Raw genomic sequence first — 56,652 nt, 5'->3', positions numbered from 1 at the left:
GCCGCAATGAAAATGAGCAAATTACTCGTCCGGTTGAGGATCTCGCCCAGAATAAAACGAATCCGGTGGCTGGCCTCATTAACCTCCCCCCAGCGTTTTACGCCCTTGCGCAAAAACGAGACCAGCCAGCTCAGCAGCCAGTATGTGACAAGCGTGACGACACACATCGTCGCGACACCTATCCAGAACACCGGCGCCATCACCAGCGCGATAAAATCAAAGCGTGATAGAAAATTCATCTTCCCTCCCGGAATTAATCACAAACCTCCAGTATAGGAAACAGGTCAGCGCAGGGGTCAGGAATAGGAAAGGTCGGTAGACAACCGGCGTTGCCGCAGAGGTAAAACTTTGCAGACGTCTTAACGTCATCGGTATTTATATTACGTTCTGTCCGGTTTACTATGATTTCTGGCGTGAGCCCGATGTTCTGAAAAACGTTCAACTGAGGTGCTTGATATGAAAAGAGCTTTAGTGATTGGTTATATGTCGTTCGTTTCAATTGCATTGGTCGCCGCGCTGATAATCGGTGCCCGAAACGGATAACAAAGGCCCGGTAAGGTGAGTGATAACGTCTGGGTGAGTGCGGGGCATGATGCGAAAAGCGTTCTGCCACCCAAAAATATGCGCTCTTTGTGGCACTTTTTTGTCAATGACTTGAACAGGACAGGGGTCTGGGATTACTCTTAGATCAGCTGACGCAAGAGCAGCGGATCGTAAGCACCATACCCTTAAATAGCCCACCCATGAGGTGGGTTCTTTTTTGCCTGTCGCTCAGCATTAAGAATTATCCTGGTCAGAAAGTCATTCAGACGTAAAAAAGCCGGTGATACTTTTGTATCACCGGCTTTTTGCTGCGGGTTAACGCAGAACGAAACTTATGCTTCAGTAATGACTTATGCGTTCAGCAATTGCTGTGCGGTTTTCTCAACCAGCGCCAGCAGGACTTTCACGTCTTCCAGCGTTACTGTCGGGTTCAGCAAGGTCAGCTTCAGACAGGTGACGCCATTATGCTCGGTCACACCGACGTTAGCACGGCCAGATTCCAGCAGCGCATCGCCGATTTTCTGGTTCAGCAGTGCAATAGCCGCATCGCTGCTGCCCGCCAGTTGCTCAGGACGATAACGGAACAGAACACTCGCCAGTTGCGGCTTCATCACCAGTTCCAGCGCGGCTTCAGAAGTCACATATTGCGCGACTTCCTGCGCCAGCGTCACACCGTGATCGATAATCGCGGCGTATTGTTTCTGCCCTAATGCTTCAAGCCCCATCCACAGTTTCAGTGCATCGAAACGACGGGTGGTTTGCAGGGATTTGGACACCAGATTCGGTACGCCAGCCGCTTCGTCGAACTCAGAGTTCAGGTAAGCCGCCTGATAACGCATCAGCTCGTAATGACGCTCTTCTTTGAGCAGGAATGCGCCGCAGCTGATGGTCTGGAAGAACTGTTTGTGGAAGTCCAGCGTGATGGAATCCACTAACTCGATGCCGTCCAGATAATTGCGGTATTTTTCGGACAGCAATAATGCACCGCCCCATGCCGCATCCACATGCACCCAAATCTGCTGCTCTGCCGCCAGTTCAGCAATAGCACGCAGCGGGTCGATAGCCCCCGCATCGGTGGTACCGGCTGTCGCCACAATGGCCAGGATCTGATCGCCACTGGCTTGCGCCTGTGCCACTTTCTCGCGCAAATCGTTGAGATCCATACGGGCAAACTCATCGGTTTTCACCAGCGTGACACACTGATAGCCCAGACCGAGCAGCGCCATGTTCTTCTGCACAGAGAAATGCGCGTTTTCAGAACATAACACTTTAATCTTGCGCAGATTACCGACCAGCCCATCCTGCTGAATGGAATGCCCCTGACGCGCGAAGAAGGCATCGCGTGCCAGCATCAGCCCCATCAGATTGCTCTGGGTGCCGCCGCTGGTGAACACGCCTGCGTCGCCAGCCTGATAGCCCACCTGAGTACGCAGCCATTCGATCAGCTTCATCTCAATGATGGTTGCTGACGGGCTTTGATCCCAGGAGTCCATACTCTGGTTCGTGGCGTTGATCAGCACTTCCGCCGCCTGGCTGACCACCAGACTCGGGCAATGCAAATGCGCCACACATTGCGGGTGATGCACAGACAGGCTGTCTTTTAAAAAGTACTCAATCGCACGTTCAATCGCGGCCTGGTTACCCAGACCGTTTGGATTGAAGTCCAGCCTGATACGTTCACGCAGCTCAGCAACGGTTTTGCCCTGATACATCTCAGGTTGTTTCAGCCACTGCACAACAGCTTCACTGCTCTGCGCAATGGCCTGCTGGTAGGCTTCAGTGCTTTGCGCTGAGCCTGCCAGAATCGGATTTAACTCGGACATCAGAATCTCTTACTCCGCTCAGACAGGTTTGATGCCAGCCGCTAACAGCGCCTGCTCAAACTTATCGAGGAAAATACCCAGCTCATCGTTGGTGATCAGCAGGGAAGGCAACAGGCGCAGCACACAACCATTACGGCCACCGCGTTCGAGGATCAGGCCAGCCTGGAAGCATTTTTTCTGCAGCAATGCAGACAATTCGCCGTCAGCCGGATAGCAACCCATGTGATCCTGCGCTTCGTCTGGTTTGACGATCTCAATACCGATCATCAGGCCCAGACCACGCACGTGACCGATAACCGGATAGCGTTTCTGCATGTCAGCCAGTTTGGCTTTCAGCCATTCACCCTGCGCTGCCACTTTCTCGGCGATTTTTTCTTCTTTCAGGATTTTCAGCGTGGTCAGGCCGGTGGCCATCGCCAGCTGGTTACCGCGGAAGGTACCGGTATGGTGACCCGGAGCCCAGGCATCGAACTCTTTCTTAATACCCAGAACCGCCAGTGGCAGACCGCCGCCGACCGCTTTGGACATCACGATAATATCCGGCTCAATGCCCGCGTGTTCGAAGGCAAACTGTTTGCCGGTACGGCAGAAACCCGCCTGCACTTCGTCGAGGATCAACAGAATGCCGTGTTCCTGAGTCACTTTACGGATGCGCTGCAACCACTCAGCCGGAGCCGGGTTCACGCCGCCTTCGCCCTGAACCGCTTCCAGAATGACAGCTGCAGGTTTGCGAACGCCGCTCTCAACGTCGTTGATCAGGTTTTCGAAGTAATAGGTTAATGCTTTAACGCCAGCGTCACCGCCAATGCCCAGCGGGCAGCGGTACTGGTGCGGGTAAGGCATAAACTGCACTTCCGGCATCATGCCATTAACAGCTTCTTTCGGAGACAGGTTACCGGTCACCGCCAGTGTGGCGTGTGTCATACCGTGGTAGCCACCCGAGAAGCTGATGATACCGCTACGGCCGGTGACTTTTTTAGCCAGTTTCATGGCAGCTTCAACAGCGTCAGCACCCGACGGACCGGTGAACTGCAGGCAATACTCTTTGCCCTGTTGTGGCAATAAAGAAAGCAGATATTCAGAGAACTGATCTTTCAACGGTGTTGTCAGATCCAGTGTATGTAACGGCAAGCCGCTGGTAATGACATTTTGGATGCTTTGCAGCACGTCAGGATGATTATGTCCAAGAGCAAGCGTACCCGCACCGGCCAGGCAATCAAGATATTGATTATTCTCAACATCCGTGATCCAAACGCCATTGGCCTTCGCAATTGCCAGAGGCAACTTACGTGGATAGCTCCGAACATTCGATTCAAATTCAGCTTGTCTTGCCAAATAGGTTTCATTGTTTCCGTTTAATGAATTCGCACCAAAACTGTCAATACGGACTTTATCCGTCATCATATCTCTCCTACAACCGTGTGTTATTAGAACGCCACAATTGAATAAATTTGATTAAGAAAATTACAAGCGTATGAAAAACGCGGCCAATATATGGCTTTTTTGCCCCCACCTCAATAATTTATTTTGTATAGATTTGTTTATTCTTTCCTATAGGAATCAATATGTTGATGATTTAATGAACGATCGTGCTGACTTAACTCCGTTACACGGTCATTAATAAAGCACTAAAAAGCACATCCGTCTTGCGGAACGACGGGTCAACACGCGACATATCAGGCTTAAAATCACACCGTTGTCAGGCATCAATACCCCTGCGGCTACGACGTCGCACCGGAGGTTGATGCCCGGTGAACAGTCTTTCAGGAAAGTTGTTTAATTATAGCCTGCGGCCGTTATATGGGCCATGATATTAAAGTACGGTGCAGTAACTGGCTGAATAGCCGTCAGATATAAATTTTGAAATATATTACACCGCGACATCGGTGCGGTTATTACATAAATAATACAGAGAATAATGTCCGCCGCGTATATAAACAATCCCTTCGGATATTTCCCTAATTATTCAGCTCATTAACCCGACCTTTGCGGTAGAACTCATATAAGGTGACGTAATCCTGGAACACCTGCGACAAAATCGCATCGGTTTCCGGCGGAAGGATGCTGTTGGTCTGCATCTGATAGCGCGTTCGCACCGCATCAATCCACAGTTTATCAGCCGCCGGACCCGGTTCCTGAACCAGATGAGCCAGCCAGTACACCGTGTTTTTCTTCACCGTCACCACAGGCTCAGGGCAACGGCAGCACCACCAGACCGGTTGCAGTATTTTGGAAAATAAAACGCCGCTGACTGATTGCCAGACCGAAGAGGTCAACGGTAGCGGAACCCACGCGCGCTGCCAGTGCGTAGCCTGTCCCGTCAGCAATGACATCATGAGCGCCTGCGCAGATCCTGAAAACGGCCTGGACATTCTATTCCCTTCTCTTGTTTCTAAAATAACCCATATCTGCCCGTTACACGGCAATCAAAAAGGGCTCTTGCGGGCCCTTTTCTTTGTCCTTTTCAACGTAAATCAATAACCCTGCGTCACAATCTTCGCGGCAGAAGCCAGCACATCGCGGCGGGATTTCGCGTCTTTCTGCGGCTGGGTGAAATAGGTAATCAGGATCAGTGGTGCCTTATTATCCGGCCAGATCACCGCAATATCATTGGTTGTGCCGTAATCGCCGCTGCCGGTTTTATCGCCGACCACCCAGGTCGCAGGCAGCCCCGCACGGATACTCATCGCGCCGGTCGTGTTGCCTTTCATCCATTCCACCAGTTGCGCGCGTTGCGGTTCAGCCAGCGCGCTGCCCAGCGTGACGTGTTGCAGACTCAGAGCCATCGCACGCGGTGAAGTGGTGTCGCGGTCATCCCCCGGAATGGCGGTGTTCAGCGTTGGTTCAGTGCGGTCCAGCCGGAACGTTTTATCGCCGAGCGTACGGGCGTATTCCGTGACTTTCCGCGGGCCACCAAGCTGCTCAATCAGTTTATTCATGGCGGTATTATCGCTGTACTGCAAGGCGGCGGCGGCCAGTTCGCCTACCGTCATGCCGGTATCGAGATGCTTTTCGGTGATCGGGTTATAATTTACCAGATCAGATTTTGTGAGGCTGACGCGGCGGTTCAGCAACTCCGTTTGCGTTTCGCTCTGTTTAAGAATGGCTGACGCGGCCATGAACTTGCTGGTGCTGCACATGGCAAAACGTTCATCAGCGCGGTAAGCAATCTGGGAATTGTCTTCAGTATTAATCAGCATCACACCAAGACGACCGCCGCTGTCTTTTTCCAGCGCCGCAAGCTGCTGCTGCACAGACGTCATTTTTGTCGCCGTTTGCGCCCATGACACCGCACTGAATGCGAGCATTGGCACTACAGCCGCCGCCATCAGCACGGTTTTACGCAGGGTATTTTTCATCATCAAAGCCTTCTCCTTTATATTGGCGAAGGGATTATGGCAAAAGCTGAGGCAGAAAGTAAAAAACCCGACAGAAATTGTCAGGTTTTAAACATGAAACGGAAAACTTTGAGAAACTAACAGGAGATTTAGAACGTTTCCCAGTTGCCCTGATCAGCGGCCGGAACCGGCTGACGGTTTGACAGCAAGGCGGGAGATTTTGTCTGCCCGGCTTTACGCACCGCCGCCGTTGCCGAACCGGCGCTGACTTTAAAGATACTGATCGCCTGGGATAAACGCTCAGCCTGCTCATTGAGCGAGTATGCCGCCGACGAAGCTTCCTGCACTAATGCGGCGTTCTGCTGGGTGACTTCATCCATCTGAGTGATGGCTTTGTTGATCTCTTCAATGCCGGTGCTTTGTTCGTTACTGGCAATCGCAATTTCGCCCACGATGTCAGTCACATTTTTTACGCTGGACACCACTTCCGCCATGGTAGCCCCGGCTTTGGCAACCAGTTGCGTGCCGTTATCCACTTTCGCCACCGAGTCGTCGATCAGCACTTTGATCTCTTTCGCGGCACTGGCAGAACGTTGCGCCAGATTGCGCACTTCGGAAGCCACGACAGCAAATCCACGGCCCTGCTCACCGGCACGCGCCGCTTCAACGGCGGCGTTCAACGCCAGAATGTTGGTCTGGAAAGCAATGCCGTCAATCACTGCAATGATATCGACGATTTTACGCGAGGAAGTGTTGATACCTTCCATTGTATTCACCACTTCGCCCACCACTTCGCCACCCTGCACCGCCACGCGGGAAGCCTGCGCGGCCAGCAGATTAGCCTGACGCGCGTTATCAGCGTTCTGCTTCACGGTGGCGGTCATCTGCTCCATCGCCGACGCAGTTTCTTCCAGCGAACTGGCCTGCTGTTCAGTGCGGGAAGACAAATCGAGGTTTCCGGCTGCAATTTCGCTGGACGCGCTGGTGATGGCATTGGTGCCGGCACGCACTTCGGTCACAATTTTCAGCAGGTTTTCATTCATGTTTTTCAGCCCCTGCATGAGCTGCCCGGTTTCATCCTGCGACATCACCTGGATTTGTGTGGTCAGATCCCCTGCCGCCACGTTTTCTGCCACTTTCACTGCGGTATGCAATGGACGGGTGATTGAACGCGTCAGGAAATAGCCCAGCGCCGCCGCCATTAAAATCGCCAGCGCGGAGAAAATCAGCGTCAGCTGAATGGCGGTGGCGCCATCTGCTATCGCTGTTTTACCTTCAGCCTGCAACTGCTGATCCTGAGAGTTGGCAAATGCGGTTGCCAGATCCAGATACGCATTTTGCGAGGTGGTGAGTTTGCGCAGAACAAATTCGGTCGCACCGTCCATGTCACCGGCACGGGCTAAGGCAATCAGTTGCTCTTTCGCCGTTTCGAAGGTTTCACCCGCTTCCTGCAACGTTTTAATTTTCTGCTTGCCCGTCACGGTGGATTGGATCGCAGCGATTTTATCCATCGCTAAATTGGTTTTTTTGACCGTGTCATCCAGTTGTAAATAACGCTTTTTATTCTGTTCAGGATTTTTAGTATCGATAACGATACCCCGCAGATATTTAATCTGGTCGTTTACGCCGTCGCGAACATCAAATGCCAGCCGGACTTTCACGTACCGGTCGCTGATTATTTGTTCAATACTGGTGTTAATGCTGCTTATTTTGGTGATTGCAATCCCGCTGACAATGACTAAAAGCAAAATGACAAGGCTGAATGCGGCCCCTAAACGGGCGCCGACACGCATATTGTTGATCAGTTTAAACATTTTATTTCCCTTATTTCCTGGCCAATAAAACAAATACCATGAAAAAAAATTCAAAATATTGGTTACATAGCGGAACGACTTTCTAATGATTTATTTAATTCAAAAGGGTTATCGGTATAAATAAGGGAATCTTTAGTGACGTTAATATTGCGAAAGTGTAAATAAGGATGACCATTTTGCTTCCTCCCCTGCGAAGGGGAAGAGCACAACAAAAGCGCCGGGCAGGAGGACAAGTATTAATTAGCAAACATTTCCTCCAGCCAGCCCACCCGCATTTCAGGCACCGAACGCAGTAACTCGCGGGTGTAATCGTCCAGAGGTTCGGCGAGTGCAGATGCCACCGGGCCGTGGCGCACAATCACGCCTTGTCTGAGCACCGCGACTTCGTCCGCCACTTCACGTACCACCTGTAAATCGTGGGTGATAAACAGGTAAGCAATGCCGGTTTCCTGCTGGATCTGGCGCAGTAACGCCAGGACATCGCGGGCGACTAACGGATCGAGTGCCGACGTTGGCTCGTCACAAACGATAATTTTTGGCTCAGCCGCCAGCGCCCGCGCAATACACACACGCTGTTTCTGCCCGCCGGAAAGTGCGGCAGGGAAACGCATCGCAAGTTCAGCGTGTAATCCGACCTGCGCCAGCAATTCACTGACCCGCGCCTCACGCTGGCTGCGGTTCAGCGACGTAAAGCAGGCCAGCACACGGGAAATCTGGCTGCCAATACGCTCTTTAGGATTCAGCGCCGTGTCGGGGATCTGATGAATGAGTTGCACATCGCGCAACTGAACGCGGCTGCGCTGGCGCAAACTGGCAGGTAATACTTGCTGATTCAGACTGACTTCACCGGTTTGCGGCGTGAGCAGTCCGCAAATCACTTTGCCGAGCGTAGATTTCCCCGAGCCGGATTCGCCGATCACCGCCAGCGTGCGCCCGCGCGGCAAGCTCAGTGAAATGTTTTGCAGCACCGGCTGCGCATGATAGCGCGCACTGATGTTGCGGAGATCCAGCGCCACCGGCGCATCGCCGGTTTGCGGCGTTTTGCTCCCGCCCTGCGCATGCAGCAAACGGCGGGTGTAATCCTGTTGCGGCTGGCTCAGCAGTTGCGCCGTTTCCGCCTGTTCAACCGTTTTACCGTGCTGCAATACCATGATGTGATCGCTTATCTGCGCAACGACCGCCAGATCATGGCTGATGTAAATCGCCGCGACGCCGGAAAAGCGGATCACATCGCTGATGGCTTTCAGCACACCGAGTTGTGTGGTGACATCCAGCGCGGTGGTCGGCTCATCGAAAATCAACAACTCAGGACCGGCGCACAGTGCCATCGCAATCATCGCGCGCTGTAACTGACCGCCGGAAACCTGATGCGGATAACGCTGATAAAATGCCTGTGGATCCGGCAGGCCGAGTTGTTCAAACAGCGCAATGGCTTTGGCCTGCGCTTGCTGGCGGGGATAAATTTTATGTTTCAGCGCCGCCTCAATGACCTGCTCACCGAGCGTGATCGCCGGGTTAAACGCTGCTCCGGCAGACTGCGCGACATAAGCAATCTGCCTGCCGCGCACCTGCCGCAACTGGCGGTCAGAAAGTTGTGTCAGTTCCTGTCCGCTGAATGTAATTCTGCCGGCCTGAATGCGCATCCCCTGACGACAGTGCCCGAGAATGGCCAGTCCGATGGTGGATTTACCTGCGCCTGATTCGCCGATCAGCCCCAGCACTTCGCCTTGCTTCACCGTGAAAGAGACGTCATCCACCAGCGTGCGCGGATTTTTACCCTGCGACACCACGTGCAGGTTTTCGACATGCAGTAAGTGCTCATTCATGCTTTTTTCCCCCACACACGACGCTCACCGCTCATCAGCCAGTCCGCCACGGCGTTGACCGCCAGCGCCAGTACCGCGATGGCGCCACCCGGCACCAGCGCCGCCCAGACGCCAAACAAAATACCGTCTTTGTTATCGCGCGCCAGTCCGCCCCAGTCGGCGGTGGGTGGCTGAATACCCAGCCCGAGGAATGACAGCGCAGAAAGAAACAGCAGAATAAAAATAAAACGCAGGCCGAATTCGGCAATCAGCGTCTGAAGCGCATTGGGTAAGATCACATGCCAGAGGATCCAGCCGAGGCTTTCGCCGCGCAGCCGCGCCACATCAACAAATTCCATCACGCCGATATCCACCGCGAGGGATCGTGCCACGCGCAGCACACGGGTCGATTCCAGCAAGCCGAGCACCAGCGTCAGCACCAGAATGGTTTTTGGCAAGACGGCCAGCACAATCAGCGCCAGGATCAGCGTCGGGATAGCCATGACGATATCGTTGCAGCGGGAAATCACCTGATCTAACCAGCCGCCACGCAGTCCGGCAATAAACCCGAACGTACAACCGACGATAAACGCCACCAGCGCCGCCAGCGCAGTCACCCCAAGGGAAACGCGGGTGCCCCAGATCAGGCGGGAGAGCAAATCACGTCCGAGATTATCCGTGCCGAGAATGGAATCCGGTCCTGGTAAATCCCAGGACATCCCGAGCGTTTGATCCGGCGCGTGAGGCGCCAGCCACGGCGCAAAAATGGCGATCAGAATAAACAGACTCAGCACCAGCAGGCCAAGTATCGAAGCAGGTTTTAATGCAGGCATTACAGCAATTCCTAAGATTCAGCGGTTGTGGCGTAAACGCGGATTGGCGACCAGTGCCATCACATCCGCCAGCAAATTCAGCAGGATATAAATGCCAGCCAGCAGCAACGCGCAATCCTGCATCACCGGAATATCACGTTTGCTGATGCTGTCGACCATGTACTGCCCGAGTCCCGGATAAACAAATACGTTCTCAACAATCACCACACCGACCATCAGATACGCCAGATTGATCGCCACGACGTTGATGATCGGCCCCACGGCATTGGGCAATACGTGACGCCACAAAATGCGCGACGGCGACAGCCCTTTGAGCAACGCAGTATCGACATACGCCGAACTTTGCGCGGCAATCAGCGCGGCGCGGGTCATGTTGCTCATATGGCCAAGGATCGCCAGCACCAGCGTGGCACACGGCAGGGAAATGGCGGAGAGTTTAGCTGCCAGCGGCATATCCGCCGTAATACTGCTGTTGCTCGGCGCCCATGCCAGCGTGATGGCAAAAATCAGGATCAGCAGATAGCCGGAGAAAAATTCCGGCAGCGCGACGGTTGCGCGGGTGATGGCGTTGAGCAGCGTATCAATTACGCTGCCCTGATAACGAACGGAAATAAATCCGATCAGCAGCGCCAGCGGAACCGCAATCGCGGCGGTACATCCGGCCAGAAACAACGTGTTGCCCAGGCGGGTAAACAGCGGGCCGCTGATGGCTTCACGGGTGGAGAAACTGGTGCCAAAATCGCCGTGCAACACACCGGTCAACCAGCTCAGATAACGGCTGACTGCCGGTTTATCCAGCCCCAGTTGCAAGTTCAGTTCGCGGATGGCATCCGGCGTGGCGCTCTGGCCGAGGATCGCCGTCGCAGCATTGCCCGGCAGCAGTTGCACACCGGCAAAAATCAGCACGGAAACTGCCAGCACCACCAGCACGCCATAAAACAGGCGTATCAGCACCATGCTCAGCAAGCTGGAATGAGGTTGCGAAAAACGGCCCGCAGGCCGTTGAGTCGCTTTCTGTTGTGCAGATAAGTCAGACATATTTTTACCCGGTTCAGCCTTCGATCCAGACTTTCTCTGCCGCACGGTTACCGCTCAGCGGCATCCCCGGAACGGACGTGAACCCTTTGATTTTGGCGGAACAACCGTCGAGTGCATCGGCATACAGCGGAATGATCTCGCTGCCCTGATCAACCAGCATCACCTGAATGTCATGGTAAATCTGTTTGCGGCGCGCTTCGTCCGCTTCACCGCGCGCGGCTTTGACCATCGCATCGAAAGCCGGTACGTGCCACGCGGATTCGTTCCATGAAGACTGGCTGGTGAACACCAGCGAGAGCAGCGCATCGGCGGTCGGACGGTTCGCCCAGTTCGACGACACGAAGGCTTTCTTCTGCCAGATATCATTCCAGAACGCATCGTCCGGCACGCGCACCACATTCAGATTAATGCCAGCTTTGGCGGCGGATTGCTGATAAAGCTGACCGGCATCAACCGCACCAGGGAAACCGGCATCAGCAACGTTCAGGGTCAGCGGGCCGCTGAACCCGGATTTCTTCCAGTGGAACTGGGCTTTTTCAGGGTCGTACGGACGTTGCGGAATGTCTTTCGCGAAGTAACGGTTCGACGGGAAAATCGGGTTATCGTTCGCCACGCTGGCATAACCGCCGAGCACGGTATCGATAATTTTCTGACGATCGATGGCGTATTTCAGCGCCAGACGGCCATCAACATTATCGAACGGCGCCAGATTCGACAGCCCCGGGAAGGTATAAATCATACTGTCTTTGGCGCGCACCAGTTTCAGGTTCGGCATACGTTCGATGCGGCTGACGATGCGCGGATTCACACGGTTAATCAATTGTGCCGAACCACTGACCAGTGCCGCCACACGGGCCGTTGAATCATTCATCGCCAGCGTTTCGACAGAATCGACATGCCCGCGTTCGCTGTTCCAGTAGTTCGGATTGCGTTTAGTCAGCGTAGAGACGCCCGGCTGGAATTTCTCAAGGATAAATGCGCCGGTACCGATGCCTTTGTCAAAGTTTTCATTTTCAGCGGTAATGGCGAAATGCACGGCGCTCAGCAGCCAGACGAATTCAACGTCCGGCGCGGTCAGTTTAATCGTGACTTCATGGTCGCCGGTGGCTTCAATTGAACTGACGGTATCGAGATAACCTTTCACCGGCGAGGTGGATTTCTCACCACGATGGTGATTCAGGGAGTACACCACATCTTTCGCGCCCAGCGAGCGGCCATCGTGGAACTGCACGCCCTGGCGAATTTTCAGCACCCAGGTTTTGCTGCCGTCGGTTGAGGCCCAGGCTTCAGCCAGCGAGGGGGCCAGTCTGGCGTTTTCGTCGATTTCCACCAGATTGTTAAACATCTGAGAACCGACGAAATACATGTAAGTTTCGAACCAGAATGCCGGATCCAGACGGTCAGTGCTGGAAGCGTTATCCACACCAACAACCAGATGCCCGCCTTTTTTCGGCTTTTCTGCCTCCGCAGCAAAGGCATTGCCCAGCCACAAAGAGTGGGTAGCCGCAGCAACGGAAAGTGCCCCCGCACTTTTGATAAACGAACGACGATCAATCATGTTTTTCCCCTGTCTGCGAAGAATGCATCTTCAGAATTAATGTGCGTTTTATTCTTTTTATGGATGTTATTTAGCGAAGGCCCGCTTAAGCGCGGCGATGTGTTCAGGCCCGATCCCGCAACATCCCCCGACCATGGTGGCACCCTGCGCCACCCAGTCTTTCGCGAAATCCAGGTATCCGGCAGGATCAGTGTCCTGACGCATTTTACTCAGCCCTTCATTGGCACCGCGCTGATTATCGGAAGGTTCGAAGGCATTGGCATACACGCCGATATCAAGCGCAGATCCCTGCGCCGTCAGTGCGGCACGCGCGGATTTCACCGCCGTGGCCATCACTTCAGGCCGGCTGCAATTGAACAGCACCGCACCGGCAGAAATCCGTAATGCGCCGTTTACGGCATCATCAACTGATTCGCCGGAGCGCAGCAGCGCATTGCCATTTTCATCAAGATTGTCCTGCAAGGTAAAAGACAGCCACAGCGGACGCGGGTCATCGCCGAGCACCTCACGCACGGCTTCGACTTCCGCCACAGAGCTTTGCGTTTCGGCCAGCCAGACATCGACGCTGTCCGTCAGATTATTCACCAGCACTTGCAGTAATTTTTTGGCTGCCACCGGTTCGAACAGATCCGGACGATAAGACCCGAGAACCGGAGGAAGTGAACCCGCGACCAGCACATCAGCCGGTGCAGCATCCGCTGCTTCCCGCGCCAGCTTGCCGGAAAGCGCAATCAGCGCCGCGCCCTGCTCCACAAAAACATCTTCACTAATATGGAACGGCACCACGGCGTAACTGTTGGTGGTGATGACCTGAGAACCGGCAGCAATAAAAGCATCGTGAGCGGCTCGCACAAATTCCGGAGCCTCCATCAGTGCCAGCGCAGACCATTCAGGCTGACGAAAAGGAGCGCCCATCCGGGCCAGTTCGCGCCCCATGCCGCCGTCGAGGATTTTAACGTTACTGAACATTGTGTCACCGCCGTTGTATTTTTCTTAGCCGAATCAAACGTTAATCCGGCAGGTGGTGACACTCTACAAAACGAACGTTTAGATGTCTAGATTTCTTAATGGCTAAAAGGTGGGTTTTTAATGGCAAATTGGTCTCACTCGCCGTGAAGGGCTTGATCTGGAAAATTTTGGTTTCTCACTTGCTGCGATCACTTAACGCGCTGCGCCGAAACCGACCAAGAGGGAAAAGTGCTTTTTCCCTCTTGGATCTCCCTTCGCTTTTTCAACACGCGCTATCGCTCGCTGGCTATGTTTCAGGTAGCACAGCGACAGGCTGGAAATCTTGCCGCTGCGCGGTGCCTTCATTTCGGGATTGCAGCCTCAGGTCTGCAACCTCTCATTCAGCAAGCTTTCTGAATCGCCCGCACGATCTTAAATTCAACGGCACACTGTTTTCATCTTTGCTCCTCCCCCTGCGAAGGGGGAGGTTGGGAGGGGGTTTTAAGGGCAAACACTGTTCTGGTCAGAGCAAACTCCTGCTTCTTAATTTGTCTTTAATACCCCACCCCAACCCTCCCCTTCGCAGGGGAGGGAGCATTGCGGCTATCGGTGTAGCCCCCCGCCTGTAATATTTATTTACAGCAGTAAACCCAATGCGTATTATTCTCATTCGCTTTATTAACCATGCTCATTTTATCTTCTCCAGCCCTTGTTACGGGGGATCCTGGCGGGGTTTGCTCATGCAGATAAAGCCGTATTCATACAAAAATGCCGTGGCCTAAAAAATAAAAAAATAACCGTGTGGAGAATAGTTATGTGTGTCTTTTCAGGGAATTGCGTTGTCAGGAACAATAAGCAAAATATTCATAATAATTCAGGAAAGAAACTTTCACTTTCAGTGATCGCATTGTTAATTTCGTCGTCTTTGCATTCTGCTTATGCCGCAGAAACTCCCGCTAAAAAAACGGCGGGCGATACCGTTGTCGTGACCGGTGAGAATAATAGCGCCGGGGTCGCGGAGACTGCCGCCACCGATTACAGTGTTCCGGTCACCACTGCGGGCACAAAAATGGCCCTGACGGCGCGCGATATTCCGCAATCCGTCAGTATCATCAGCAAGCAACGTATGCAGGATCAGCAACTGCAATCTCTGGGTGATGTGCTGAGAAACACCACCGGTATTCAGGAAAGCGTCTCGGATCTCGACCGCCGTACTTATTACGCGCGTGGCTTTCTGATCGACAACTACATGGTCGATAACATTCCGACCACCTTCGACCCGCGCTGGGATCTGGGTGATTCCCAGTCTGACACGGCGATTTATGAACGTATCGAAGTGGTGCGCGGTGCAACCGGTCTGATGACCGGCCCCGGCAACCCGTCAGCATCCGTCAATCAGGTGCGTAAACACGCCGACAGCAAAGAATTCACCGGCAATGTTTCTGCTACTTACGGTAGCTGGAATAAACAACGTTACGTGGCAGATTTATCCACACCGCTGAACGAATCCGGCAGCGTACGTGGCCGCCTGATCACCGGTTATCAGGACAAAAACAGCTACGTTGAACGCTACGGCGCCACCAAAAAATTCGTCTATGCCACCGTGGATGCCGACCTCACCGATTCCACCCTGCTTTCCGCAGGCTACGAATTCCAGCAAACCAACACCGACAGCCCGACCTGGGGCGGTATGCCGCGCTGGTATCTGGACGGCAGCAAAACCGATTATCGTCGCGGCTTTAACTCCGCACCGGACTGGGCGTACAGCGATAAAGAAACGACTAAGCTGTTCACCACCCTGAAGCAATCGTTCGATAATGGCTGGCAGGCCACGCTGAACGGCACCCATACCGAATCCCATATCGACAGTAAGATGATGTATATCGACGGGACGTTCGATAAAACCACCGGCGTCGGTGAATCCGCTTATGCCGGTTATCCGGTGGTGGCGGGAACCGGTTATAACACCGGTAAACGTAAAGTCGATGGTGCGGATGCCTTTACCAGCGGCCCGTATGAACTGTTTGGCCGTCAGCATGAACTGATGACCGGTGTGAGCTACAGCAAACAGCAGAACACCTATTACAGCTCCTTTGCCAATATCTCAACCGAAGAACTGGGCAATTTTAACGATTTCAACGGTCAGTTCCCTGAAACTGACTGGGGTCCGCGCGCGCTGGCGGAAGAAAATGTTATCCGTCAGAAATCGGCTTACGTGGCTACGCGTCTTTCACTGGCGGATCCGCTGCACCTGATCGTTGGCGCACGCTACACCAACTGGAATTCTCACACGCTCACCGACCAGATCGAGAAGAACAACATCACGCCGTACGCAGGTCTGGTGTTCGACATCAACGATACCTGGTCGACCTACGCGAGCTATACCTCAGTGTTCCAGCCGCAAACTTACCGCGATATCAACGGCGGCTACCTTTCACCGGTCATCGGCAAAAACTACGAAGCGGGCGTAAAATCTGACTGGTTTAACAGCCGTCTGACCGCGTCGGTTTCTCTCTTCCGCGCGGAGCTGGACAACGTGGCACAAAGCACCGGCCGCATTATTCCTGGCACAACCGATACCGCCTATGAAGGCAAAAACGGCACCGTCAGCCGCGGCGTGGAATTTGAAGTGAACGGCGCGCTGACCGATAACTGGCAGATGGCGTTCGGCGGTACCCGTTACATTGCGGAAGATGAAAATGGCGATGCAGTTAATCCGCAACTGCCGCGCACCCAGCTAAAACTGTTCTCCAGCTACCGTCTGCCGATGTTGCAGGATCTGACCGTCGGCGGTGGCGTGAACTGGCAGACCCACGTCTGGGATACCGTTCCGGGCCCAAGCGGCAACGGCACCCGTTATGCGGAACAAGGCAGCTACGCGCTGGTTAACCTGTTCAGTCGTTATCAGGTCACCAGACAACTGGCGGTGCAGGCCAACGTCAATAACCTGTTTGACAAGGAATATGACACCAGCGTGAACCAGTATGTGGTCTACGGCGAACCAAGGAATGTGTCGGTGACGGCGAGCTATAGTTTCTGATTTGCTGAGGCCGCAGCAATAATTCAAATGCAGAATGTTTTTCTGTTTGCTCCTCCCCCTGCGAAGGGGGAGGTTGGGAGGGGGTTTTAATGGCTAATTCTTTGTAAAAGCACACTTTAACTATTGGATTTTGACCTTAATACCCCACCCCAACCCTCCCCTTCGCAGGGGAGGGAGCTGACTGAGATTTGCCTGACCAGCAGACAAAAGGTCAAAGCCGTATTTTTCTTTCACCTCCACATGAAAACAAGTCAGTCAAATCACTTAACATCACCCAAACAAACCATTACATATTCCGCATACATTTTCGTGCTTTTATAAAGTACCATTAACATCATGAACACCATTCCACATCCCCCTGTCTTCGACGGTCATAACGACCTGTTACTGCGCCTGTGGCTGCATGATGCAGCAGATCCTGCTGCCCTGTTTCTTGATGGCTCACTGGAAGGACATCTCGATCTCAGGCGTTGTCGTCTCGGTGGCTTCGCGGGTGGCTTATTTGCCATTTTCGTACCACCTGCTTCGTATATGCCACAACTGAAGCCAAATTCTCCGGCTGTGCCTCATGACGCGTTAGCCATCACACAGGCGCAGATTTCACTGCTGGAACGTATCGAAACACAGTCATCCGGGCGGGCAAAAATCTGCCGGACGGTTGCCGAAATTGAGCAGTGTATCGCTCACGACGTGCTGGCAATGGTGATGCATATTGAAGGCGCGGAAGCGCTGGGAGATGACTTCTCGCGGCTGGAACTCTGGTATGAAAAAGGGCTGCGCAGCATCGGCCCACTGTGGAATTTACCCAATCAGTTTGGGACCGGCGTGAAAGGCGATTTTCCGGGTTCGCCGGATACCGGTGAGGGCCTGACGCCCGCCGGGCTTGGATTGCTGCGTGAGTGTAACCGGAAAAGGATCTTGTTCGATGTCTCGCACATGAACGAAAAGGCCTTCTGGCAGACGGCAAAATTCAGCGATGCACCGCTGGTTGCCACCCATTCAAATGTGCATGCGCTATGCCCGCAACCGCGCAACCTGACCGATAAACAACTGGCTGCCATTGCGGAAAGCGACGGCTTTGTTGGCGTTAATTTCGGCACAGCGTTTCTGCGGGCGGATGGAAAACGTAACGGTGACACCCCAATCACCGAAATTGTTAAACATCTTGATAACCTTCTTGGTAAACTGGGCGAAGAAAATGTCGGTTTTGGTTCGGATTTCGACGGCATCAATGTGCCGGATGTCCTCGGCGATGTCGCCGGATTGCCGTTACTGATTCAGGCCATGTCTGATGCGGGTTACGGCGACGTATTGATCGAAAAAATCGCCTGCCGTAACTGGCTGAAAGTATTAAAGCAAACGTGGGGTGAATAGTTTTTCATCCGGCATTTTGCGCTAATCCCTGTGGCTTACAGGGCAATATCGGTTTGAGCTCATCGCAACATTTTCTTAGCCAAACCAGCGATATTTGACAATAAGCCGATCACCTGCCGCAATTAAAACGGCAGTGAACTTAAAACTGTAATCACCAAGAGGACGTAATTATGTGGACTAAACCTTCTTTCGAAGACCTGCGTTTAGGCTTAGAAGTGACGCTGTACATTTCTAACCGCTAAGCCCTTGTGCCCACGGTTAACTGTGGGCATCTTCCTTCCCTTTCCCCCTGGTTCTCACATGCAGATTATCGTACTTGGTTCCGCGGCAGGCGGCGGCTTCCCTCAGTGGAACTGCAATTGCAGCAACTGTCAGGGCGTTCGCAACGGCACCATGAAAACCTCTCCGCGGACCCAGTCGTCAATTGCCGTCAGCGACAATGGCACCGACTGGGTGCTGTGTAACGCCTCGCCGGACATTTGCCACCAGATTGCCGCCACGCCGGAACTGATAAAACACGACGTTTTACGCGGTACCGCCATCGGCTCCATCATCCTGACCGACAGCCAGATTGATCACTGCACCGGCCTGCTGAATTTACGCGAAGGCTGTCCGCATCAGGTGTGGTGTACGCCGGAAGTGCATGAAGATCTCACCACCGGCTTCCCGATTTTCACCATGCTTTCGCACTGGAATGGCGGCCTGCAACACCACGCTATCGGGCCGGAGAAGCGCTTCTCCGTGGCCGTCTGTCCGAATCTGAAATTCACGGCCATTCCGCTGCTGAGTAACGCGCCACCGTATTCGAAATACCGCGGCAAACCGCTCCCCGGCCACAATATCGCGCTGTTTATTGAAGACACGAAAACCGGCACCTCGCTGCTGTACGCACCGGGTCTGGGCGAGCCAGATGATGAACTGCTGAAGTGGCTGCATAAAGCTGATTGCCTGCTGATTGACGGCACGCTGTGGCAGGACAACGAGCTGGCGACCACCGGCGTCGGCCGCAATACCGGCAAGGACATGGGCCATCTGGCCCTTGCCGAAGAACAAGGGCTGATTGCCCTGCTGTCTTCCCTTCCGGCAGAACGCAAAATTCTCATCCATATTAATAATACCAACCCGATCCTCAATGAAGCCTCTGCCGAGCGGCAGGCACTGACGCAGCAAAACATCGAAGTCAGCTGGGACGGGATGCGCATCGAACTTTAGGTAAAACGATTATGACGACATCTTCAAACCGGACGTCACCGATGACGCCGGAAGCTTTTGAACAGGCGCTGCGGGCCAAAGGCGCGTTTTATCACATCCATCATCCGTACCATATTGCGATGCACAATGGTCAGGCGACGCGCGAGCAAATTCAGGGCTGGGTAGCGAACCGGTTCTATTATCAGACCAGCATTCCGCTGAAAGACGCGGCCATTATGGCCAATTGCCCGGATGCGCAAACCCGACGCAAATGGGTGCAGCGTATTCTCGATCACGACGGATACGGCGGCAGTGAAGGCGGTATCGAAGCCTGGCTGCGACTGGGGGAAGCGGTCGGTCTGGATCGTGATGTGCTGCTTTCAGAAGAAAGGGTGTTACCGGGCGTGCGTTTTGCGGTCGATGCTTACGTTAACTTTGCCCGCCGCGCCGTCTGGCAGGAAGCGGCATGCAGCTCGCTGACTGAACTGTTCGCCCCGCAAATCCATCAGGCGCGTCTCGATACCTGGCCGCAGCATTACAAATGGATTGAGGAAGAAGGTTACGGTTACTTCCGCAGCCGCCTGAGTCAGGCGAATCGCGACGTGGAACACGGCCTGCAACTGGCGCTGGAATACTGCGATACCGTCGAAAAACAGCAGCGCATGCTGGAAATCCTGCAATTCAAACTCGACATTCTGTGGAGCATGCTCGATGCCATGAGCATGGCTTACGAACTGAACCGCCCGCCATACCACAGCGTGACGCAACAGGCGGTCTGGCATAAAGGACGACTTCTGTGATCACCATTACCGAACACTACACGCCGATGTTCCGTCGCGGCTACCGCATGCAGTTTGAGAAAACGCAGGACTGTCACGTGATTTTATACCCGGAAGGGATGGCGAAACTTAACGACAGCGCGACCTTCATTTTGCAACTGGTCGACGGCGAGCGGACGATTGCCAATATCATCGATGAGCTGAATGCCCGCTTCCCGGAAGCCGGTGGCGTGAATGATGACGTCAAAGATTTCTTCGCTCAGGCCCATGCTCAAAAGTGGATTACCTTCCGTGAACCTGCTTAAACCTGCGGTCAAACCACCGTTGTGGCTGCTGGCCGAACTGACCTACCGCTGCCCGTTGCAATGTCCGTATTGCTCGAACCCGCTTGATTTCGCCAAACAGGACAAAGAGCTGACCACCGCACAGTGGATCAAAGTGTTCGAAGAAGCGCGGGAAATGGGTGCAGTGCAAATCGGTTTCTCCGGCGGCGAGCCATTGGTGCGTAAAGATTTGCCTGAGCTTATCCGCGCTGCCCGCGATCTCGGTTTTTACACCAACCTGATCACGTCCGGTATCGGGCTGACCGAGAAGAAAATCGATGCGTTTGCCGAAGCCGGACTGGATCATATCCAGATCAGTTTTCAGGCCAGCGATGAAACGCTGAACGCCGCACTGGCGGGTAACGCTAAAGCATTCCGGCAAAAACTCGACATGGCCAAAGCGGTGAAAGCCCACGGTTATCCGATGGTGCTGAACTTTGTGCTGCACCGCCATAACATCGACCAGATCGACAAGATTATCGACCTGAGTATCGAGCTGGAAGCCGATGACGTGGAGCTGGCGACCTGTCAGTTTTACGGCTGGGCGCAGCTTAACCGCGAAGGACTATTGCCGACCCGTGAGCAGATCGCCCGCGCCGAAAATGTGGTGCATCAGTATCGCGAGAAAATGGCGGGCACCGGTAATCTGGCCAACCTGCTGTTTGTGACGCCCGATTATTACGAAGAACGTCCGAAAGGCTGCATGGGCGGCTGGGGAGCGATATTCCTCAGTGTGACGCCGGAAGGTATGGCGCTGCCGTGCCACAGCGCGCGTCAGTTGCCGGTCGAATTCCCGTCTGTACTGGAAAATACCTTGCAGGAAATCTGGTACGACTCGTTCGGCTTTAACAAATACCGCGGCTTCGACTGGATGCCGGAACCCTGCCGTTCCTGTTCTGAAAAAGAGAAAGACTTCGGCGGCTGCCGCTGTCAGGCGTTTATGCTCACCGGCAACGCCGACAACGCCGATCCGGTGTGCTCCAAATCCGAACATCATGGCAAAATTGTGGCAGCTCGCGAACAGGCCAACTGCACCAACATTCAGATCAATCAGTTGCAGTTCCGCAACCGCGCGAACTCGCAGTTGATTTTTAAAGGCTGATGCGCTGATGCTGCCTGACGTGCAGTCACTGACGCTGGCAAACGGCCTGCGGGTCAATATTCTTCATGACCCGCAGGCCCCGCGTGCTGCCGCACTCATTCATTTGGATGCCGGAAGTCATCACGAACCGCCCGCGTTTCCCGGTCTGGCGCACCTGTTCGAGCACGTCGTGTTTGCCGGAAGCCGTGAGTTTCAGGGTGATGAACGGCTGATGATGTGGGCGCAGTCCGAAGGGGCGCGACTCAACGCCAGCACGCACGCCACCTCGACGGCGTGGTTTTTCGATATGACACCGGCAAAGTTTGCAGACGGTCTGGCACGGCTGGTGGATATGCTGGCGCAACCTTTGCTGGCAACGGAGGCCGTGCAGCAGGAAGTGGCGGTGATCGACGCCGAATACCGCATGCTGACCGGTCATGCGGATTCCCTTTGTAATGCGGCGCTGAGTCTGGCCTTTGCGGCTCCGGCACAACTGCATGATTTTCACGTCGGTAACCGTACCGCTTTCGGTGAGGATATTTCCGCTCTGCAACAGGCACTGACGGACTATCATCAGCAATTTTTCACGGCAGGGCAGCTCACGTTGTGGTTACAGGGGCCGCAATCTGTCGCTGAACTGACCACGCTGGCAGAGCGTTACGGCAATGCCTTTGTTGCCTGCAACGGTTCTCAGCCAGCGCCTGCTCAGCCTCTGGTATTGCGCGACGAACGCCATCTGCAATTGCGTCTTGACGGGTCACCACGACTGCGTTTTTCGTTCCCGGTCACGCCCTCGCCCGCGCTGACGTTATTGCGTCAGTTCCTGGCGGATGAAGCGCCGGGCAGTTTGCTGGATCAACTTCGAACCCAGGCGCTGGCAGACAGCGTGCAGGTTTCGCTGCCGTACGCATCCGACAGTGACGCTATTCTCAGTATTGAATTTCTCGTCTGCGATACCACGCCTGTTTTATGTGCACGTGTGGAAACACTGTTCTGCCACTGGCTGCAACAGATTCATGCTTTACGCACCGGGCATTTGCAACATTACATTGCCCTCGCGCATCGCGATTTCAGCCGCCTGACGCCGTTGGATCAACTGCGCGCCCGCACCCTGGATTTCCCGCCCGCCGCGCATAACGGCTGGCAGATATTGCTCAGCGAGTTAAAGCCGGAAAACATGACGCGGCTGTGGATTGCGCCGGATGTGTCTGGTCAAAACACCCCGGTAAAAGGCTTCACCCTGCCGGTCAGTTTTAAAGAATGGCAATCACAATGTGACAACGTCACGAAATCACCTTTTAGGTTTTACCTCCCGTCCGCCGGAATCAAGCTTAAAACAGGGGAAAGCATCCTGACCACCGGTGCCCCGCTGACCTTACTTCAGGCGTGTATCGCCCGCGCCAGCCTGCGCGCCCTTTGCGCGCAATCTGCCCATGCAGGTCATTCTCTGGTGTTTACCTGTGCGCAGGGCAACGGATTATTACAACTTAGCGGCTCTCAGGCATGGGCGACGCGCACGCTCGCCACGGCGCTCGAACTGCTGCGCGCGCCTTCTCCCGCCGCGCTGGCACAAGGCAAACGGCTGTTTGAGCAGGAACAGCATCAGCTGGCATCGGATATCGCGATACGCACCCTGCTGGCAAAACTGCCGGAAGTGGTCAGCAGCTCGTCAGGCGGAGTGCATGAATTCACGACCGCCGGAGACGATGCTGCGGTATTGCTATTCTGTCCGCTGGCGGAAAACACCGCTGAATGCCTGGCCGCCACGCAGATTTTAGCGTCGTTCCTCGAACCCAAATTCTTCCAGCAATTGCGCGTCGAAAAAAATGTCGGATACGTAGTGAGTTGCCGTTTCCATCAGACCGCCCGCCAGTCCGGCATTTTGTTTGCATTACAATCGCCTACGTATAGCGCAGAAACACTGCTGGGGTTTATCCATACGTTTATCGCGCAGATCCCGGCCATCATTGACGGCATTACCCCGGAGACACTGGAAGAAAAGCGCTGCGTGTTGCGGGAATCGCTTAGCGCGCGGCCCGCTGACAGGCTGGAAGCGGCGAGGCAGCAATGGTTAAGGGAGTTTGCCTTTGCGCCCCCCGTGAATGAGATGATCATCGCGGGCGTAACTGGGGAACAACTGGCTGCCTGTCTGGGAACACCGGACAACGCCTTCCCCTGCGAAGGTGAGGGTTGGGGTATTACAAAAAAATCAAGAAGTTGATGTCTGCTTTGGCCATCGTTTCGTCCTTAAAACCCCTCCCGGCCTCCGCAGGGGGAGGAGTAAAAACTCTTCTTCGTCTACACTATCCACGAAGACGACGTTAAGGAAAACCATGCAAAAAACCACCCACACGCTGCAAGACACAGCGTTTAACGCCCTGCTGGATCACTATAAAAAAGCCTCACTGCGCATCAGCGCTATCTGGTTGCTGCTCGCCAATCTTGGTTTTGTGCTTTTTTTATTCGGACGTCATCAGTTCAGGGTATTACTGGATCCGAACGCCGACGTGGCGGTTTCCGGTCCGGTGCTGGATAATTTAGCCCTGATTTTCCTGGTATTTTTTATCATTCTTTTGCCCGTGCTGCGCTTCATACGCTCACGTACGCCCGCGATGATACTGGCGTTTCTGGTCGGTTTATTCTGGGCCGTGGTGTTTCATTTCATGCTGGCCAGTGACACGCAGCAACAACTGGTCTTCCCGCTGTTCTGTATGCTGATTTTTACGGCGCTGATTGCGCTGTACCCGACCATGCCGATCCTTTACAGCTTCACATTACCGCTGTGGTTTTCATTATTTTTTCATCTGGTACTGCTGAAAGAGGATATTCCGATTCTGGAAATCGCTGCGATGATTGTCGTCAGCGCCCTGTTTGAAAGCGCGCGTATTATGCTCAGCCGCTGGTTTGTCCTTTCTGTCAGGCGGGAATGCGACAACCAGTTGCTGGTCAGCAAGCTGGATAATCTGGCGCATTATGATCCGCTGACGGGCGTAGCGAACCGCCGCCAGCTTGATAATCAGCTTGAACAACTGATTGCGCAAACGGAACGTCAGGGCGGCACCTTTTCCCTGATCATGATTGACGTGGATTATTTCAAAAAATACAACGACCATTACGGCCATCAGGCCGGAGATACTTGTCTGGTGGGCATCGCGGAGTGTTTTAAACAGGTCGTAAGACAACCGGCCGATCTGGTGGCCCGTTATGGCGGTGAGGAGTTTGTGATCCTGCTGCACAGCGCCACCGCCGACGATGCGGAGGTCGTCGCGGAACGCATCAGGCAAAGCGTAACGCAGGCGACTATCCCGCACGCCTTATCACAGGTGGCAGACACGGTGACGGTCAGCCAGGGCATTATGCAATGGTCGCCGGGCATGACTTCGCTGGAATTACTCAAACGTGCCGACGGTGCGCTGTATGACGCCAAACATGCGGGCAGAAACGGCTATTGCGTGGGGTAATGAAACAGGGCGTGGCTTCAAACGGAAGTTGCGCCCTCTGCATTTTACAAGGTCGCGCGATGCACCTGATTCCGTCCGTAAACCAGCGAATCGCCACTGATATCAGCAATGGATTTCGCCCCGGTCAATGTCATCGCTACCCGCATTTCTTTTTCGATCAGGTTCAGCAGATTAATGACCCCGGCCTCGCCCGCCGCCGCCAGCGCATACACAAACGCCCTGCCCAGCAGCACGCTGTCTGCACCGAGCGCAATCATGCGGACCACGTCCAGACCGGTGCGAATGCCGGAATCGGCGAGAATGGTGATGTCACCTTTCACCGCGTCTGCAATAGCCGGCAGTGCGTGGGCGGTGGACAACACACCGTCAAGCTGACGGCCGCCGTGGTTGGAGACCACAATGCCATCAGCACCAAATTTCACCGCGTCTTTTGCATCTTCCGGATCCAGAATCCCTTTGATAATCATCGGGCCTTTCCAGAACTCACGGATCCATTCCAGATCTTTCCATGAAATCGACGGGTCGAAGTTCGCGCCCAGCCAGCCGATATAATCCTCCAGCGTGGTGGGTTTGCCGCGATAAGCGGAAACATTACCCAGATCATGCGGTTTGCCATTCAGCCCCACATCCCAGGCCCATTGCGGATGCATGACCGCCTGCAACATGCGGCGTGCAGCGGCGTTTGGACCGCTCATGCCGGAATGCGCATCGCGATAACGTGCGCCGGGCGTCGGCATATCCACGGTAAACACCAGTGTTTTAACCCCCGCCGCCTGCGCGCGTTCCAGCGCATTGCGCATGAAACCCCGGTCTTTCAACACATAAAGCTGGAACCACATCGGCCGGTCGATGGCCGGTGCAACCTCTTCAATCGGACAGACAGAGACGGTGGAAAGCGTGAAAGGAATGCCTTTTTTCGCCGCCGCGCGGGCAGCCTGCACTTCGCCGCGTCGCGCGTACATACCGGTCAGACCGACCGGTGCCAGCACGACGGGCATCGCCAGTTTTTCGCCAAACAGTTGTGTCTCAAGACTGAGATCGGACATGTTTTTGAGGATGCGCTGACGCAAGGCGATGTCGGCCAGATCGGCGGTATTACGTCTGAGTGTATGCTCGTTGTAAGCGCCGCCGTCGATGTAATGAAACAGGAATGGCGGCAGTTTACTTTTTGCCGCGGCGCGGTAGTCCGTTGATGCAGAAATGATCATGATGTTTTCTCGTTATCTTGCGCTCTTTTGATTGGCGCTGTAGGGGTGTCAAAAGTGTAGCTGATAAACACAACCTGAGAGAAAACAATGGCAACGAAAAACCATATTTTTACGCGGCAGAGCATGGGAGTAGAAAGAAGGAGAAATCTTGAAAATGCGCGGCGGGTTTAATCTCGCCGCGTTGATAATGTCCACGGATTCATCATTTATCGGGTTTGTTCAGATGCCAGTGTAAAAGCCTGACGATCACCTGATACAAAATAACTGTGATAACAGGACAAATAATAAATAGCGTCAATCCGATAAAGCCTTCAACGTCTGGTTCTCCAAATAACGCGGCTGTGTCATTCCAGAAGATATATTGTTCTTTAGTCACCGGGGATGAAGGCCGCAGAATAAGAAAAACCAGAACGTAAATGCCCACTGCAATTAATATTCTAAATCCCGTTGTCACACGACGCCTGCCCATTCAGGATCACCTCTATCATTCCATAACTCATTAAACCATTGGGTAATTCTGTCTGCCGGGTAGACATCAAGGCCTGACGAATAGCCATAAAATCACTGCGATGCTGAAGGGTGATACATCCATAGGATATCCCCAGCGGGCCGGGAGGATGCAAGCGAAAATTGCCTCGTTCCACTCCTTCTATCCATGTTTTGTCATCTATGGACCCATCGTCCCGATAAAGAGCAAACCACTCCGCCTTAATCACCGGGGTAGGCGTAAACCACGAATAGGAATCACGGATATCGGCCCTGACAACACCTTTCACCCCACCCGTTACTCGTTTCACAATATGATAGCGACCATAGGGAATCGGCCCCAGATTTGGAATTCCAATACAACTTGCCCTGTTGCGATAAGCATCTTTGCCAGAGTAAGCCATGTAAGTACCGACCCCATACATCATCAGAGGGCAGTAATCCGCATCATTAATAACAAACTTTCCTTGTAAAGCCATGAAACCGCCTTTTGAAAATTTAGCTTAAGGGATGACACTACAGGAGTCGCACCGCAAAAAACAGACGTCAGGACTGCCTGAATTGATAATAAAATTCTGAAAATTCAGTCCATTACGACATCCGCTAATTGCGCTGATAGCAGTTTGGGCATAACGTGAAGTCTCATTTTATTAAAGGGAATTACAGCAATGCCAATACCCGCTTTTATGTGGCTTTATGATGATGGCGGTTCCGCTATCAAAGGTTCAGTGGATGTTGCAGGGCGTGAGGGAAGTATTGAGATCATCGGTTTCAGCCACGGTCTGAATATTCCCGTCGATAGTCGCAGTGGCAGCATTACCGGGACACGCTCTCATTCACCGATGATGTTTGAAAAGGAATTCGATTCGTCGAGTCCTTATTTATATAAAGCGGTTTCAAAAGGCCAAACACTAAAGTCCGCTGAGATCCGCTGGTACCGTATTAACGATGCCGGACGCGAAGAGGTTTATTTTATTATGACGATTGAGGGCGTGAAGATTACTGGCGTAAATCCCGGGATGCCGAACGTTAAAATGTCAGGTAATTCGCAGATTAATCACACGGAATCCGTGTCAATGATGTACAACAAAATCACCTGGCACTATGTTGACGGCAATATTAAATATACCGATGAATGGAATGACCGTTCATGATAAAAATGGGGTTAACACCCCATTTCACCGCACAATACACATCGGCCTGCCCGACGCCGGTTCAGGGTAGATTTGCACATCGATATCAAAAACCTGCGCCAGCAATTCGGGTGTCATCACCTCTTCCGGCGTGCCCTGCGCGATAATTTTGCCCGCCGCCATCATCACCAGATAATCACAATAGCGGCTGGCCTGATTCAAATCGTGCAGCACCGCCACCCGCGTTTTCCCCTGCTGATTCTGACTGCGCAGCAGGTTCATCAGCTCAACCTGATGGCTGATATCAAGATAGGTGGTCGGCTCGTCGAGCAGTGTCAGCAAACGTGCTCTATTTCCCCTTGAACCAGACCATAAGAGAGATTTATGTTTTTCGGGCTGGCAATCGGCTATAACTTTCTGAGAAAGAAATATATATTTTTACCCTGCAGATGACGCCATTAATGATATTAATGGCGGTTCCTGTGCCAGCGCACTTATTTTTCGACAATCTCTTTTACGTCACCCTGATGAACCTGGTGAACACTGCCATCAGTATCTTTATAAGAGATCAGACCGGTATCTTTGTCTTTCACCGGCTTGCCATGTGTTGTAATCATATGCCCGTCATTGGTTGAAATGACATAGTCACTGGAACAGGCACTGACAGCAAACATGATGCCCATAACAGCCACTACGCTTAATACTTTTTTCATCATAACTCCTGTTGAATTTTAACGCTAAATATCCGAAAAACACGCTATCAGGCTAATAAATATATCATTATTTTCTAACCATCCGCTTTCACATAAGCGTATTCTGGTGGCTCATGTTATGGGTTCATACTGTCCTTAAATTCAACGCTTTGACAACGGGATGCTGAAAAATAAGGATGATGTTAATATTTTAACATCCGGATAAAGAATTTTTTATGCGTACATTACGCTGAATCCATGCACATATTTTCTAATTTTAAATTGTTGGTGTTCGTACCGGAACGCGATAATATTCATTATCGGGCGTCCGCAGAGGTATATGCACAGCAATATCATCATGCCCGGTAAAAGAGAGAATCAATAACCGGAATAGCTCTAATGCAAAATGAGATGAGAATAACTATGCTCAGGAAACCAATATTACTCACGCTGGTATTTCTGATATCAGCATGTGCGGGTGAAAAGAATTTTTCAGTGGATTATATTAATAATCATCCCTGGGACATTGCTTATTGTTTACGTCAGAACCTGAATCAAAAAGGCTATCAAACCGGAACACCCGAAAATGATGCAGCCAATATAATGAAAGAAATGACCGTAAGTAAAAATGGAGAAACAGCGGGTATCTACTGGATTGATAAAGCCACTGTGGGGTCTATTGGCCGCTCAGTAAGTACACATAACGTTCAGGACTGGGCGTATCGGGATATGGATGCCGTGTTGCATCAATGTAAGTCAGAACTGGATCAGTAATCCTTTTTAACTTGATACAGATCATCTAAAACGCGGGTTAGGTTTGATCGAATGATAATCATTATCGTTTAATGCTCGGGAATGATTGATTCTTCAGGAGAAGAAGAACCCTATGAGCTTAGACCTCTCGCGTTTTTATGCCGCTGATCAGGGACTGCCATTTCCCGACCAGCGGGCAGTGATGCCATGGCGACCTCAGCAGCCCGTCGCCCCGCAGGATGTCCCTGCACAGTGGCAGGCGCTCTGCATGCGCACACTTGCGGCCAATAAGCGCCTGGTCTATCTGCATATCCCTTTTTGTGCCACGCACTGCACATTCTGCGGGTTCTACCAGAACAAGCTGGAAGCGCAAGCCACAGAACAATACTGCGATTATCTGATCCGCGAAATTGAGCAGGAAGCCGGTTCGCCGCTGCATCAGTCCGCCCCTGTCCACGCCGTGTACTTTGGTGGCGGCACGCCGACCGCGCTCAGCGCGAAACAACTGCACCGGATTATCACCACGCTGCGCCGCAGTTTACCCCTGGCGCCGGACTGCGAAATCACCGTCGAAGGACGTATTCTTAACTTTGATGATGAACGGATTGATGCCTGTCTGGATGCCGGTGCGAACCGCTTTTCCATCGGTATTCAGACCTTTGACACGCGCATCCGCCAGCGAATGGGGCGCCGCGCGGACCGTGACGAAGCCATCAGTTTCCTGCGTAAACTCGGCGAACGTGACCGGGCTGCCGTGGTCTGCGACCTGATGTTCGGATTGCCGGAGCAGACGCCTGAGAGCTGGCGGGAAGATTTGCAGATTATCCGCGACCTGCCGCTGGATGGCGTTGATCTTTATGCGCTGAACCTGCTGCCTTCCACGCCGCTGGGCAAAGCGGTCGGGAATAAACGCACTACACTGCCGGATGTCAGCATGCGCCGCGATTTTTATCTCGAAGGCGAGGCGTTTCTGGCGCGTGATGGCTGGCATCAGATCAGTAACAGTCACTGGGCGCGCAACACCCGCGAGCGCAATCTCTACAATTTGCTGATCAAAAAAGGCGCGGATTGTCTGGCCTTTGGCAGCGGGGCGGGCGGCAATCTGGATGGTCAGTCGTATATGACGGCGCGCAGTCTGGAAGCGTATTACCAGCAACTGGACGCCGGGTCGAAACCTATCATGATGATGACAGCGTCAACGACCCGCGAGCACCGCTGGCGGCTGGATTTGCAGGGCGGCATCGAAGCGGGCCGTTATGATCTCAGCCGTATTGTTGAAGACCCCTTCCCGCTTGAACCCCTGTTGCAACAATGGCAACAGTGCGGCCTGATGAACAGCGAAGGCCCGCGTTTTAATCTCACGCCTGCCGGGCGGTTCTGGGCCAGCAATATGTTGCAGGCCTTACAAACACTGATCCCTCAACTGACCTTACGGAATGACGCACATGCACACGGATAACCTTCAGTCCCTGATCGACTTTTTAGCCACGCAGCCCGACGGCACTGTCGAAGATATCGCCCGGGAATATGCCATCACGCCGCTGGAGGTGATCCGCAATCTGCCGGGAAGTTATCTGTTTGCAGGCACGCATTTTGATGCGGTCTGGGACAACATCACGGCATGGGGCGAGGTCACAACGCTGGTGAATAACGAGGATCTGATCCTCGAATTCCACGGCGAATTGCCGACCGGCACGCATCGTCACGGCTACTTTAATTTGCGCGGTAAACACGGAATGAGCGGCCATATCCGTGCCACACACTGCCAGCATATTGCCCTGGTTGAACGGCCATTTATGGGAATGAGCACAGCAAGTGTCTGGTTTTTAAACGCTTGCGGTTATGCCATGCTCAAGGTTTTCGTCGGGCGCGACAGCCATCGCCAGCTTCTTGCCGATCAGCTGAATGCTTTTCGTGCCCTTCCCGCCATGCTGGCTGAGAGAGAGAAACAACCTTGAATACTTTGCTGATTTTTGGCGCAGGCAGCGGTGTCGGCGCAGAACTGGTTAAGCTCACGGCGCAGGATCGCCCGGTAGTGGCACTGATCCGCAACCCTGAACAAGCCGCAGTATTGCGTGAACAGGGCGTGACCGTCATTGAAGGCGATGCACTCAATTCCGCAGATGTATTGCAGGCCTGCCAGATGGCCGGTCCGGACGCGCAAATCGTGTCAACGCTGGGTGGCAAACTTGCCGATTACACTGCCAACCGGCTGATCATTGATACCGCAGAACAAGCCAGCATCCGCCAGATGTTGCTGGTGACGTCTATCGGTTGCGGCGACAGTTGGCCAACGTTATCCGCACGGGCAAAACAGGCGTTCGGCCAGGCGGTTCGTGAGAAATCACTGGCGGAAAGCTGGCTGCAAACCAGCTCGCTCGAAGGATGTATCCTTCGTCCCGGTGGCCTGATGAACGGTGAGGCGACCGGCAAAGCGCACCTGATCCAAACCGAAGCTCACGGCCGCGTGCGCAGGAGCGATGCCGCCCTGCACATCCAGCAACTGCTGGCCTCAGGCGATGGCTGGGGCAAAGTGTTTGCGCTGTGTGATTCAACGCTGGAAGGGGAACGGTTCTGAATTAAATGCCCCGGAAACGGGGCATTTAGTCCCCCTGACATGTTATTCAGAAATTTTAACCAATATCAGCAAATCACTTCGCTATTCATTCTAATCCCACGGCGTTATTCTTCTTCTCATCGAAGGCACATGGCCTTCCCCAAACAAACATTGAGAAGGAATGACATCATGAAATCTATCAAAACTTTCGTTGTTGCTGCTGCACTCGCCACGGTTTCTTTCGGTAGCTTCGCCGCTGAAATCGGCACTGTATCTGCTTCTGGCAATACGTTAGAGGGTCTGGAATCCACCTTCGCAGCCAAAGCCGCTGCCGCCGGTGCAACCTCTTATAAAATCATCGAAGCCGGTGGTCAGAACCGTCTTCACGGCACTGCCGTGTTGTACAAATGATTTGCTGAAGTCCTGAGATAAAAACAAAAGCCGCTCCTTTTACAGAGCGGCTTTGTCATTGGGGTAAAAAACATAATGAGTGGGATATCACTCATTATTGCTTTAAAAAACCTTTAATGAGTTATTTAGGTAACATTAAATGGACTCTCATTGGATAATGAGTAATATACCACTCATACACTAATGGGAGCCCATATGGAATTTTTAACGTTACAAGCTTTCCTCAATAATACCTGGGTTGATATTGCTAACATCACTTTTCCCGGCAGTGAGCAGAATAACTATCGTCTGACCGAACTGAATTATCATTCGGATTACGCTATTGATAACCTTGATCGTGACGATAACCATGCCGCATCGTTGAATCACCCCGTCTCTTTGTTTTTTGATGATGACGATGAGCGGGGTTGGCTGAAGTTTCTTGATGATATTATTCCCAGCGGTTCAAGTCGCCGCTATTGGGCAAACTATCTCGATCTCGAAGGACTGACAGCCGATCAGCAAAATTTCATTTTGCTCAAACATGGCACCTTGTCCCCTGTTGGCAATCTGCGCATAAAAGAATCATTACCGGAATATAATCCGCTGGCTGAAAAACTTTTCTTCACTATAGAAGATGTTAAAAACCGGGCAGGTGACTTTCTGGACTACGCACAACAACGCGGTGCGGCTGCCGGTGGCGCGACAGGCGCCGGGGGCGAAGCACCAAAGCTGTTGCTGCGTTGTAGTCAGGAACAGCAAATCTGGATTGATACCTACCAGAATGACACTGCCAACCGGGACATTCCCTATTTGGTCAAATATCCCCGTGGCGCAAGAACAGAGGTAGACTGCAATATTCTTCGGGCAGAATTCTATTTCTACCATGAGCTTGAAGCCATGGGGTTTGACACGATCCCGACGCAAAACATGCGGCTGGAAGAAGGGCTGACTTATCCGTCACTCTGGCTTCCGCGTTTTGATATTTCTTTTGAAGAGGAAGGACTTATCAGACGTTTCGGAATGGAATCAGTCTATTCACTCCTGCGCAAAGCGCCCGGTGTGACGCTGTATCATGAAGAAACCCTCCGTGCACTGATCGATAAGATTTCACACAGTCATATGGTGACAGAACAAGGTTTTGATTTTGATATCCCGGGGTTTGTGACTGAATGGGTACGACGAGATCTGCTCAATATTATTTTTGGTAACAGCGATAATCATGGGCGTAACACCTCTTTCCTGAAAGATGAACGCAGCATCCGGCTTGCACCAATCTACGATTTTGCGCCGATGAAAGCCGATCCGGAAGGTATTGCCAGAACGACGAAATGGAAGGCTCCGCTGGAAATCGGCGGTGAATACGATTATCCCGGCATTGCACAATCACTCGATGATCTTGTCCCGGCAGAAACATTACTTTCGGCACTTAAAAACACGTCACATCAACTGTCGGGACTGAAAGAGCGGCTGGAAGCCCGTGGCATACCGCAGCAAATTTTGAACATGCCCGCGATAAGTTTCAGTTTTATTCCTGAAAAGTTACGCCGCTGGGGGTTGTTATGAAAGAACCAGAGATTGCCGCAAACTCTGCGAGAAATACCATTGATAAAATACGGGCTAAACAAAATGAGGCGAATCATGTGCGGCGTGACGCCGGACAAATGCTGGCTCAGGAAGAAACATCTTCCACGGGAAAAAAACAAGCCCAGCGAAGAGTGTCGAACCTGACGAAACCCGTCAGCACCAATGACCGAAATCAAGCCCGGCTCGACATCATGCGGGCGTTACTTTTGGGTGAAATCACGCAGGGACAAGCACTAAAAGCACTGAGGATTACGGTGCTGGGGTTAAAACAAGACGCCTTTGGGAAACTAGTGACAGTGTCACGTAAGACGCTATCAGAAGTGGAAAATGATAAGGGAAATTACACGCCTGACATCATCAACAAACTGTTTAGACCATTTGGCCTGAAAGTCGGGCTGGTGCCGGTTTCTCAGCAGATATTCAGGACTCTCTTTGAGCGCAGTGAGTAAGATGTAAAAAAAAGCCGCTCCTTTTACAGAGCGGCTTTGTCATGTTCCGCGTTGCCGCTTCTATCCTTTCGTCGCCACTTTCAGCAAAATCACGCCTGAAAAAATCAGCAGGACGGCGATGACGCGCAGCGGATTAAGGCTTTCGCCAAACATCACAACACCGAGAATGAAAGCGCCGATAGCGCCGATGCCGACCCAGACGGTGTAAGACGTGCCGAGGGGCAGCGTTTTCATGGAAATCGCCAGCAAAACGACGCTGAGTATCATGAAGAAGACCGTAAGCATACTGGGAATGAGACGGGTGAAACCGTGAGATTCTTTCATCGCGGTCGACCAGACCACTTCGAAAATACCGGCGAAAAGCAGATAAACCCAGGCCATAAAATGTCCTTAAAACACGCAAGGTCGTCCCTGCATCAGTATGGCTGAGTCTCTGGTCGTCCAGTCAGCATGAAGAGTGGGGATTATAGTTCACTCTTTCCTGACTTTACAAAATCTACGCCTCGGGCAAAAAAGAATCTTTTTCAGTGTGCAGGGTAATAATGGCCGGACGGAAAAGTTTCCCCTTCTGTTCGATTTCAAAGCTGCGGAAGTGACGGCTCTCACCCACTTCAGATCCCGGCATCAGCGCCGCACCGACCAGACCGTCGCGGAACATCTCGATCACCATCCGGGGTTCGGACACTTTCATGATCACATTCACGTCTTTCACTTCTTCATACAGTCGGTTGAGCAGCACTTCATACGTCCCCTCGCCGCCCATGCGGTGCAGCATCACCAGCGGGAAACCGGAGAGATCAGCGAAAGAAAGCGTGCGTTCCGGCAGCGTGTTCGCCAGTTCGCCGGACACCACCGCGACCAGTTTTATCGGCTCGAATTCACGCACGTAGAAAGAACGCACGTCGGCGGGCGTCTGGATCATCGCCATATCCAGCGTTTTGTTCATCACCAGCTCTTCCAGACTGGTCGATTCGGACACTAAAATGTTCGGATCCCAGTCCGGGTTTTTGCGGTACAGCTCGAGAAAAACGGTGTTGAAATAGCGCAGATAAAGGTAAGAAACGCCGATACGCACCGGGCGTTTTTTTTGCGAGGCGATATCGATGGCTTGTCTGGTGACGCTGTTAACCTGATTGAGGATGTCGCTGGTTTTGCGATACAGAAAGCGTCCGGCTTCAGTGAGTACCATTTGTTTGCTGGTGCGGATAAACAGCGGCGAACCGATTTCTTCTTCCAGCTCATGCAGGCGTTTTCCGAGCGGAGGCTGTGCGATATTCAGCACTTTCGCCGCTTTGCTGATCGAGCCCTGCTCAGCGATGGTACAGAAATAGCGCATTCTTTTGAGATCCATCTTTCTTTCCCTTCCTGTCAGTCTGGCCGCGTGACGCCCAGTATACAAAAAGCCACTTCACGGGGAAGTGGCTTGTGCGGACATCCGTCAGTGGATAAACAGGCTCCAGTAGTGGGAAATGGGCATGACCAGAATTAACGCCGGTAATAAATTTCCTACTGCGATAGATTTAATTCCGCTGATGCGAAAACCGGCCGCCAGCATAATAAAACCGCCTGCTGCGGTGAAATCACCCATCATTTCAGCATTGGTCAGCGGCAAAATAGACACCGCTGCCGAGGCGATAAGAAACTGCACAATCCACTGCGGAATAAAAATCAGTGCAACGGCATAACCCAGCACCGTAGCAAAAATCGCAGCTGTGAATAAATCCATGATGGCTTTTACGAACAGGATGTTCGGATCATGCGTCATGCCTTCGGTCATCGCCCCGATAATCCCGGTGCCACTGGCGCAAAACAGCACAATAATCGCCACGAATTTCTCGGTAAAAACGTTATGGTCCATGCCGGTATCCGGCGCAAATTTCGAAGCGATACCGCGTGCCATATTCCCAAGACGGGCAATATAGCGTTCGAGATAAAACAGTTCTCCGATAGCCGCACCGAGGATCACCGATAAAATCACTACCGGCATGCTGTGCATTTTCACCAGCAGTACGACGCCAAGCGCCATCGAGCACAAACCGAAGGTCTGGGGCAGCGAGGTTCGCAAGCGCTCTGGCATTTTTACGCCAAGAAAGCCCCCTAACAGGCCGCCAAGAATAATGGCACCGCTGTTAACAATAGGTCCAATTAACATGTTAACTCCACAAATTTGAGGTATTTCGCTCTGTGCTGTTTATCGGTCTTCGCCCCAGCGCTTAATATTGCCAACATCCAGGTCAAATAAATCCAGAGCACGTGCCACGCTGTGGTGAATAATATCATCCACGCTTTCAGGTTTATGGTACAGGGCGGGAACCGGCGGGAAAATAATCCCGCCCATTTCCGTCACCGCCTGCATATTTTTCAGATGCGACAGATTCAACGGCGTTTCTCTGACCATTAATACTAACCTGCGCCGCTCTTTTAATACGACATCTGCGGCGCGTGTCAGTAAGTTACTGGTGAGTCCGTGAGCAACAGACCCCAGAGTGTTCATCGAACACGGCGCGATAATCATCCCGATGGTTTTAAAAGAACCACTGGATACCGACGCCCCAAGATTATTAATGGAATGCACGTCATCGGCCAGCCGGATCACATCCTGCCGCCCGATATCGGTTTCGAGACTACGTGTCACTTCGGCACCTTTACTGATAATCAGGTGCACGTCGATATCGATATCGCGCAATATTTCCAGTGCCTTCATTCCATACTGAAATCCCGAAGCCCCGCTGATGCCGACAATTATCCGCCTTCTCTTCATTTCACCTCTCCGCCCTTCATACTTCGCACTGCAATGCGAAGTATGAAGGGCACATAATATTAATATTTAAAATCAGGCAGGAATTTCTTCACATCGACGTCTTTAAATTTGGAACGTTCGAAATGGGCTTTCAGATGAAACGGCACTGTGCAGTCGAAAATAGTTTTGCATGACATACCTTCCTGCAAAATACCTGGGCTGTAGGCTGGATGTTGCGAAGGATCCAGCGGATGGCAACGCACACCCGGAATAGTGACGGTATCCACGTCGCCCTGATAGCGGGTTTGCATCGCCCACAGGATGTCATCGGTATCGAAAATATCCACATCTTCATCCACCAGAATCACGTGTTTCAGCTCGGAAAAGGCTGCAAACGCCAGCAGCGCGGCTTGTCTCTGACGGCCTTCATCCACCGGTGAGGATTTTTTAAATTGCAGCACCGCCAGTAACTTACCGCCACCGGAGGTGTGCGCATGCACATTCAGCACACGTCCCGGCATGGCGCGGTCGATCATATCCAGAATACTGGCTTCGGTCGGAATACCGGCCATGCTGACGTGTTCGCCGCTCGGGCCAAGCGTGGTTTGCAGGATAGGATTGCGGCGATGCGTCACCGCTTTCACCTTAATCACCGGCAGCGCGGCTTTGGCTTCACCGGTATAGCCCGGGAATTCAGGCATCGCTTTGCCGGTGTTGGTGTTCTGATCTTCACGGACACGCACATCCGGCAGCAGTTCGCCTTCAATCACGATTTCGGCGTGGGCAATGGCTTTTTCGTCGATGGAAACACAGTGCGTCAGTTCCACCGCTTTCCCGCGCAATGCACCGGCAATGCTCAGTTCGTTGAAGCCCAGCGGCGTGGTGGGTGGCTCGAAGCAGGCGGCAATCTCAATCGCCGGATCAACGCCGATGCTGATGGAAATCGGCAGCGGTTTACCCGCACGCTCGGCTTTTTCGCGGAAAGCATCAATATGGCGACCCGGGGTCAGCCACATCGACAGTTCGTCGCGGCTCTGAATGCACAGGCGGTGGATGGTAATGTCGGATTCTTTGGTTTCAGGATCAGAGGCATAGCACATGCCCATGGTGAAATACGGACCGGCATCTTCTTCGGTATTGGTCGGTGCAGGCAGCAAGGTGCGCAGGTCAAAATTCGGATCATCCGCCAGGTGCGTCACTTCCTGACAGGGTGCCGTGCCGCGATCCACAACCACGGGTGCGATGGCGTTTTTCACCGAATCTTTCAGCAGAAAACCGAGTTTTTCCGGCGCACAGTTCAGCAGATAGCCCACACGTTCGCGGGTAGACATCAGACCGGTGACCACACGCACCCCCGGAAAACCTTTGATGGTGTTAAACATCATCGCCGGGCCTTTACGGGTCGGACGTTCACAGGTTCCCCCGGCACCGACATAGCGGTACACGCCGGAGAGTTCCGCATGCGGATCCACTTCCACATCGGTACTGACCATTTCGCCTGGCAGGCTTTCTAAAAATGCAATCGCAGACCGGAGGTCGTGCACGTTATTATTTTGAGGGTGGCTTTCTTTCTTAGACATATTTTTATCCAGGTAAATAAATATTCCACATAATGAGAAAATTATTTTCATCGCCGGATTGAATATATATTTACTGCCGAAGATCAAAAAGTACCGTTTAAATTCACGCGCTAAACCTTTTTGGTTTATATCAAAAAAATAATAATTATTTAACACTAATGAATACATCACAATAACTTAATGACGAAACATTACGTTAATTCCGCCACGGCATTCATACCCTGACGGAAATTAAAAATCAGGAATTTAAACAGGTACGGAAAACTGAAAACAGGCACCGTGTTTCGGTTGTTCAATCAGCCGGATATCGCTGCCGTGGAGTTGCAGAATGCGGCGCACGATCATCAGCCCCAGCCCGCCCGCACGGTGTTTATTGGTACTAAGGATTGACGGACGCACAAACAGGCTGTCTTTCAGCTCCGGCGCAATGCCCGGTCCGCTGTCTTTCAGTTGTACCATCACCTGCCCTTCCTGTTTCCACAGTTTTATTTCGATTACGCCGCCTTCCGGTGTAAAACGAATCGCATTATCCAGCAGATTAGTCAGCACCCGTTCAATCATGCCTAAATCGGCATTCACCAGCGGAATACCCGGCGTGATATCCGCCAGTAATTTTTGCCCGCGCGTTTCAGTCGCCAGTTCAAATTTCTGGAAAACATCCTGCACCAGTTCACTCAGCGAGAAAGGTTCTTTCTGCGGTTTCACCACGCCATATTCCAGCCGTGCCAGTTCAAATAATTCCTGCGCCAGCCGCCCGACTTTTTTACTTTGCGTCAGGGCAATATTCAGATAACGCTGCCGGTCTTCGTTGGTCAGATGTTCAGCTTTCACCGACAACGTTTCCAGATAGCCATGCAGGGAGGTCAGCGGCGTGCGCAGGTCATGAGAAATATTGGCGATAAATTCCCGCCGCTGCTGATCCTGCACCATCAGGCTTTGCCATTGCTGGTCGATACGTTTTGCCAGCGCGACAAACGCCTGTTGTAACTGCGTGACTTCATCGCGGGCGGCACCGGCCGGAGTATCCGTTTTCGCCAGCGCCTGAATTGCGTCCATGCCGCCGGAATCGAGTTGTGCAATCTGCGCCGTGAGTTTACGCACCGGGCGCGTCACCCAACGGAACGCCAGCGCACCCGCCAGCAGGCCAAACAGTGCCACCAGCCCCATAGACCGCAGCGCCAGAGAAATCGCCGACTGATACTGCGCGTCGCTGGTCAGTGCGGTGTATTCATCGCCGAGAAGCACGATATACACATAGCCTTTGGTCACACCGTCTACCTGCAACGGCGCGGCGCTGAATACCTGACGGGTTTGCGGGTCACGCGGATTGTCGCCATATACCGGCATTTTCGCGCCGTGCAGCAGCGCATTCACCGGTGCTAAATCGATTTTCTGCTGTTGCAAGCGTCCCGGAGGCGCCGCATTGCCGACGATATTGCCGTCTTTGTCGAGCAGATACACCTCAACGCTCGGATTCACCGCCATCAGCTGATCAAACAGCGTATGGACCGCTTTCGGATCCCAGTCGCCCTGACTGAGCAGCGGATTATTCGCCGCGATCTGCGTCGCCAGATTGGCCGACAGACGCTGGATCACCGACTGGCTGTACTGGTTGCTGGAACGCACCTGCATATAGCCGGAAAGCGCGCAGCAGGCGATCAGCAGCACCATAAACACCAGAGTCAGTCTTTGCGCCAGCGTGAGATTTTTCATGATTTACCCTTGTGACGCCTCAGAAGAGGACACGAATTTATAGCCTTTTCCCCACACGGTCAGAATCCGTTCCGGCTCGGCCGGATTGGTTTCTATCTTGATGCGCAGCCGGTTGATATGGGTGTTCACCGTATGTTCATACCCTTCGTGTTCATAGCCCCAGACCTGATTTAACAGGCTGAGTCGCGAGAATACTTTGCCGGGATTTTTGGCAAAGAAATACAACAGGTCAAACTCGCGGGGCGTCAGCTCGACAGACTGATGATTGAGCATCACGTCACGCGCAATCGGGTCGATCACCAGCCCGGAAAAGCTCAGCGTTCCGGCATCCATTTTCAGATTACGGCTCATCGCTTCCTGCCGCCGGAACAGCGCCTTGACCCGCGCCACCAGTTCCAGCATAGAGAACGGTTTCGCCAGATAATCGTCCGCGCCCAGTTCCAGCCCGAGCACGCGATGTACTTCGCTGGAACGCGCGCTGATAATAATGATCGGCGTATACCGCGTCATATTGCGCGCACGGCGGCAGATTTCCAGGCCATCAACGCCCGGCAGCATCAGATCGAGGATCAGCGCGTCCCAGCCGCCCTTCTCCAGATGTGCCACCCCCAGATTGCCGTCGGCGGCGTGGGTAATCTCATAACCTTCATCACGCAGATGCAGGCTGAGCAGTTCTGCGATATCCCCGTCATCTTCAACGATCAGGATCTTCTTCGTCTTATCCATGTGTTATCCCAAAAACGTGGCGTTTCCTAATGGTTTGAGTCTACACAAGCAACCGTCTGCGAGTTATCACATTTTATTTAACTTTGCGTGAGGTCTCGGGGAACAAATCCGCTCAATACTCGCTACATCACAGGGCGGACAGCCGGACTTCATTATGACAATACACACGGAATTACCTCATCAGGCAAAATCCAAACCGGCCACGGTGCACCCTTTGTGGCTGCGGCTGACCCACTGGCTGAATGCGCTGGCGGTGCTGATTATGGTGACCAGCGGCTGGCAGATTTATAACGCATCACCCCTGTTTGATTTTGATTTCCCGCCAGCGATGACACTGGGTGGCTGGCTCGGCGGCGGTATTCAGTGGCATTTCGCCGGTATGTGGTTGTTCGGTTTTAACGGCTTGTTTTATCTGCTGATGAACATTTTTACCGGCCGGATGAAACAGAAATTCTGGCCGCTGACGCCACGCGGCATCTTCAATGATTTGCGGGCTGCCCTGCGTGGCAAGCTGAAACACGACGATTTACGGCACTACAACATGGTGCAACGCGCGGCGTATGTGTTCGTGATGTTCGACGGCATCGTGCTGGTGCTTTCCGGGCTGGTGGTGTGGAAATCGGTGCAATTCCCGCTGCTGCGCGAACTGATGGGCGGCTTTGATACCGCGCGTTATGTGCATTTTCTGGCGATGGCTTCACTGGTGGGATTTGTGGTGTTGCATATCGTGATGGTGGCGCTGGTGCCGAAAACCCTGATTGCCATGATCCGCGGGCGTTAAGGAAGACATGATGAAAAACATCGTTAAAAGAACCCTCAGCCAGATTTTCAGTCCTTCCGACAGCGAAGCGATTTTACAGGAAGCGAAAAAACAGATTATCCGCGAACTGGATGCGCCCTCCCGCCGCCTGTTTTTACAACGCGGACTGACACTCGGCGGCGTGGCGATGCTGACCGGTTGCGATATCAGCGATAACGCCAGCGTGGAAAATGCGCTGGGCAAAATCTCCGGTTTCAATGACCGCGTGCAGGGCTGGCTGTTCGGTTCAACACGCCTCGCGCCGGTGTATGCCGAATCGATGATCACCCGTCCGTTTCCGTTTAACGCTTTTTACGCCGAAGACGACGCGCCACAAGTCGACGGCAACGCTTACCGCCTGAAAATCGCCGGTCTGGCACTGGATAAACGCGAATGGTCACTGCCGACGCTGTACAAAATGGCGCAGGTCAGTCAGGTGACGCGACACATTTGTGTCGAAGGCTGGAGCGCGATTGGTAAATGGGGCGGCGTGCCGTTCGGCGATTTTCTGCGCCTGATCGGGGCAGATCTCACGGCGGAATATGTCAGTTTTAAATGCGCCGACGCGTATTACACCAGTATCGATATGGCGACGGCACTGCATCCGCAAACCCTGCTGGCGCTGACCTATGACGGCCAGATTTTGCCGCGACAATACGGCTTCCCGATGAAGCTGAGGATGCCGACCAAACTCGGCTACAAGAATCCGAAACACATCGAAGTGATTGAAATTACCAATAAATTTACCGGTGGCTACTGGGAAGATCAGGGCTACAACTGGTTCGGCGGAAGCTGAACACTCTCCACAACACCCTTTGTACATCAAACCTATAGAGAAGGATTTACCATGAAAAAGTTAACCATAATGATGATGTCTGCTTGCCTGATGATGGGCGCAGTGAGCACCACCTATGCCGCTGACGCAATGGCGAAGAAAGACACCATGGGCCATATGTCAAAAGACTGCATGAAAAAAGACAGCATGAGCAAAGACACTATGGCGAAAGACAGTATGGGCAAAGACTGCATGTCGAAAGATCACATGAAGAAAGACAGCATGTCGAAAGATTCCATGTCCAAAGACAGCATGTCGAAAGATTCCATGTCCAAAGACGCGATGAAAAAAGAGTCCTCGGGCCAGTAAGCGCCACTAAACCCGGCCATATAGCGAAAACGCCTCCGTCTGTTCAGCGGAGGCGTTTTACTTTCTGTTAAGAGCCAATACCCCGCCCCCTTAACACTTAATTATTTTGTGGCACTGGACGCCAGGCGAATCTGAATATCATTGTCGAGATTATTCACCCAATGGTTGTAACTGCGGTGAATCTCGCCTTTCCCGGCCAGCAGATTGGTGCTGCCGACATAATTAATGGTGTAGCCGCGGGTGTCATAGGTAATACGGATATCTGCTTTGTGTTCACGGTTATTCAGATGACCGTTAATCACGCCCGGTGCGCCATCCGTCATTATCCAGCCACGTTTTTGCCCTGCGTCGATAATAGCGGTTCTGATCTGACTTTCTGAATTATGGGTTGCCAGCGTGGTATGCGGCGTCGTTACCGGCTCGGTACGCGCGCAGCCAGAAAGCGCCATGACACAGACAAGGCCGATAAGTAACTTACTTGTAGATTTCATGTGAACCTTTTGGATTTAAAATTTGGGATAAGAGCTTGAAAAATCAACACAATATACGCCATTTTCCGAAAGGTGTCATGAAACACGCCGGTTGAGTTTCGTTTTCGCTTTGCGTAGTATATAAAACATATATGATTCGTATACTACCGAGGCAAGCCCATGGGTATCATTAAGATTTCAGAACTGATGCACGAGAATTTGCGTATTGCCAGCATGGCTTATACGCGTTCGATGAACGCACAGGCCGAGCACTGGATGAAGATTGGCATGCTGATGGAAACCCATCCTGATATGACGCACAGCCAGATTTCGCAATTGCTGGTGCAGTGCAGCATGGAATCTGAAGAAAACACCGGAAGTATCCGCACGCTGTTAAACGTGGGTGGCACACACAGGAAGGCAAGCAATGAATAATGGTTTAGACAGCAGGTATTTCGTCAACAATAACCGCATGGTCAAAACGCCGGAAGGCATCGATAAAGCCCGTATCGCCGGTAAACTGGCGGCGCGCGTGTTGCATATGATCACGCCGTACGTAGTGCCAGGCGTTACGACTAACGAACTGGACCGCATCTGCCACGATTTTATCGTCAACGAATTGCAGGCGATCCCGGCCAATATCGGTTATCACGGCTATCAGAAAACCACCTGCACCTCCGTCAACCACGTGATTTGTCACGGCATTCCTTCCGATAAGGCGCTGAAAAAAGGCGATATTGTTAACATCGACGTGGCGCTGATCAAAGACGGCTGGTACGGCGATACCAGCCGTATGTATTACGCCGGTGAACCCGGCATTATGGCGCGCCGTCTGGTGGATACCACCTATGAAGCAATGATGGCCGGTATTGCAGTGGTACGTCCCGGCGCAACACTCGGCGACGTCGGCTTTGCGATTGCTGCGGTGGCGAAACGCGAAGGTTTTTCCATTGTGGAAGAGTATTGCGGTCACGGCATCGGCATGGGTTATCACGAAGATCCGCAGGTGCTGCATTATGGCGAGCAAGGTCACGGGCTGGTATTGCAGGAAGGCATGTTATTTACCATCGAGCCGATGCTCAATGCCGGTAAAAAACAAAACAAAGTCCTGCCCGATGGCTGGACCGTGGTGACTAAAGATCATTCGTTGTCCGCACAATGGGAACATATGATTGCGGTGACGAAAGATGGTTATGAAATACTGACCCCGTGGCCGGAAGATAAGTGACAATACTGGGACAGTAAAGCCTCCATCCGGAGGCTTTTTGCTTTCTGAGGTACGGCTAACTGCGCTCGATTTCTTTTGTCGCCCGGTCCAACGCATCGGTGATTTTATACAGTGTCTCCTGTCCGATGGGGCCTTTCGCCAGCCGCAGGTTAAGCGCCATGCGGATATTGTTTATCGCGCGCTGCATTTCAGGAATGCTGCGATTGTTGGATAAAATCGCCAGCGAATGCAGTTTCTCCGTCACTGAGCCGAGCAGTTCTCCCTGTTCAGCCAGCGATTGCGAACCTTCCGGTGTAATCGCATATTGCTTCTTACCGCCCTCTTCCTGGCTGGCCGAAATCAACCCCTGTTCTTCTAAAAAGGTCAGGTTCGGATAAATGATACTGGCGCTCGGCGTGTATTCACCTTTGGATAATTCTTCGATGGCCTTGATCAGCTCATAACCGTGGGCGGGACGCCGCTGCAAAAAATGCAGCATCAGCAGGCGGATATCCCCCGTTTCGAACATTCTTTCGCGGCGGTGTTTATGATTCATCATCGTTATTTATTATGCCAATAGGCCACACAACGCACCAGGTTCGCATCCAATCCACGGGTTTCCACGAAATAATCATTCAGCCCTTTGGCGAATTTCCCTTCACCGGTGACCCAGATGTAGTAATCACTTTCCGGCAGCGGCAGGCTTTTCAGTTTTTTAACCTCCGCGTCATCTTCCTGATAACCGTTGTGCTCATCGCTGACAATCCATTCAATGTTGAAGTCTTGTTCATCATCTAAATAGCTGACGCAACTCACGTCTTTCACTTTCACCAGCACGGTGATTTTGGCGTCGGACGCCGCCTGTTTCAGCTCACGCAGACGGCGTTTCACCGCCGGAAGACCGGTTTCATCGCAGACATACAACTGCCATTTATAGGTGGTCGGGATGATCAGTGAACCACGTGGCCCGCCGATGATCAGTTTATCGCCCGGCTTCGCATCAGCCGCCCATTCGCTGGCGACACCCCCGTCGTGAATATAGAAATCCAGCGTCAGTTCGTTGGTCTGTGCATCGTAATGCAGCGGCGTGTATTCGCGGTTCAGCGGACGCGGCCCTTCGCCCCACACGATCCCTTCTTCGGTTGCAGCGGGTGGTGTAATGGCATCCCCCGGATTCGCCGGGAAAAACAGTTTGATGTGGTCATCGAAGCCGCGTGACGTAAACCCGCTCAGCTCGTCGCCGTTTAATACAATGCGTTTAAAACAGCCGGAAATCGTTTCACTGCTTTTTACCGTGATATGACGGAAAACCAGTTCATTTTTGACACGAACCGGCAGATTTGCGGCAGGGGTTTCAGTGCGATGTTGTGCCATCACGTTCTCTCTTTTGCGATAAGGTCTACCAAAAGATATATCTTAGTCATGTTTTCCGCAATCCCGGAAAGTGTAAGGAAAAACAAAAAAGCCATCACGGTGGATGGCTTCGGATTGCAGTGGCAGGAGGAAGAATGGCTAGCGCACGGCGCCGTACAGGAACATCTCGACGGCGTTTTTCACCAGTTGCTTGATCTCGATGACGTCCAGTGGCGCAGGGTCGCTCTGGTACAAACGCATATTGGTTTGCGCCGTCACCAGCGCCAGAAACTGGCGCGCGCGCAAATCGGCATCAGCATTGCCGAGTTGCCCTTTTTGCATCGCCAGCGCTAAAAATGCCGCCAGTGATTCGATGGCTTCACCCGGACCGGCATCGTGAAACAACATACCGATGTCAGAACGCCCGGCTTCGGCAATCACCATCCGGTATACCGCCAGCGCGGTACCGTCGTTGGTCAGCACCAGCAACATTCTTTCACCAAAACGGGTCAGCACCGTTTCCAGCGGCAGATCAGGCAAGGGGGCGGAAAGCCCGTCAACGGCATCGGAAAGATGCCCGGTGGCGTAGGCTTTAACCACCGCCACCAGCAGCGATTCTTTGGAGGGAAAGTAATTGTAAAGTGTGGCTTTTGATCCGCCAAGCCGCCGGGCAAGCTCATTCATCGAAGCACGCTCGTAGCCGCACTCCTGAAATAATTCCGCCGCGGCATCCACAATCGCATCCCTTCTGGCCTCGGTACGTACTTTCATTTTCACTCCTTAACTGTACGGTACAGTTTCTATTTATACCCACTCTAACCATGCCTTTCCGGCTTGTAAAGCCGCGCCCCCCTGGCCCGTTTCGAAAGACGAATTGCAAAGATTTCGTTAAGAACTACATTTTTTTTATCATTTTGTTGATAACAATTATCAGTATCATTATCATTCTCACAAAGCCGAAATGGGTGCGGATGTTAAATAAACCCATATTTTATAAGGACAATGGCCTTTTCACGGAAGAATTGCATGCAGATGACCAGCGCGTCTGATTTGTCGAAAGGCAGTAAATGCGAGCAGAACTTAAAAAAATTAGTCCAGGACTTATAACAAATGTTCAAATCCTTTACACAGCAGGGTTTGGTGAAAAACGTCATTTTCATGGGGACGATTCTCACCACCACCTTTAACGTAAATGCAGCGGAAGCCGTTAAAGACAATACCGATCTCACAGCAAGCAATACGCAATCTTCTGAAGCCATCAAAAAAAAACCGGCGGTGCGTACCGCGCAGGATCTGGCGCAGAACAATGAAGAAGTCATGACTGTCACCGAAACGATGCCGGATAAAAAACCAGGCTCGAAAACCACCATCACGGCGGCAGAAATGCAGCGAAAAGGCGGTAATGATTTCGGCACTATCATGCGTTATGAGCCGCTGATCACCGCGACCGGCGCGAGTGGCGGCTCCGGCAATGGCAAAAGCGGCTTCGACCGCAGCGGTTATACCGGCTATAACATCCGTGGCCTGGAAAGCAACCGCGTCGGTATTGACGTCGACGGTATTCCGCAGCCAAACGCTACCGGGCGCAGCTACGTCAGCCGTGCGGGCCTGAACACCTTTGGTATTGGCCGCGATTACATCGACCCGTATATTTACGGTCAGGTGGATATTGAATCCGGCGCCACATCAGCCGATCGCGCCAACACCTCCATCGGTGGTGCCGTTTCCTTCCTGCCAAAATCTGCCGACGATTACCTGCGTCCGGGCAAGGAAGTCTATTTCGGTTACCAGTCTGATTATGATTCTTCGGATCGTTCCTGGCACAACGGCATCACCGCTGCCGCCGGTGACGAAACCCTGCGGGGCCTGATCGCCATCAGCCGCCGCGACGGCCAGGAAACCAGCAACAACAGCGATACGCTCGATGCGTATCCGGCCAACTGGCACTCTGACGCCATTATGACGTCGGTCATCTGGCAGCCGAATGATGCGCATAAAATCACCGGCACCCTCGATTACTACGAGAAAGTGAACCACACCCATTACGATACCTGGAACAATGCTGGCAGCGCGATTCTGGGTACCGCACAACAGCAAAGTAACACCCGCCGCTGGGGCGCGAGCCTGAAAGATGAATGGACGCCATTCAACGATTACGTGGATGCCATCGTCTCGAAAGTGTATTACCAGTACACCCAGGCACACGACAACACCTATCTGCCAAACGAAAGTAAGCAGATGATGAACGTCTACTCAAACTATGACGTGAACACCTACGGCGCGGAGACCAGCTGGCTAAAAACGCTGGGTCGCCATGAGCTGAGTGCCGGTATCAACGGCCGCGTGTCCAACACTGAACGTCCGTTCCGCGAAAGCCCGGATCAAAGTGCTTTCACGACTATCATGCAGCCGGAAGCTAACAGCCGGACGTATATCCTCGGCGGCTTCCTGCAAGACACCATCAAGTTTGACCTCGACGGCCATAACTTCTCTGTCGTGCCTGCGGTGCGTGTCGCGTATCAGAATACCAAGGCAGAAAACCTGTCAGACTTGTCCAACAGCATTGTTTCTGAAGATCAGGTTTCCACCCTGTACGGTAAAGCCAACTCCGATACACAGGCCCTGCCATCACTGGCCTTCACCTATGACATCACCCCTAAGCTGATGACTTACCTGCAGTACCAGCGCGGTGCCCAGTTCCCGGATGCCAGCCAGCTTTACGGATCCTGGAACCTCGGTTCTAACTACGCAGGCCGTGGTCAGTACGCGCTGATCGGTAACACTAATCTGAAAACCGAAACCAGCAATAACTTTGAATGGGGCATGAAAGGCGAAGCCACGGAAGGCGTGACCTTCAAGACTTCCCTCTTCTATAACACCTACAAAAACTTCATTGCTAACACCCGTTACACCCGCGCGGGCAGCCCGGGTATGTTCACCAACGTGCCATCCAATATTTATACGATTTATCAGGCAGAAAACCGCGATGAAGCCTTTATCTACGGTGGCGACCTGAGTACCAAAATTAACTACGGTACCTGGTTCAGCAGCGTTGATGGCCTGAGCACCACCTTCGCACTGGGTTATGCCAAGGGTGAATCGAAATCCAGCTACGATGGCGACAAATATGTTGACCTCGACAGCGTGCCGCCAATGAAGTTTGTGGCTGGCGTGGCATGGGATGCGCCATCCGGCATCTACGGCACCGCCCTGACCGCCACCTTCGTGAAAGGTAAAAAAGCCGAAGCGACCAGCCGCCAGAGCTACACCAATGCCGGGACGCCAATCACGGGTTCCACCACCGAATACATGAATGTGCCGGGCTACGGTATGGTGGATGCAACGGCCTACTGGAAAGTCGCGAAGAACGTGAAACTCAGCGGTGGCGTTTATAACATCACCGACCGCAAATACTGGGATTATCTGAGCAGCCGCACCCTGACCGAAACCACCAATCAGGATGAGTACAACAAAGCGCTGGCTGTGATGCCGGGTCGCAGCTTCCAGTTGGGCGTGAACGTCGATTTCTAACCGATAACGCCCGAACGGACAACATCAAAGGCGTCATGTGCAAACATGACGCCTTTTTTACGCCTTGTGACCTTCTCCTCAAAACTAAACCCACCTGTACATTTTCTTGACATGGGAATTTTATTACTCCATAAATGAACCGTACCGTACGGTTTTGAAATAAACCGAAACCGACGTCCCGCGACGATTCTTAAAAAGGTAGGAAAAATGTCTGCATCCGTTCACGGCTATTCTCTGGCGGCTTTGATTTCTTTGGGTTTTCTCACCGGGTGCGCGAGTACCCAGCCTGTGCCCTACACCGGGGTCACCTCTTCTCCACAAATGAAACCTGATACCCAGGACGATTCAGGCCATATCGCATACAGCTACAACACCCCGACGGACTGGAATAAATACAGCCGCGCGATCCTCGATCCGGTGGTGATTTATCAGGGCAAGGATGCCCAGTTTGATGACGTCACGGCGGAGCAAAAACAGCAACTGGCGGCGTACATGCAGCAGCAGTTCGGCAAAAGTGTCGGCGGGCGTTTCCCGCTGACCAACGCTATTACCCCAGGCACCTTACGCATCCGGCTGACGCTCACCGGCGCGCAAACCACCACCGCGTTTCTGGGCACGTTCACCCGCTTTGATCTGATGGGCGGGCCGTACAACATCGTGCAGTCAGTGCGCGGCAAACAGGGTTCATTCACCGGCTCCGTGAGTTATGCGGTGGAAATTTATGACGCCCCCTCCAATCAGTTGCTGAAGGCTTATATCGCGAAGCAATACCCGAACTCGCTGAACATTGGCGCGACCTGGGGTGCGCTGAGTGCGGCCGAAACCGGGCTGGATAAAGGCGCGGAACAGTTGCAGGCACAACTGAAATAAGTGACGGCAGGACACAGGACATCACCATGAAAATCTATCCGCAGCAGGTCGTTTGCAAACATTGCGACAGTCTGTATACCCGAAAACCTGTGCGGTCCGGCGAGGCCGCACATTGCCAGCGTTGCCGTGCCGTACTGTATCGGGGAAGCTGGCTGAGTCTGGAACAATGGTTTGCGCTGACGGTCACCGCCGCGCTGTTTTTCATTATCGCCAATGCCTTTCCGGTGCTGGAAATTCAGTTTCATGGTCAGGTGCAGGCGGCAACGTTGTGGCAAACCGCGATGGCGCTGGCGTACAGCTACGCATCGCCACTGGCCATTCCGCTGGCCATGCTGATCATCGTCTGTCCGTGTCTGCAAATTCTCTTATTGGGTTGGGTGTTATGGCACGCCTGCCGGAAAAAAGCCGCGCCGGGGCTCGCTTCTGCGATGCGTTTGCTGGCCGGGCTGGCGCCCTGGAGCATGGCGGAAGTGGCGTTGCTGAGCATTCTTATCGCCGCCATCAAACTCTCGGGACTGGTGCAAATCACCCCCGGCCCCGGCACATGGGCGCTGCTCGGGTTGTGCCTGTTATTACCGGTGATCAACCATCAGGATTTCCACCCGCTGTGGAGCCTCAAAACGCTGAAAGGCCAGCGCGAATGACGCCGGTTCCGCACGCATTAACGCAGGGCATCGTGCGCTGTCATGTCTGCGGACTGGCCTGCGAACAAGTGCCTGGCGTGCGGGCGTTGCCGTGTCCGCGCTGCCATGCGCCGCTGCATCCGCGATTGCCGGACAGCCTCAGCCAGTCATGGGCATTGCTGCTCACCGGGCTGTTGCTGTATCTGCCCGCCAATTTACTGCCGGTGATGTACAACAGTTTTGCCGGTCGCGGCAGTGAAAGCACCATTCTGGGCGGTATCGCCGGGTTCTGGGATGCCGGTGATTACATCATCGCAGCAATCATTTTTACCGCCAGCATTGTCGTGCCGTGTGCCAAGTTCCTGATCCTCGGCGGGCTGCTGATCGCGGTACAACGACGTCCCGCTTCCGGTCAGCTTCGTCGCTCGCGCCTGTTCCGCCTGACGGAACATATCGGTTACTGGTCGATGCTCGATGTGATGGTGGTCGCGATGATCGCAGCGCTGGTGCAGTTCCCCGGCCTCAGCACTGCCGAACCGCGCATCGGTATTGTTTTTTTTGGCGCAGTGGTGATCTTCACCCTGCTGGCTGCCCTGAAGTTCGACCCGCGTTTGCTCTGGGAAAATCAGAATAATGACTGAACACGCTTCACCCCCGCCGGACATTGTCCCGCGCCGTTTTCGCCCCTCGCTGATCTGGCTGGTGCCCGCCATAGCGGCATCAGTGGGTTTGTTTTTGCTGTTACAGGACTGGGCGGATACCGGCCCGGAAATCTCCATTACTTTTCAGACCGCCAGCGGATTAGAAGCCGGTAAAACCGAAGTGAAATACAAAGACGTCACGGTCGGGCGGGTGAAATCGATTTCGCTCAGCCCCGACAGCCGCCGCGTGCTGGTCACCGTTTCACTGATGAAAAACGCCGAAAATCTGCCCAGGGAGGACACCCGTTTTTGGGTCGTGCGTCCGCGCATCGGCATGGGCGGCGTATCGGGTATCGATACCCTGCTTTCCGGCGCGTATATCAGCCTTGATACCGGCACATCGCAGAAATCCGGCAGTGACTTTCAGGGGCTGGAATCGCCCCCGGCGGTGATCAACGGGATGCCCGGCAAACAGTTTGAAGTGGTGGCCGACGATCTGGGTTCACTGGATATCGGTTCGGCGGTGTATTACCGCCGCGTGCCGGTCGGGCGGGTCTCTTCCTATGCGCTGCGCCCTGACGGCAAAGGCGTCAGCCTGAACGTATTTATCGATGCGCCGTATGACCGGTTCGTCACTTCCGCCACCCGTTTCTGGAATGCCAGCGGCGTGGATTTATCACTCGATTCTGAAGGTTTGCAGATCAAAACGCAGACCATGGCGTCGGTGATAGCCGGTGGCATCGCGTTTGCCAATCCGCCCGACGACAGCACGGCAAAACCGGCAGCCAGCCACCGCGTATATACGCTGGCAGACGATCAGGCCTCGGCAATGACCCCGCCGGACGGCACGCCGCAGGTGTTGCAGTTGCGCTTCCAGCAGTCGCTGCGCGGCATGAAAACCGGCGCGCCGGTGGAGTTTTCCAGCGTGAAGCTCGGGAAAGTCACGGCGATTGAGCTCGATTACGACCCTGCCGCTTCGCGGTTTATCTCGGTGGTGACGATTGAGGTGTATCCGAACCGCTTAGGGCATGTGCAGGAGAAACTGCCGAAACCTGAAAAAGACGGCCAGCAGCAGGCTGCCACGTTCCTGCGCGACATGGTGAAACACGGACTGCGGGCGCAGGCGCGCACCGGCAATCTGCTCACCGGACAGTTGTATATCTCGCTCGATTTTGTGCCTTCGGCGCTGCCGGTGTCTTTTGATATGACTGTGCGACCGTTGCAGATCCCCACACTCAATGGCGGCTTTGATCACCTGCAGGAACAGCTCGCGACACTGATTGGCAAGTTATCGACAATGCCCATTGAGTCGATTGGCAGCAATCTGAATGCCACACTGGGCAATCTCAATCAGACGCTGATTCAGGTGAACCGTCAGGTTCTGCCACAAACCACGCAAACCCTGCGCCAGTTCGATCAGACGATGGGCAGCGCACAAACCCTGCTGGCAGCGGACTCTCCGCTGTTGCAAACGCTGGCCGAATTCCAGCGGACATTATATTCCCTGCGCACCCTCACCGGCCTGCTCACGCGCCAGCCACAGGCGCTGATCGCCGGAAGAAACAGTGAAAATAAGGAGCAACCATGAATGTCCTTCGCGTGATAACCGGGGTTTGCCTCCTGCTGGGGTTAAGCGGTTGCGCCTCTCCTGCGCCTCATTATTACACCCTGATCACACCTGCGGAGAATGCGCCATCTGCGATACCACCGGCTGCATTTGTGCTGCGCGTACAACCGGTGACCGTGCCTGAACAGCTTAATCAGCCGCAACTGGTGATACGTAAAAGTGACGGCGAAATCGTGATATCGGATAGCGCGTTGTGGGCTGCGCCGCTGCCGGAGGAAATACGCAGTGCGCTGTCGGCGCAGCTTGAACGCTCGCTGAATACAACAGACATCCGCGAATTGACACCGCCGCCCGATAAACCGGTTATCACCCTGCGCGTAACCGTGCAGCAACTGGATGCCTGGCCGCAACGTCACGCCAGTCTGACAGCCCGCTGGCAACTGCGTTTTGGCGCAGATGCAAAAATGCTGACCTGTCGCTCACAGCATCAGATTGACGTGACGGGTGGCGTGCCGGAACTTATCACCGCGCAACAGAAACTGATTGCGGCACTGGCCGCCGATGTTTCAGATGCCATAAAAAGCCGCCACTGCCGCTGAAAACCGGACTTTTTCGCAATGCTTACACGGCAAAAATAGGTTTACGGCATCTTTCCGCCGTTTATCTCAAGATCAATCAGTTACCCCTGTTCTGAACTGTTAAGAAGTGTCAGCAGCAGGGGCGAACCTGAGAGCACCATCATGATTTAGTCATTACAAAACAACACATTAACACTATCCTTACGTTAGTTTCCCGCTCCGTCACTGTCTTGCCCTGCAAACTTGTAAGATATATCTTGAGGTCGTCGGCAATCAGCGAAGGAGAAAAATCATGAGCAAAACCGAACCTGCTGTACGGCGTAAAAGCAAACTGTTCACCCGTCAGGAACTGGCGCTGTTTGTGTTGCATCTGATCCAGATAAACCCGGTGCATGGCTACGAAATTATCAAAACCATCGAAGGCTATTCTATGGGGGTGTACATCCCCAGCCCCGGCGTGATTTACCCGATCCTGGCGCATATTGTTGACAACGGCTTTGCCACCGCCGCAGAAATAGAAGGCGGGAAAAAACAGTTTTCCATGACACCGGCCGGTTCTGAATATCTGGCGGCAAGAAGAAACGAAATCCGCGCCATAGAAGAAAAAATGAAAAAGCGCGTGATTGAAAATAACCCGCCGCCCGCACCTGAAATAATTTACGCCATTGAGAATTTAAAAATCACCGTACGGACGAAAGCCTATAACGGTGAGGTCACGCCGGAAATATATCAGCAGATGGTTAAATACATTAATGAGGTCACGAAGAAAATTCATGATTTATGATTCCTGATTTATAAACAACGGCACATCTTTAAATAATTTTAACGGGATCCTGACTGTTTTATTTCGATAAAACAGCCGGGGCTCCTTTGCCTTTAATTATATTATTTATTATTTACGGACACCAAAATGCCTTCAAGATTCTCCTGCTTATTGATACTTATCGCGCTGAGTGGTTGCGATAATTCACCACCGGCTCAGCCCACTGCCGCGCCCGCTGAAGTGGGCGTCGTCACGCTAAAAGCACAATCGTTCAATCTGGTCAGCGAATTAACCGGCCGGACCACCGCCACACTGACGGCGGATGTGCGGCCGCAGGTCGGCGGTATTATTCAAAAACGTTTATTCACCGAAGGCGACTGGGTTAAAGCCGGTCAGGCGCTGTATCAGATTGATCCGTCGTCGTATAAAGCGACGTACGATCAGGCTGCCGCTGCACTGAAAAGCGCCAAAGCGCTGGTGCTCTCGGATTGCCAGAAAGCCCGCCGTTATGCCGTACTGGTGAAAGAGCAAGGCGTGTCACAGCAGGATGCGGAAGATGCGCAATCGGCCTGTGCAGAAGACCGCGCCAGCGTGGATGAAAAAGCCGCATCGCTGGAGTCGGCCAAAATCAATCTCGACTGGACGCGGGTCACGTCGCCGATTGCCGGTCGTATCGGCATTTCCTCCGTTACGCCGGGCGCACTGGTCTCTGCCGCGCAGGACACCGCGCTGGCGACGGTGCGAAATCTCGATTCAATGTACGTGGATCTCACCCGTTCCAGCGCCGATTTGCTCAGTCTGCGTAAACGCGCGCTGGCAACGAACAGCGATGCTTTAAGTGTCACGCTCACCCTTGAAGACGGTTCAACCTACCCCGAAAAAGGTCGTCTGGAACTGACCGAAGTGGCGGTCGATGAAGCCACCGGTTCGGTCACGCTGCGCGCCGTGTTCCCGAATCCGCAACACGTTTTACTGCCGGGGATGTTTATCCGCGCTGACGTGGATGAAGGCGTCGTCGAAAATGCCGTGCTCGCGCCGCAACAAGGTGTGACACGGGATGCCAAAGGCGATGCCACCGCGCTGGTGGTTACCGCCGACAACAAAGTCGAACAACGTCATATCGAAACCGGCGAGGCTACCGGAACCCACTGGCTGATTGTCAAAGGTTTGCAGGCGGGTGATCGCGTGCTGGTGGAAGGCAGTGACAAAGTCACGGTGGGCGATACGGTGAAACCGGTTGAAGTGAATAACGCCGCCGCTGCGAAAAGCACAGAAGGAGCCGCCTGATGTTCTCCCGCTTCTTTGTGCGTCGCCCGGTTTTTGCCTGGGTGATTGCGATTTTGATCATGATGGCCGGGATTATGGCGATCCGCACGCTGCCGGTCGCGCAGTATCCGGACGTCGCGCCTCCCTCAGTAAAAATCAAAGCCACCTATTCCGGGGCTAACGCCGAAACGCTGGAGAACAGCGTCACGCAGGTCATCGAACAACAACTGACCGGTCTGGATAATCTGCTGTATTTCAGTTCCAGCAGCAGTTCCGACGGGTCGGTGGATATCACCGTCACCTTCAAACAGGGCACCAATGCCGATACCGCGCAAGTCCAGGTGCAGAACAAAGTCCAGCAGGCGGAATCACGCCTGCCGACGGAAGTGCAGGAAGCCGGGGTAACGGTCACCAAGTCGCAGTCCAGTTTCCTGCTGATCATGGCGGTGTACGATAAAACCGACAAAACCAGCAGCTCGGATATCGCCGACTGGCTGGTCAGTAATATGCAGGATCCGCTGGCGCGCGTCAGCGGCGTCGGCAGCTTGCAGGTGTTTGGTGCGGAATATGCCATGCGCATCTGGCTGGATCCCACCAAACTGGCGGCGTATGACCTGATGCCGTCAGATGTGGAAACGGCCATCGAAGCGCAAAACGTGCAAATCTCCGCCGGTAAAATTGGCGGTCTGCCATCTTCCACCTCACAACAACTGACCGCCACGGTGCGCGCCCAGTCACGTCTGCAAACGCCGGAGCAGTTCCGTAACATCATTGTTAAAGGCAATACCGGCGGCGCGGTGGTGCGCATCAGTGATATCGCCCGCGTCGAAATGGGCAGCGAAGATTACACCGCGTCTTCACAGCTGAACGGTCATCC

57 protein-coding genes and 1 pseudogene (2 of these 58 only partly in view) are annotated in these 56,652 nt (G+C 53.2%); 31 read left to right on the top strand and 27 right to left on the bottom strand.

Annotated features, from left to right (window positions below; translation table 11 throughout):
* The 11 genes from DXU84_RS07215 to DXU84_RS07165 all read right to left on the bottom strand — a co-directional run.
* Positions 1-239 carry the 5' end (the start) of a mechanosensitive ion channel family protein gene (locus DXU84_RS07215; RefSeq protein WP_013578133.1) on the bottom strand. 838 nt of this gene lie to the left of the window's left edge, so the window shows 239 of its 1,077 coding nt (coding positions 1-239); the start codon lies at positions 237-239; its stop codon lies beyond the left edge, outside the window.
* A 654-nt stretch (positions 240-893) separates the two neighbouring features.
* Complete coding sequence (locus tag DXU84_RS07210) at positions 894-2,366, bottom strand: aspartate aminotransferase family protein (protein ID WP_131637467.1); 1,473 nt, start codon at positions 2,364-2,366, stop codon at positions 894-896.
* A gap of 18 nt (positions 2,367-2,384) precedes the next feature.
* Positions 2,385-3,770, bottom strand: coding sequence for a diaminobutyrate--2-oxoglutarate transaminase (locus tag DXU84_RS07205; RefSeq protein WP_014416667.1), 1,386 nt, complete (start codon positions 3,768-3,770; stop codon positions 2,385-2,387).
* Between the two features lie 554 nt (positions 3,771-4,324).
* On the bottom strand, positions 4,325-4,738 hold the full coding sequence (locus tag DXU84_RS07200) for a hypothetical protein (RefSeq protein ID WP_041673406.1): 414 nt from the start codon (positions 4,736-4,738) through the stop codon (positions 4,325-4,327).
* 102 nt (positions 4,739-4,840) lie between these two features.
* On the bottom strand, positions 4,841-5,728 hold the full coding sequence (gene blaRAHN / locus DXU84_RS07195; RefSeq protein WP_153375242.1) for an RAHN family extended-spectrum class A beta-lactamase: 888 nt from the start codon (positions 5,726-5,728) through the stop codon (positions 4,841-4,843).
* A gap of 125 nt (positions 5,729-5,853) precedes the next feature.
* Entirely contained in the window at positions 5,854-7,518 is a 1,665-nt protein-coding gene (locus tag DXU84_RS07190) for a methyl-accepting chemotaxis protein (protein ID WP_013578128.1), read from the bottom strand.
* Between the two features lie 236 nt (positions 7,519-7,754).
* Positions 7,755-9,344 (bottom strand): ABC transporter ATP-binding protein, encoded by a 1,590-nt coding sequence (locus DXU84_RS07185; RefSeq protein ID WP_153375240.1) that lies wholly within the window; start codon positions 9,342-9,344, stop codon positions 7,755-7,757.
* Positions 9,341-10,156: an ABC transporter permease gene (locus DXU84_RS07180; protein WP_013578126.1), complete on the bottom strand. Its 816-nt coding sequence runs from the start codon at positions 10,154-10,156 to the stop codon at positions 9,341-9,343. The genes DXU84_RS07185 and DXU84_RS07180 overlap by 4 nt, the downstream gene beginning before the upstream one ends.
* 18 nt (positions 10,157-10,174) lie before the next feature.
* A complete protein-coding gene (locus DXU84_RS07175) occupies positions 10,175-11,113 on the bottom strand; it encodes an ABC transporter permease (RefSeq protein ID WP_049804373.1) in 939 nt (312 codons plus the stop codon).
* A 94-nt stretch (positions 11,114-11,207) separates the two neighbouring features.
* Positions 11,208-12,749: an ABC transporter substrate-binding protein gene (locus tag DXU84_RS07170; protein WP_173362124.1), complete on the bottom strand. Its 1,542-nt coding sequence runs from the start codon at positions 12,747-12,749 to the stop codon at positions 11,208-11,210.
* A gap of 69 nt (positions 12,750-12,818) precedes the next feature.
* Positions 12,819-13,721, bottom strand: a complete 903-nt coding sequence (locus tag DXU84_RS07165; protein WP_153375238.1) for a homocysteine S-methyltransferase family protein — start codon at positions 13,719-13,721, stop codon at positions 12,819-12,821.
* Between the two features lie 793 nt (positions 13,722-14,514).
* On the opposite strand from DXU84_RS07165, the gene fhuE reads away from it, so the two are divergent.
* The 9 genes from fhuE (at position 14,515) to DXU84_RS07120 (ending at position 24,949) form a co-directional block, all read left to right on the top strand.
* Complete coding sequence (gene fhuE, locus DXU84_RS07160; RefSeq protein ID WP_153375236.1) at positions 14,515-16,740, top strand: ferric-rhodotorulic acid/ferric-coprogen receptor FhuE; 2,226 nt, start codon at positions 14,515-14,517, stop codon at positions 16,738-16,740.
* A gap of 336 nt (positions 16,741-17,076) precedes the next feature.
* Positions 17,077-18,114, top strand: a complete 1,038-nt coding sequence (locus DXU84_RS07155) for a dipeptidase (protein WP_153375234.1) — start codon at positions 17,077-17,079, stop codon at positions 18,112-18,114.
* A gap of 170 nt (positions 18,115-18,284) precedes the next feature.
* Positions 18,285-18,356: a pyrroloquinoline quinone precursor peptide PqqA gene (gene pqqA / locus DXU84_RS07150; protein WP_013578120.1), complete on the top strand. Its 72-nt coding sequence runs from the start codon at positions 18,285-18,287 to the stop codon at positions 18,354-18,356.
* A 58-nt stretch (positions 18,357-18,414) separates the two neighbouring features.
* Positions 18,415-19,326 (top strand): pyrroloquinoline quinone biosynthesis protein PqqB, encoded by a 912-nt coding sequence (gene pqqB / locus DXU84_RS07145; protein WP_013578119.1) that lies wholly within the window; start codon positions 18,415-18,417, stop codon positions 19,324-19,326.
* Positions 19,327-19,337: 11 nt separating this feature from the next.
* Positions 19,338-20,105, top strand: coding sequence for a pyrroloquinoline-quinone synthase PqqC (gene pqqC, locus DXU84_RS07140; protein ID WP_037032804.1), 768 nt, complete (start codon positions 19,338-19,340; stop codon positions 20,103-20,105).
* Between the two features lie 26 nt (positions 20,106-20,131).
* Positions 20,132-20,389 carry a pyrroloquinoline quinone biosynthesis peptide chaperone PqqD gene (gene pqqD / locus DXU84_RS07135; protein ID WP_037033221.1) on the top strand — a complete coding sequence of 86 codons (258 nt, stop codon included), beginning with the start codon at positions 20,132-20,134 and terminating at the stop codon, positions 20,387-20,389.
* On the top strand, positions 20,376-21,509 hold the full coding sequence (gene pqqE / locus DXU84_RS07130; RefSeq protein WP_370461742.1) for a pyrroloquinoline quinone biosynthesis protein PqqE: 1,134 nt from the start codon (positions 20,376-20,378) through the stop codon (positions 21,507-21,509). The genes pqqD and pqqE overlap by 14 nt, the downstream gene beginning before the upstream one ends.
* Before the next feature lie 7 nt (positions 21,510-21,516).
* Positions 21,517-23,709: a pyrroloquinoline quinone biosynthesis protein PqqF gene (gene pqqF / locus DXU84_RS07125; RefSeq protein WP_153375232.1), complete on the top strand. Its 2,193-nt coding sequence runs from the start codon at positions 21,517-21,519 to the stop codon at positions 23,707-23,709.
* Positions 23,710-23,821: 112 nt separating this feature from the next.
* A complete protein-coding gene (locus tag DXU84_RS07120) occupies positions 23,822-24,949 on the top strand; it encodes a GGDEF domain-containing protein (protein ID WP_153375230.1) in 1,128 nt (375 codons plus the stop codon).
* Positions 24,950-24,993: 44 nt separating this feature from the next.
* On the opposite strand, the gene lldD is transcribed toward DXU84_RS07120, so the two are convergent.
* The 3 genes from lldD to DXU84_RS07105 form a co-directional block, all read right to left on the bottom strand.
* Positions 24,994-26,157 (bottom strand): FMN-dependent L-lactate dehydrogenase LldD, encoded by a 1,164-nt coding sequence (lldD, locus tag DXU84_RS07115; RefSeq protein WP_013578113.1) that lies wholly within the window; start codon positions 26,155-26,157, stop codon positions 24,994-24,996.
* Between the two features lie 202 nt (positions 26,158-26,359).
* Positions 26,360-26,626, bottom strand: coding sequence for a hypothetical protein (locus tag DXU84_RS07110; RefSeq protein WP_121019889.1), 267 nt, complete (start codon positions 26,624-26,626; stop codon positions 26,360-26,362).
* The gene (locus tag DXU84_RS07105; protein ID WP_131637451.1) at positions 26,595-27,122 is read right to left on the bottom strand and encodes a DUF2778 domain-containing protein; all 528 of its coding nucleotides are present in this window, start codon (positions 27,120-27,122) and stop codon (positions 26,595-26,597) included. The genes DXU84_RS07110 and DXU84_RS07105 overlap by 32 nt, the downstream gene beginning before the upstream one ends.
* A gap of 189 nt (positions 27,123-27,311) precedes the next feature.
* Between DXU84_RS07105 and DXU84_RS07100 the strand changes: the two genes are divergently transcribed.
* Entirely contained in the window at positions 27,312-27,797 is a 486-nt protein-coding gene (locus tag DXU84_RS07100) for an Hcp family type VI secretion system effector (RefSeq protein WP_153375228.1), read from the top strand.
* Positions 27,798-27,821: 24 nt separating this feature from the next.
* Here DXU84_RS07100 and DXU84_RS07095 read toward each other — a convergent pair.
* Positions 27,822-28,115 (bottom strand): annotated as a pseudogene (locus tag DXU84_RS07095) (iron dicitrate ABC transporter ATP-binding protein); the annotation flags it as partial.
* A 155-nt stretch (positions 28,116-28,270) separates the two neighbouring features.
* On the bottom strand, positions 28,271-28,489 hold the full coding sequence (locus DXU84_RS07090; RefSeq protein WP_013578112.1) for a YgdI/YgdR family lipoprotein: 219 nt from the start codon (positions 28,487-28,489) through the stop codon (positions 28,271-28,273).
* Between the two features lie 378 nt (positions 28,490-28,867).
* Here DXU84_RS07090 and DXU84_RS07085 point away from each other — a divergent pair, with 378 nt between their 5' ends.
* From DXU84_RS07085 to DXU84_RS07055, 7 genes are all read left to right on the top strand, one after another.
* On the top strand, positions 28,868-29,242 hold the full coding sequence (locus DXU84_RS07085; RefSeq protein WP_153375223.1) for a hypothetical protein: 375 nt from the start codon (positions 28,868-28,870) through the stop codon (positions 29,240-29,242).
* Between the two features lie 112 nt (positions 29,243-29,354).
* The gene (gene hutW / locus DXU84_RS07080; protein WP_153375221.1) at positions 29,355-30,680 is read left to right on the top strand and encodes a heme anaerobic degradation radical SAM methyltransferase ChuW/HutW; all 1,326 of its coding nucleotides are present in this window, start codon (positions 29,355-29,357) and stop codon (positions 30,678-30,680) included.
* Complete coding sequence (gene hutX / locus DXU84_RS07075; protein ID WP_112151435.1) at positions 30,667-31,179, top strand: heme utilization cystosolic carrier protein HutX; 513 nt, start codon at positions 30,667-30,669, stop codon at positions 31,177-31,179. Before hutW ends, hutX begins: the two co-directional genes overlap by 14 nt.
* Positions 31,176-31,799: an NAD(P)H-binding protein gene (locus DXU84_RS07070; RefSeq protein WP_153375219.1), complete on the top strand. Its 624-nt coding sequence runs from the start codon at positions 31,176-31,178 to the stop codon at positions 31,797-31,799. Before hutX ends, DXU84_RS07070 begins: the two co-directional genes overlap by 4 nt.
* A 168-nt stretch (positions 31,800-31,967) precedes the next feature.
* Entirely contained in the window at positions 31,968-32,189 is a 222-nt protein-coding gene (locus DXU84_RS07065) for a YdgH/BhsA/McbA-like domain containing protein (RefSeq protein WP_014416648.1), read from the top strand.
* A gap of 195 nt (positions 32,190-32,384) precedes the next feature.
* Complete coding sequence (locus DXU84_RS07060) at positions 32,385-33,734, top strand: type II toxin-antitoxin system HipA family toxin (protein ID WP_131637439.1); 1,350 nt, start codon at positions 32,385-32,387, stop codon at positions 33,732-33,734.
* Entirely contained in the window at positions 33,731-34,204 is a 474-nt protein-coding gene (locus tag DXU84_RS07055; protein ID WP_013578106.1) for a helix-turn-helix transcriptional regulator, read from the top strand. Before DXU84_RS07060 ends, DXU84_RS07055 begins: the two co-directional genes overlap by 4 nt.
* A gap of 60 nt (positions 34,205-34,264) precedes the next feature.
* Here DXU84_RS07055 and DXU84_RS07050 read toward each other — a convergent pair whose 3' ends face one another.
* The 7 genes from DXU84_RS07050 to DXU84_RS07020 form a co-directional block, all read right to left on the bottom strand.
* On the bottom strand, positions 34,265-34,585 hold the full coding sequence (locus DXU84_RS07050) for a multidrug efflux SMR transporter (protein ID WP_013578105.1): 321 nt from the start codon (positions 34,583-34,585) through the stop codon (positions 34,265-34,267).
* Between the two features lie 115 nt (positions 34,586-34,700).
* The gene (locus tag DXU84_RS07045; RefSeq protein ID WP_013578104.1) at positions 34,701-35,555 is read right to left on the bottom strand and encodes a LysR family transcriptional regulator; all 855 of its coding nucleotides are present in this window, start codon (positions 35,553-35,555) and stop codon (positions 34,701-34,703) included.
* Positions 35,556-35,642: 87 nt separating this feature from the next.
* Positions 35,643-36,356 carry a DUF554 domain-containing protein gene (locus tag DXU84_RS07040; RefSeq protein ID WP_112151437.1) on the bottom strand — a complete coding sequence of 238 codons (714 nt, stop codon included), beginning with the start codon at positions 36,354-36,356 and terminating at the stop codon, positions 35,643-35,645.
* A gap of 39 nt (positions 36,357-36,395) precedes the next feature.
* Positions 36,396-36,965, bottom strand: coding sequence for a UbiX family flavin prenyltransferase (locus tag DXU84_RS07035; RefSeq protein ID WP_121019887.1), 570 nt, complete (start codon positions 36,963-36,965; stop codon positions 36,396-36,398).
* 59 nt (positions 36,966-37,024) lie between these two features.
* On the bottom strand, positions 37,025-38,524 hold the full coding sequence (locus DXU84_RS07030) for a UbiD family decarboxylase (RefSeq protein ID WP_112197156.1): 1,500 nt from the start codon (positions 38,522-38,524) through the stop codon (positions 37,025-37,027).
* Positions 38,525-38,770: 246 nt separating this feature from the next.
* Positions 38,771-40,237: a HAMP domain-containing sensor histidine kinase gene (locus DXU84_RS07025; RefSeq protein WP_134705336.1), complete on the bottom strand. Its 1,467-nt coding sequence runs from the start codon at positions 40,235-40,237 to the stop codon at positions 38,771-38,773.
* A 3-nt stretch (positions 40,238-40,240) separates the two neighbouring features.
* The gene (locus DXU84_RS07020; RefSeq protein WP_013578101.1) at positions 40,241-40,963 is read right to left on the bottom strand and encodes a response regulator transcription factor; all 723 of its coding nucleotides are present in this window, start codon (positions 40,961-40,963) and stop codon (positions 40,241-40,243) included.
* A 154-nt stretch (positions 40,964-41,117) separates the two neighbouring features.
* On the opposite strand from DXU84_RS07020, the gene DXU84_RS07015 reads away from it, so the two are divergent.
* Genes DXU84_RS07015 through DXU84_RS07005 form a run of 3 tightly spaced genes read left to right on the top strand, consistent with a single transcriptional unit; the run spans position 41,118 to position 42,906 of the window.
* Complete coding sequence (locus DXU84_RS07015; RefSeq protein ID WP_013578100.1) at positions 41,118-41,744, top strand: cytochrome b/b6 domain-containing protein; 627 nt, start codon at positions 41,118-41,120, stop codon at positions 41,742-41,744.
* Between the two features lie 10 nt (positions 41,745-41,754).
* A complete protein-coding gene (locus DXU84_RS07010; protein ID WP_013578099.1) occupies positions 41,755-42,558 on the top strand; it encodes a molybdopterin-dependent oxidoreductase in 804 nt (267 codons plus the stop codon).
* 51 nt (positions 42,559-42,609) lie between these two features.
* Positions 42,610-42,906, top strand: coding sequence for a pentapeptide MXKDX repeat protein (locus tag DXU84_RS07005; protein WP_153375217.1), 297 nt, complete (start codon positions 42,610-42,612; stop codon positions 42,904-42,906).
* 101 nt (positions 42,907-43,007) lie between these two features.
* On the opposite strand, the gene DXU84_RS07000 is transcribed toward DXU84_RS07005, so the two are convergent.
* Positions 43,008-43,397 (bottom strand): hypothetical protein, encoded by a 390-nt coding sequence (locus tag DXU84_RS07000; protein WP_013578097.1) that lies wholly within the window; start codon positions 43,395-43,397, stop codon positions 43,008-43,010.
* Positions 43,398-43,556: 159 nt separating this feature from the next.
* Here DXU84_RS07000 and DXU84_RS06995 point away from each other — a divergent pair, with 159 nt between their 5' ends.
* Entirely contained in the window at positions 43,557-43,811 is a 255-nt protein-coding gene (locus DXU84_RS06995) for a ParD-like family protein (protein ID WP_013578096.1), read from the top strand.
* 37 nt (positions 43,812-43,848) lie between these two features.
* Complete coding sequence (gene map, locus DXU84_RS06990) at positions 43,849-44,604, top strand: type I methionyl aminopeptidase (RefSeq protein WP_041673469.1); 756 nt, start codon at positions 43,849-43,851, stop codon at positions 44,602-44,604.
* 55 nt (positions 44,605-44,659) lie between these two features.
* Here the strand turns inward: map and DXU84_RS06985 are convergent, their stop codons facing one another.
* The 3 genes from DXU84_RS06985 to DXU84_RS06975 form a co-directional block, all read right to left on the bottom strand.
* Positions 44,660-45,142: a PadR family transcriptional regulator gene (locus tag DXU84_RS06985; RefSeq protein ID WP_223509528.1), complete on the bottom strand. Its 483-nt coding sequence runs from the start codon at positions 45,140-45,142 to the stop codon at positions 44,660-44,662.
* Between the two features lie 2 nt (positions 45,143-45,144).
* Positions 45,145-45,957, bottom strand: a complete 813-nt coding sequence (locus DXU84_RS06980; protein WP_153375216.1) for a siderophore-interacting protein — start codon at positions 45,955-45,957, stop codon at positions 45,145-45,147.
* Positions 45,958-46,095: 138 nt separating this feature from the next.
* Entirely contained in the window at positions 46,096-46,707 is a 612-nt protein-coding gene (locus tag DXU84_RS06975; RefSeq protein ID WP_013578092.1) for a TetR/AcrR family transcriptional regulator, read from the bottom strand.
* A 387-nt stretch (positions 46,708-47,094) separates the two neighbouring features.
* Between DXU84_RS06975 and DXU84_RS06970 the strand changes: the two genes are divergently transcribed.
* The 9 genes from DXU84_RS06970 to DXU84_RS06930 all read left to right on the top strand — a co-directional run.
* Complete coding sequence (locus DXU84_RS06970) at positions 47,095-49,467, top strand: TonB-dependent receptor domain-containing protein (protein WP_370461751.1); 2,373 nt, start codon at positions 47,095-47,097, stop codon at positions 49,465-49,467.
* Between the two features lie 207 nt (positions 49,468-49,674).
* Positions 49,675-50,337 carry a DUF3313 domain-containing protein gene (locus DXU84_RS06965; RefSeq protein WP_013578090.1) on the top strand — a complete coding sequence of 221 codons (663 nt, stop codon included), beginning with the start codon at positions 49,675-49,677 and terminating at the stop codon, positions 50,335-50,337.
* A 26-nt stretch (positions 50,338-50,363) separates the two neighbouring features.
* On the top strand, positions 50,364-50,981 hold the full coding sequence (locus DXU84_RS06960) for a paraquat-inducible protein A (RefSeq protein ID WP_013578089.1): 618 nt from the start codon (positions 50,364-50,366) through the stop codon (positions 50,979-50,981).
* A complete protein-coding gene (locus DXU84_RS06955; protein ID WP_013578088.1) occupies positions 50,978-51,601 on the top strand; it encodes a paraquat-inducible protein A in 624 nt (207 codons plus the stop codon). Before DXU84_RS06960 ends, DXU84_RS06955 begins: the two co-directional genes overlap by 4 nt.
* Positions 51,594-53,189, top strand: a complete 1,596-nt coding sequence (locus tag DXU84_RS06950; protein ID WP_153375214.1) for an intermembrane transport protein PqiB — start codon at positions 51,594-51,596, stop codon at positions 53,187-53,189. The genes DXU84_RS06955 and DXU84_RS06950 overlap by 8 nt, the downstream gene beginning before the upstream one ends.
* The gene (locus tag DXU84_RS06945; RefSeq protein ID WP_153375212.1) at positions 53,186-53,767 is read left to right on the top strand and encodes a membrane integrity-associated transporter subunit PqiC; all 582 of its coding nucleotides are present in this window, start codon (positions 53,186-53,188) and stop codon (positions 53,765-53,767) included. Before DXU84_RS06950 ends, DXU84_RS06945 begins: the two co-directional genes overlap by 4 nt.
* A gap of 271 nt (positions 53,768-54,038) precedes the next feature.
* Positions 54,039-54,530 (top strand): PadR family transcriptional regulator, encoded by a 492-nt coding sequence (locus tag DXU84_RS06940; protein WP_112151448.1) that lies wholly within the window; start codon positions 54,039-54,041, stop codon positions 54,528-54,530.
* Positions 54,531-54,656: 126 nt separating this feature from the next.
* Entirely contained in the window at positions 54,657-55,796 is a 1,140-nt protein-coding gene (locus DXU84_RS06935; RefSeq protein ID WP_153375210.1) for an efflux RND transporter periplasmic adaptor subunit, read from the top strand.
* Positions 55,796-56,652: the start of an efflux RND transporter permease subunit gene (locus DXU84_RS06930; protein ID WP_153375208.1), read on the top strand. The gene runs 2,260 nt beyond the window's last position; 857 of the gene's 3,117 nt are visible here — the first part of the coding sequence; the start codon lies at positions 55,796-55,798; its stop codon lies beyond the right edge, outside the window. The genes DXU84_RS06935 and DXU84_RS06930 overlap by 1 nt, the downstream gene beginning before the upstream one ends.

Source organism: Rahnella sp. RcJ3 (assembly GCF_009498575.1).
GTDB classification, from domain to species: Bacteria; Pseudomonadota; Gammaproteobacteria; order Enterobacterales; family Enterobacteriaceae; genus Rahnella; species Rahnella aceris.
The sequence above is the reverse complement of the archived record's forward strand: the minus strand, read 5'-3'. Positions and strand labels throughout refer to the sequence as shown.

What these genes read in the sequence shown, in the direction of transcription:
- DXU84_RS07050 (WP_013578105.1), bottom strand. Translation starts at nt 34,585, where the DNA reads ATGGCCTGGGTTTATCTGCTTTTCGCCGGTATTTTCGAAGTGGTCTGG.
- pqqC (WP_037032804.1), top strand. Translation starts at nt 19,338, where the DNA reads ATGACGACATCTTCAAACCGGACGTCACCGATGACGCCGGAAGCTTTT.
- DXU84_RS07120 (WP_153375230.1), top strand. Translation starts at nt 23,822, where the DNA reads ATGCAAAAAACCACCCACACGCTGCAAGACACAGCGTTTAACGCCCTG.
- pqqB (WP_013578119.1), top strand. Translation starts at nt 18,415, where the DNA reads ATGCAGATTATCGTACTTGGTTCCGCGGCAGGCGGCGGCTTCCCTCAG.
- map (WP_041673469.1), top strand. Translation starts at nt 43,849, where the DNA reads ATGGTCAAAACGCCGGAAGGCATCGATAAAGCCCGTATCGCCGGTAAA.
- DXU84_RS06945 (WP_153375212.1), top strand. Translation starts at nt 53,186, where the DNA reads ATGAATGTCCTTCGCGTGATAACCGGGGTTTGCCTCCTGCTGGGGTTA.
- DXU84_RS07000 (WP_013578097.1), bottom strand. Translation starts at nt 43,397, where the DNA reads ATGAAATCTACAAGTAAGTTACTTATCGGCCTTGTCTGTGTCATGGCG.
- DXU84_RS07040 (WP_112151437.1), bottom strand. Translation starts at nt 36,356, where the DNA reads ATGTTAATTGGACCTATTGTTAACAGCGGTGCCATTATTCTTGGCGGC.
- DXU84_RS07205 (WP_014416667.1), bottom strand. Translation starts at nt 3,770, where the DNA reads ATGATGACGGATAAAGTCCGTATTGACAGTTTTGGTGCGAATTCATTA.
- DXU84_RS07085 (WP_153375223.1), top strand. Translation starts at nt 28,868, where the DNA reads ATGCAAAATGAGATGAGAATAACTATGCTCAGGAAACCAATATTACTC.
- DXU84_RS06980 (WP_153375216.1), bottom strand. Translation starts at nt 45,957, where the DNA reads ATGGCACAACATCGCACTGAAACCCCTGCCGCAAATCTGCCGGTTCGT.
- DXU84_RS06940 (WP_112151448.1), top strand. Translation starts at nt 54,039, where the DNA reads ATGAGCAAAACCGAACCTGCTGTACGGCGTAAAAGCAAACTGTTCACC.
- DXU84_RS06950 (WP_153375214.1), top strand. Translation starts at nt 51,594, where the DNA reads ATGACTGAACACGCTTCACCCCCGCCGGACATTGTCCCGCGCCGTTTT.
- DXU84_RS06975 (WP_013578092.1), bottom strand. Translation starts at nt 46,707, where the DNA reads ATGAAAGTACGTACCGAGGCCAGAAGGGATGCGATTGTGGATGCCGCG.
- hutX (WP_112151435.1), top strand. Translation starts at nt 30,667, where the DNA reads ATGCACACGGATAACCTTCAGTCCCTGATCGACTTTTTAGCCACGCAG.
- DXU84_RS07065 (WP_014416648.1), top strand. Translation starts at nt 31,968, where the DNA reads ATGAAATCTATCAAAACTTTCGTTGTTGCTGCTGCACTCGCCACGGTT.
- DXU84_RS07035 (WP_121019887.1), bottom strand. Translation starts at nt 36,965, where the DNA reads ATGAAGAGAAGGCGGATAATTGTCGGCATCAGCGGGGCTTCGGGATTT.
- blaRAHN (WP_153375242.1), bottom strand. Translation starts at nt 5,728, where the DNA reads ATGATGAAAAATACCCTGCGTAAAACCGTGCTGATGGCGGCGGCTGTA.
- DXU84_RS07090 (WP_013578112.1), bottom strand. Translation starts at nt 28,489, where the DNA reads ATGAAAAAAGTATTAAGCGTAGTGGCTGTTATGGGCATCATGTTTGCT.
- DXU84_RS07175 (WP_049804373.1), bottom strand. Translation starts at nt 11,113, where the DNA reads ATGGTGCTGATACGCCTGTTTTATGGCGTGCTGGTGGTGCTGGCAGTT.
- DXU84_RS06970 (WP_370461751.1), top strand. Translation starts at nt 47,095, where the DNA reads ATGGGGACGATTCTCACCACCACCTTTAACGTAAATGCAGCGGAAGCC.
- DXU84_RS07105 (WP_131637451.1), bottom strand. Translation starts at nt 27,122, where the DNA reads ATGGCTTTACAAGGAAAGTTTGTTATTAATGATGCGGATTACTGCCCT.
- DXU84_RS07100 (WP_153375228.1), top strand. Translation starts at nt 27,312, where the DNA reads ATGCCAATACCCGCTTTTATGTGGCTTTATGATGATGGCGGTTCCGCT.
- pqqD (WP_037033221.1), top strand. Translation starts at nt 20,132, where the DNA reads ATGTTCCGTCGCGGCTACCGCATGCAGTTTGAGAAAACGCAGGACTGT.
- DXU84_RS07185 (WP_153375240.1), bottom strand. Translation starts at nt 9,344, where the DNA reads ATGAATGAGCACTTACTGCATGTCGAAAACCTGCACGTGGTGTCGCAG.
- DXU84_RS07190 (WP_013578128.1), bottom strand. Translation starts at nt 7,518, where the DNA reads ATGTTTAAACTGATCAACAATATGCGTGTCGGCGCCCGTTTAGGGGCC.
- DXU84_RS07015 (WP_013578100.1), top strand. Translation starts at nt 41,118, where the DNA reads ATGACAATACACACGGAATTACCTCATCAGGCAAAATCCAAACCGGCC.
- DXU84_RS07155 (WP_153375234.1), top strand. Translation starts at nt 17,077, where the DNA reads ATGAACACCATTCCACATCCCCCTGTCTTCGACGGTCATAACGACCTG.
- DXU84_RS07165 (WP_153375238.1), bottom strand. Translation starts at nt 13,721, where the DNA reads ATGTTCAGTAACGTTAAAATCCTCGACGGCGGCATGGGGCGCGAACTG.
- DXU84_RS06965 (WP_013578090.1), top strand. Translation starts at nt 49,675, where the DNA reads ATGTCTGCATCCGTTCACGGCTATTCTCTGGCGGCTTTGATTTCTTTG.
- DXU84_RS06985 (WP_223509528.1), bottom strand. Translation starts at nt 45,142, where the DNA reads ATGATGAATCATAAACACCGCCGCGAAAGAATGTTCGAAACGGGGGAT.
- DXU84_RS07025 (WP_134705336.1), bottom strand. Translation starts at nt 40,237, where the DNA reads ATGAAAAATCTCACGCTGGCGCAAAGACTGACTCTGGTGTTTATGGTG.
- DXU84_RS07030 (WP_112197156.1), bottom strand. Translation starts at nt 38,524, where the DNA reads ATGTCTAAGAAAGAAAGCCACCCTCAAAATAATAACGTGCACGACCTC.
- DXU84_RS07055 (WP_013578106.1), top strand. Translation starts at nt 33,731, where the DNA reads ATGAAAGAACCAGAGATTGCCGCAAACTCTGCGAGAAATACCATTGAT.
- DXU84_RS07110 (WP_121019889.1), bottom strand. Translation starts at nt 26,626, where the DNA reads ATGGGCAGGCGTCGTGTGACAACGGGATTTAGAATATTAATTGCAGTG.
- DXU84_RS07005 (WP_153375217.1), top strand. Translation starts at nt 42,610, where the DNA reads ATGAAAAAGTTAACCATAATGATGATGTCTGCTTGCCTGATGATGGGC.
- DXU84_RS07200 (WP_041673406.1), bottom strand. Translation starts at nt 4,738, where the DNA reads ATGTCCAGGCCGTTTTCAGGATCTGCGCAGGCGCTCATGATGTCATTG.
- DXU84_RS06995 (WP_013578096.1), top strand. Translation starts at nt 43,557, where the DNA reads ATGGGTATCATTAAGATTTCAGAACTGATGCACGAGAATTTGCGTATT.
- DXU84_RS06960 (WP_013578089.1), top strand. Translation starts at nt 50,364, where the DNA reads ATGAAAATCTATCCGCAGCAGGTCGTTTGCAAACATTGCGACAGTCTG.
- lldD (WP_013578113.1), bottom strand. Translation starts at nt 26,157, where the DNA reads ATGATCATTTCTGCATCAACGGACTACCGCGCCGCGGCAAAAAGTAAA.
- pqqF (WP_153375232.1), top strand. Translation starts at nt 21,517, where the DNA reads ATGCTGCCTGACGTGCAGTCACTGACGCTGGCAAACGGCCTGCGGGTC.
- DXU84_RS07180 (WP_013578126.1), bottom strand. Translation starts at nt 10,156, where the DNA reads ATGCCTGCATTAAAACCTGCTTCGATACTTGGCCTGCTGGTGCTGAGT.
- DXU84_RS07210 (WP_131637467.1), bottom strand. Translation starts at nt 2,366, where the DNA reads ATGTCCGAGTTAAATCCGATTCTGGCAGGCTCAGCGCAAAGCACTGAA.
- DXU84_RS06935 (WP_153375210.1), top strand. Translation starts at nt 54,657, where the DNA reads ATGCCTTCAAGATTCTCCTGCTTATTGATACTTATCGCGCTGAGTGGT.
- DXU84_RS06955 (WP_013578088.1), top strand. Translation starts at nt 50,978, where the DNA reads ATGACGCCGGTTCCGCACGCATTAACGCAGGGCATCGTGCGCTGTCAT.
- DXU84_RS07020 (WP_013578101.1), bottom strand. Translation starts at nt 40,963, where the DNA reads ATGGATAAGACGAAGAAGATCCTGATCGTTGAAGATGACGGGGATATC.
- DXU84_RS07045 (WP_013578104.1), bottom strand. Translation starts at nt 35,555, where the DNA reads ATGGATCTCAAAAGAATGCGCTATTTCTGTACCATCGCTGAGCAGGGC.
- DXU84_RS07010 (WP_013578099.1), top strand. Translation starts at nt 41,755, where the DNA reads ATGAAAAACATCGTTAAAAGAACCCTCAGCCAGATTTTCAGTCCTTCC.
- fhuE (WP_153375236.1), top strand. Translation starts at nt 14,515, where the DNA reads ATGTGTGTCTTTTCAGGGAATTGCGTTGTCAGGAACAATAAGCAAAAT.
- DXU84_RS07060 (WP_131637439.1), top strand. Translation starts at nt 32,385, where the DNA reads ATGGAATTTTTAACGTTACAAGCTTTCCTCAATAATACCTGGGTTGAT.
- hutW (WP_153375221.1), top strand. Translation starts at nt 29,355, where the DNA reads ATGAGCTTAGACCTCTCGCGTTTTTATGCCGCTGATCAGGGACTGCCA.